This window comes from Streptococcus sp. C150 (assembly GCF_000187445.1).
Taxonomy (GTDB): Bacteria; Bacillota; Bacilli; order Lactobacillales; family Streptococcaceae; genus Streptococcus; species Streptococcus raffinosi.
Window position 1 is genome coordinate 57,672 of sequence record NZ_GL698450.1, and the last position, 57,671, is coordinate 115,342.

Annotated in this window: 54 protein-coding genes and 1 other RNA gene (2 of these 55 cut by a window edge); 45 read left to right on the plus strand and 10 right to left on the minus strand. The window is 40.5% G+C overall.

The window, feature by feature from the left end:
- The 15 genes from HMPREF0848_RS07630 to groL form a co-directional block, all read left to right on the plus strand.
- A protein-coding gene (locus tag HMPREF0848_RS07630) for a PTS transporter subunit IIBC (protein WP_008535740.1) crosses the window boundary here: on the plus strand, positions 1-613 show its 3' end. 1,571 nt of this gene lie to the left of the window's left edge; only the last 613 of its 2,184 coding nucleotides appear in the window; the start codon falls outside the window, past its left edge; its stop codon occupies positions 611-613.
- 96 nt (positions 614-709) lie between these two features.
- Entirely contained in the window at positions 710-1,522 is an 813-nt protein-coding gene (locus tag HMPREF0848_RS07635; RefSeq protein ID WP_008535741.1) for an endonuclease/exonuclease/phosphatase family protein, read from the plus strand.
- 104 nt (positions 1,523-1,626) lie between these two features.
- Positions 1,627-2,976 (plus strand): glucose-6-phosphate isomerase, encoded by a 1,350-nt coding sequence (locus HMPREF0848_RS07640; protein WP_008535742.1) that lies wholly within the window; start codon positions 1,627-1,629, stop codon positions 2,974-2,976.
- A 190-nt stretch (positions 2,977-3,166) separates the two neighbouring features.
- Positions 3,167-4,039 carry a helix-turn-helix domain-containing protein gene (locus HMPREF0848_RS07645; protein WP_008535743.1) on the plus strand — a complete coding sequence of 291 codons (873 nt, stop codon included), beginning with the start codon at positions 3,167-3,169 and terminating at the stop codon, positions 4,037-4,039.
- Between the two features lie 153 nt (positions 4,040-4,192).
- Positions 4,193-5,770, plus strand: a complete 1,578-nt coding sequence (locus HMPREF0848_RS07650) for an ATP-binding cassette domain-containing protein (RefSeq protein WP_008535745.1) — start codon at positions 4,193-4,195, stop codon at positions 5,768-5,770.
- A 160-nt stretch (positions 5,771-5,930) separates the two neighbouring features.
- A complete protein-coding gene (locus HMPREF0848_RS07655; protein WP_021144941.1) occupies positions 5,931-6,647 on the plus strand; it encodes a YebC/PmpR family DNA-binding transcriptional regulator in 717 nt (238 codons plus the stop codon).
- Positions 6,648-6,772: 125 nt separating this feature from the next.
- The gene (locus tag HMPREF0848_RS07660; RefSeq protein WP_004183800.1) at positions 6,773-7,111 is read left to right on the plus strand and encodes a preprotein translocase subunit YajC; all 339 of its coding nucleotides are present in this window, start codon (positions 6,773-6,775) and stop codon (positions 7,109-7,111) included.
- A gap of 147 nt (positions 7,112-7,258) precedes the next feature.
- The gene (locus HMPREF0848_RS07665; protein ID WP_008535747.1) at positions 7,259-8,008 is read left to right on the plus strand and encodes an isoprenyl transferase; all 750 of its coding nucleotides are present in this window, start codon (positions 7,259-7,261) and stop codon (positions 8,006-8,008) included.
- Between the two features lie 12 nt (positions 8,009-8,020).
- A complete protein-coding gene (locus HMPREF0848_RS07670) occupies positions 8,021-8,815 on the plus strand; it encodes a phosphatidate cytidylyltransferase (protein WP_008535748.1) in 795 nt (264 codons plus the stop codon).
- Positions 8,816-8,831: 16 nt separating this feature from the next.
- A complete protein-coding gene (gene rseP, locus HMPREF0848_RS07675; RefSeq protein ID WP_008535749.1) occupies positions 8,832-10,094 on the plus strand; it encodes an RIP metalloprotease RseP in 1,263 nt (420 codons plus the stop codon).
- Positions 10,095-10,167: 73 nt separating this feature from the next.
- On the plus strand, positions 10,168-12,030 hold the full coding sequence (locus HMPREF0848_RS07680; protein WP_008535750.1) for a proline--tRNA ligase: 1,863 nt from the start codon (positions 10,168-10,170) through the stop codon (positions 12,028-12,030).
- A gap of 605 nt (positions 12,031-12,635) precedes the next feature.
- Positions 12,636-14,576 (plus strand): ABC transporter substrate binding protein, encoded by a 1,941-nt coding sequence (locus HMPREF0848_RS07685; RefSeq protein WP_008535751.1) that lies wholly within the window; start codon positions 12,636-12,638, stop codon positions 14,574-14,576.
- Positions 14,576-15,379: an ABC transporter ATP-binding protein gene (locus HMPREF0848_RS07690; protein ID WP_008535752.1), complete on the plus strand. Its 804-nt coding sequence runs from the start codon at positions 14,576-14,578 to the stop codon at positions 15,377-15,379. Before HMPREF0848_RS07685 ends, HMPREF0848_RS07690 begins: the two co-directional genes overlap by 1 nt.
- Before the next feature lie 167 nt (positions 15,380-15,546).
- Positions 15,547-15,834 carry a co-chaperone GroES gene (groES, locus tag HMPREF0848_RS07695; protein WP_008535753.1) on the plus strand — a complete coding sequence of 96 codons (288 nt, stop codon included), beginning with the start codon at positions 15,547-15,549 and terminating at the stop codon, positions 15,832-15,834.
- A gap of 45 nt (positions 15,835-15,879) precedes the next feature.
- Positions 15,880-17,499 (plus strand): chaperonin GroEL, encoded by a 1,620-nt coding sequence (gene groL / locus HMPREF0848_RS07700; RefSeq protein WP_004183788.1) that lies wholly within the window; start codon positions 15,880-15,882, stop codon positions 17,497-17,499.
- A gap of 74 nt (positions 17,500-17,573) precedes the next feature.
- Here groL and HMPREF0848_RS10265 read toward each other — a convergent pair whose 3' ends face one another.
- The 4 genes from HMPREF0848_RS10265 to HMPREF0848_RS07715 form a co-directional block, all read right to left on the minus strand.
- Complete coding sequence (locus tag HMPREF0848_RS10265) at positions 17,574-18,509, minus strand: superinfection immunity protein (RefSeq protein ID WP_232203291.1); 936 nt, start codon at positions 18,507-18,509, stop codon at positions 17,574-17,576.
- Positions 18,510-18,608: 99 nt separating this feature from the next.
- A complete protein-coding gene (locus tag HMPREF0848_RS10500) occupies positions 18,609-18,926 on the minus strand; it encodes a DUF2752 domain-containing protein (protein WP_008535758.1) in 318 nt (105 codons plus the stop codon).
- The gene (locus tag HMPREF0848_RS07710) at positions 18,926-19,258 is read right to left on the minus strand and encodes a TM2 domain-containing protein (protein WP_008535760.1); all 333 of its coding nucleotides are present in this window, start codon (positions 19,256-19,258) and stop codon (positions 18,926-18,928) included. The genes HMPREF0848_RS10500 and HMPREF0848_RS07710 overlap by 1 nt, the downstream gene beginning before the upstream one ends.
- Before the next feature lie 169 nt (positions 19,259-19,427).
- On the minus strand, positions 19,428-20,300 hold the full coding sequence (locus HMPREF0848_RS07715; RefSeq protein ID WP_008535761.1) for an RluA family pseudouridine synthase: 873 nt from the start codon (positions 20,298-20,300) through the stop codon (positions 19,428-19,430).
- A gap of 65 nt (positions 20,301-20,365) precedes the next feature.
- Between HMPREF0848_RS07715 and pbp2a the strand changes: the two genes are divergently transcribed.
- From pbp2a to HMPREF0848_RS07735, 5 genes are all read left to right on the plus strand, one after another.
- Positions 20,366-22,693 (plus strand): penicillin-binding protein PBP2A, encoded by a 2,328-nt coding sequence (pbp2a, locus tag HMPREF0848_RS07720; protein ID WP_008535762.1) that lies wholly within the window; start codon positions 20,366-20,368, stop codon positions 22,691-22,693.
- Positions 22,694-22,741: 48 nt separating this feature from the next.
- On the plus strand, positions 22,742-22,894 hold the full coding sequence (rpmG, locus tag HMPREF0848_RS10505; protein ID WP_002946904.1) for a 50S ribosomal protein L33: 153 nt from the start codon (positions 22,742-22,744) through the stop codon (positions 22,892-22,894).
- 8 nt (positions 22,895-22,902) lie between these two features.
- The gene (secE, locus tag HMPREF0848_RS07725) at positions 22,903-23,079 is read left to right on the plus strand and encodes a preprotein translocase subunit SecE (protein ID WP_008535768.1); all 177 of its coding nucleotides are present in this window, start codon (positions 22,903-22,905) and stop codon (positions 23,077-23,079) included.
- 203 nt (positions 23,080-23,282) lie between these two features.
- A complete protein-coding gene (gene nusG, locus HMPREF0848_RS07730) occupies positions 23,283-23,822 on the plus strand; it encodes a transcription termination/antitermination protein NusG (protein WP_008535769.1) in 540 nt (179 codons plus the stop codon).
- A gap of 126 nt (positions 23,823-23,948) precedes the next feature.
- Positions 23,949-24,437: a phosphatase PAP2 family protein gene (locus HMPREF0848_RS07735; RefSeq protein ID WP_037609346.1), complete on the plus strand. Its 489-nt coding sequence runs from the start codon at positions 23,949-23,951 to the stop codon at positions 24,435-24,437.
- 129 nt (positions 24,438-24,566) lie between these two features.
- On the opposite strand, the gene HMPREF0848_RS07740 is transcribed toward HMPREF0848_RS07735, so the two are convergent.
- Both HMPREF0848_RS07740 and HMPREF0848_RS07745 read right to left on the minus strand, forming a co-directional pair.
- On the minus strand, positions 24,567-25,376 hold the full coding sequence (locus HMPREF0848_RS07740; protein WP_008535771.1) for a Cof-type HAD-IIB family hydrolase: 810 nt from the start codon (positions 25,374-25,376) through the stop codon (positions 24,567-24,569).
- The gene (locus HMPREF0848_RS07745; RefSeq protein WP_008535772.1) at positions 25,369-26,136 is read right to left on the minus strand and encodes a DeoR/GlpR family DNA-binding transcription regulator; all 768 of its coding nucleotides are present in this window, start codon (positions 26,134-26,136) and stop codon (positions 25,369-25,371) included. Before HMPREF0848_RS07745 ends, HMPREF0848_RS07740 begins: the two co-directional genes overlap by 8 nt.
- A 193-nt stretch (positions 26,137-26,329) precedes the next feature.
- Here HMPREF0848_RS07745 and leuS point away from each other — a divergent pair, with 193 nt between their 5' ends.
- Positions 26,330-28,831: a leucine--tRNA ligase gene (leuS, locus tag HMPREF0848_RS07750; protein WP_008535773.1), complete on the plus strand. Its 2,502-nt coding sequence runs from the start codon at positions 26,330-26,332 to the stop codon at positions 28,829-28,831.
- Between the two features lie 174 nt (positions 28,832-29,005).
- Complete coding sequence (locus HMPREF0848_RS07755) at positions 29,006-29,419, plus strand: YjdF family protein (protein ID WP_008535774.1); 414 nt, start codon at positions 29,006-29,008, stop codon at positions 29,417-29,419.
- A 94-nt stretch (positions 29,420-29,513) separates the two neighbouring features.
- Here the strand turns inward: HMPREF0848_RS07755 and HMPREF0848_RS07760 are convergent, their stop codons facing one another.
- Positions 29,514-29,819 (minus strand): YciI family protein, encoded by a 306-nt coding sequence (locus tag HMPREF0848_RS07760; protein WP_008535775.1) that lies wholly within the window; start codon positions 29,817-29,819, stop codon positions 29,514-29,516.
- A gap of 87 nt (positions 29,820-29,906) precedes the next feature.
- Between HMPREF0848_RS07760 and HMPREF0848_RS07765 the strand changes: the two genes are divergently transcribed.
- The 12 genes from HMPREF0848_RS07765 (at position 29,907) to pepC (ending at position 40,305) form a co-directional block, all read left to right on the plus strand.
- Entirely contained in the window at positions 29,907-30,224 is a 318-nt protein-coding gene (locus tag HMPREF0848_RS07765; protein WP_021151390.1) for a winged helix-turn-helix transcriptional regulator, read from the plus strand.
- Positions 30,225-30,347: 123 nt separating this feature from the next.
- Complete coding sequence (locus HMPREF0848_RS07770; protein ID WP_008535780.1) at positions 30,348-31,214, plus strand: ABC transporter ATP-binding protein; 867 nt, start codon at positions 30,348-30,350, stop codon at positions 31,212-31,214.
- Positions 31,214-32,056: an ABC transporter permease gene (locus HMPREF0848_RS07775; RefSeq protein WP_008535781.1), complete on the plus strand. Its 843-nt coding sequence runs from the start codon at positions 31,214-31,216 to the stop codon at positions 32,054-32,056. Before HMPREF0848_RS07770 ends, HMPREF0848_RS07775 begins: the two co-directional genes overlap by 1 nt.
- A gap of 18 nt (positions 32,057-32,074) precedes the next feature.
- Positions 32,075-32,530, plus strand: a complete 456-nt coding sequence (locus HMPREF0848_RS07780; RefSeq protein WP_008535782.1) for a LytTR family DNA-binding domain-containing protein — start codon at positions 32,075-32,077, stop codon at positions 32,528-32,530.
- Between the two features lie 9 nt (positions 32,531-32,539).
- Positions 32,540-32,965, plus strand: a complete 426-nt coding sequence (locus tag HMPREF0848_RS07785) for a DUF3021 domain-containing protein (protein WP_008535783.1) — start codon at positions 32,540-32,542, stop codon at positions 32,963-32,965.
- An 89-nt stretch (positions 32,966-33,054) separates the two neighbouring features.
- The gene (locus tag HMPREF0848_RS07790; RefSeq protein WP_008535784.1) at positions 33,055-33,765 is read left to right on the plus strand and encodes a MerR family transcriptional regulator; all 711 of its coding nucleotides are present in this window, start codon (positions 33,055-33,057) and stop codon (positions 33,763-33,765) included.
- Between the two features lie 218 nt (positions 33,766-33,983).
- Positions 33,984-34,667 (plus strand): ABC transporter ATP-binding protein, encoded by a 684-nt coding sequence (locus tag HMPREF0848_RS07795; protein ID WP_008535785.1) that lies wholly within the window; start codon positions 33,984-33,986, stop codon positions 34,665-34,667.
- Positions 34,636-35,937, plus strand: a complete 1,302-nt coding sequence (locus tag HMPREF0848_RS07800; protein ID WP_083802113.1) for an ABC transporter permease — start codon at positions 34,636-34,638, stop codon at positions 35,935-35,937. The genes HMPREF0848_RS07795 and HMPREF0848_RS07800 overlap by 32 nt, the downstream gene beginning before the upstream one ends.
- 180 nt (positions 35,938-36,117) lie before the next feature.
- Positions 36,118-37,572, plus strand: coding sequence for a nicotinate phosphoribosyltransferase (locus HMPREF0848_RS07805; RefSeq protein ID WP_037609348.1), 1,455 nt, complete (start codon positions 36,118-36,120; stop codon positions 37,570-37,572).
- 11 nt (positions 37,573-37,583) lie between these two features.
- Positions 37,584-38,405 (plus strand): ammonia-dependent NAD(+) synthetase, encoded by an 822-nt coding sequence (nadE, locus tag HMPREF0848_RS07810; protein WP_008535790.1) that lies wholly within the window; start codon positions 37,584-37,586, stop codon positions 38,403-38,405.
- 16 nt (positions 38,406-38,421) lie between these two features.
- Entirely contained in the window at positions 38,422-38,865 is a 444-nt protein-coding gene (locus HMPREF0848_RS07815) for a DUF805 domain-containing protein (RefSeq protein ID WP_008535792.1), read from the plus strand.
- A gap of 102 nt (positions 38,866-38,967) precedes the next feature.
- The gene (pepC, locus tag HMPREF0848_RS07820) at positions 38,968-40,305 is read left to right on the plus strand and encodes an aminopeptidase C (protein WP_008535794.1); all 1,338 of its coding nucleotides are present in this window, start codon (positions 38,968-38,970) and stop codon (positions 40,303-40,305) included.
- A gap of 108 nt (positions 40,306-40,413) precedes the next feature.
- On the opposite strand, the gene pbp1a is transcribed toward pepC, so the two are convergent.
- Both pbp1a and recU read right to left on the minus strand, forming a co-directional pair.
- Positions 40,414-42,705: a penicillin-binding protein PBP1A gene (gene pbp1a / locus HMPREF0848_RS07825; protein WP_008535796.1), complete on the minus strand. Its 2,292-nt coding sequence runs from the start codon at positions 42,703-42,705 to the stop codon at positions 40,414-40,416.
- Positions 42,705-43,301 (minus strand): Holliday junction resolvase RecU, encoded by a 597-nt coding sequence (gene recU, locus HMPREF0848_RS07830; protein WP_008535797.1) that lies wholly within the window; start codon positions 43,299-43,301, stop codon positions 42,705-42,707. Before recU ends, pbp1a begins: the two co-directional genes overlap by 1 nt.
- A gap of 76 nt (positions 43,302-43,377) precedes the next feature.
- On the opposite strand from recU, the gene HMPREF0848_RS07835 reads away from it, so the two are divergent.
- From HMPREF0848_RS07835 to greA, 11 genes are all read left to right on the plus strand, one after another.
- Complete coding sequence (locus HMPREF0848_RS07835; RefSeq protein ID WP_008535798.1) at positions 43,378-43,893, plus strand: DUF1273 domain-containing protein; 516 nt, start codon at positions 43,378-43,380, stop codon at positions 43,891-43,893.
- A gap of 107 nt (positions 43,894-44,000) precedes the next feature.
- Complete coding sequence (gene gpsB / locus HMPREF0848_RS07840; RefSeq protein WP_008535799.1) at positions 44,001-44,333, plus strand: cell division regulator GpsB; 333 nt, start codon at positions 44,001-44,003, stop codon at positions 44,331-44,333.
- A 15-nt stretch (positions 44,334-44,348) separates the two neighbouring features.
- Positions 44,349-44,716, plus strand: an RNA gene (gene rnpB, locus HMPREF0848_RS10510) — RNase P RNA component class B.
- A gap of 148 nt (positions 44,717-44,864) precedes the next feature.
- Positions 44,865-46,031 carry a THUMP domain-containing class I SAM-dependent RNA methyltransferase gene (locus tag HMPREF0848_RS07845; RefSeq protein ID WP_008535800.1) on the plus strand — a complete coding sequence of 389 codons (1,167 nt, stop codon included), beginning with the start codon at positions 44,865-44,867 and terminating at the stop codon, positions 46,029-46,031.
- 2 nt (positions 46,032-46,033) lie between these two features.
- Positions 46,034-48,019: a cell division site-positioning protein MapZ family protein gene (locus tag HMPREF0848_RS07850; RefSeq protein ID WP_008535802.1), complete on the plus strand. Its 1,986-nt coding sequence runs from the start codon at positions 46,034-46,036 to the stop codon at positions 48,017-48,019.
- 108 nt (positions 48,020-48,127) lie between these two features.
- On the plus strand, positions 48,128-51,223 hold the full coding sequence (locus HMPREF0848_RS07855) for a DEAD/DEAH box helicase (protein WP_008535803.1): 3,096 nt from the start codon (positions 48,128-48,130) through the stop codon (positions 51,221-51,223).
- A gap of 153 nt (positions 51,224-51,376) precedes the next feature.
- A complete protein-coding gene (locus tag HMPREF0848_RS07860) occupies positions 51,377-52,093 on the plus strand; it encodes a hypothetical protein (RefSeq protein ID WP_004183735.1) in 717 nt (238 codons plus the stop codon).
- 26 nt (positions 52,094-52,119) lie between these two features.
- Entirely contained in the window at positions 52,120-53,448 is a 1,329-nt protein-coding gene (gene murC / locus HMPREF0848_RS07865; protein WP_008535804.1) for a UDP-N-acetylmuramate--L-alanine ligase, read from the plus strand.
- A gap of 59 nt (positions 53,449-53,507) precedes the next feature.
- A complete protein-coding gene (locus tag HMPREF0848_RS07870; RefSeq protein WP_037609351.1) occupies positions 53,508-54,002 on the plus strand; it encodes a GNAT family N-acetyltransferase in 495 nt (164 codons plus the stop codon).
- Between the two features lie 96 nt (positions 54,003-54,098).
- On the plus strand, positions 54,099-56,072 hold the full coding sequence (gene mltG / locus HMPREF0848_RS07875) for an endolytic transglycosylase MltG (protein ID WP_008535806.1): 1,974 nt from the start codon (positions 54,099-54,101) through the stop codon (positions 56,070-56,072).
- 87 nt (positions 56,073-56,159) lie between these two features.
- A complete protein-coding gene (gene greA, locus HMPREF0848_RS07880) occupies positions 56,160-56,642 on the plus strand; it encodes a transcription elongation factor GreA (RefSeq protein ID WP_004183726.1) in 483 nt (160 codons plus the stop codon).
- A gap of 133 nt (positions 56,643-56,775) precedes the next feature.
- Here greA and yidC read toward each other — a convergent pair whose 3' ends face one another.
- Positions 56,776-57,671, minus strand: the 3' portion of a protein-coding gene (gene yidC / locus HMPREF0848_RS07885) for a membrane protein insertase YidC (RefSeq protein WP_004183725.1). 22 nt of this gene lie beyond the right edge of the window; the window shows 896 of its 918 coding nt (coding positions 23-918); the start codon falls outside the window, past its right edge; it ends in the stop codon at positions 56,776-56,778.

Sequence of the window (57,671 nt, forward strand, 5' to 3'; positions counted from 1 at the left end):
TGTCATGAAAGGACAAGGTGTTCAAGCTATCTACGGTCCTAAGGCTGACGTCTTGAAATCTGATATCCAAGACGTACTTGATTCAGGTGAAGTTATTCCAGAAACACTTCCAAGCCAAATGACTGCTGTTCAGAAAGCAGAAGCTAAATTCAAAGGTGTTACTGAAGATGTCTACTCAGTTGCAGACGGTCAAGTCATCAACATTGAAGATGTCAAAGACCCAGTATTCTCACAAAAAATGATGGGTGACGGTTTCGCTGTTGAACCAGATAACGGTAACATTGTTTCTCCAGTAGCTGGTAAAGTGGCAAGTATCTTCCCAACTAAACACGCTATTGGTTTGGAAACAGACAATGGACTTGAAGTTTTGGTTCACATCGGACTTGACACTGTTAGTCTTGAAGGAAAACCATTCGAGGTTAAAGTTACTGAAGGTCAAACAGTTGCTGCGGGTGACCTCTTGGTAGAAGCAGACCTTGCTGCTATCCGTGAGGCAGGTCGTGAAACAACTACAGTTGTTGTCTTTACAAATCCAGATGCTATTAAATCAGTTAAAGTAGAACATACAGGTAAATTGGCAGCTAAAGCTCCAGTTGCAAAAGTAGAACTTTAATTGGCTACATCATAATCAAACAGACAGCCCCTGGGCTGTTTTGTTTGTAAGAGACCTCCTTATCAGTATATGTAAGACAGAGAAAAGGATAAACGTATGAAATTTCTAACTCTAAATACCCACAGTTGGATGGAAGAAGATGCAGAAGGGAAATTCCAAACCCTAAAGAAACAGATTCTTAAAGCCCAGTATGATTTAATTTGTTTTCAAGAAGTCAATCAGGAAATAGAGACTTCAGTAGTAGCAACAGATGCCTACTATCATGCCCTTCCTTCAGCGACACCAATTCACCAAGATCATTTTGTCCGTCTTTTGGTAGAAAAGTTAGCCGAAGAAGGCCTTCAATATCATTGGACTTGGGCTTATAATCACATTGGTTATGATCACCTTAATGAAGGAGTTGCTGTCTTATCACGTCAACCATTGACAGCGAGCGAAATCTTGGTTTCAGATGTTGATGATCCGACGGACTACCATACACGCCGTGTAGCCGTTGCTGAGACGACTGTAGATGGCCGAGAAGTGGCTGTCGCTAGCGTTCACCTTTCATGGTGGGACAAAGGTTTCCAAGAAGAGTGGGCACGTATTGAGGAACGTTTCAAAGCTATTGGAAAACCGCTTATCCTAGCAGGTGACTTTAACAACCCAGCAGGTCAGGAAGGCTACCAAGCTATCTTGGCTAGCCCACTCCATCTTCAGGATAGTTTTGAAGTGGCTAAAGAAACAACTGGTAGCTATACAGTTGGACCAGGTATCGATGGATGGAAGGGCAATGAAGAGCCTTTACGTATCGATTATGTCTTTGCTAGTCAAGATTGGACAGTCAACCGACTTAGTGTCATTTTTGATGGCAACAATCAACCTTTGGTTAGTGATCACTACGGACTTGAAGCAGAGTTAGAGTTTTAGTAAAATTTTAGCGATATTCGGCCGAATAAAGGTAAAAACATTGTCAAAAGGCAAATAAAAGAGTAAACTATAAGTTGTAATTGAATATATATAAGGAGAGACAAATGGCTCATATTACATTTAATTATTCAAAACTTTTGGATAAATTTGTAGCACCACATGAAGTGGATTTCCTTCAAGCACAAGTAACTGCAGCAGATGAAATGATTCGTAAAGGAACAGGCCCAGGTGCTGACTTCCTTGGATGGCGTGACCTTCCAGAAAACTATGATCGTGAAGAATTCAATCGTATCTTGAAAGCTGCTGAAAAAATTAAAGAAGATAGCGATGTTTTGGTTGTTATTGGTATCGGTGGTTCTTACCTTGGTGCCAAAGCAGCAATTGATTTCTTGAACCACCACTTCGCTAACCTTCAAACTAAAGAAGAACGTAAGGCACCACAAATCGTTTATGCCGGTAACTCAATTTCATCAACATATCTTGCAGACTTGCTTGAATATGTTGAAGACAAGGATTTCTCAGTTAACGTTATCTCTAAATCAGGGACAACTACGGAACCAGCTATTGCCTTCCGTCTCTTTAAGGAACTCCTTATTAAGAAATATGGTCAAGAAGAAGCCAACAAACGTATTTATGCAACAACTGACCGCCAAAAAGGTGCTGTTAAAGTTGAAGCAGACGCTAACGGTTGGGACACATTCGTTGTACCAGATGACATCGGTGGACGTTTCTCAGTATTGACAGCTGTAGGTCTATTGCCTATTGCAGCTTCAGGTGCTGACATCAAAGCTCTTATGGAAGGTGCCAACGCTGCACGTCAAGAATATTCTTCAGATAAACTTTCTGAAAATGAAGCTTACCAATATGCAGCTGTACGTAATATCCTTTACCGTAAAGGCTACACAACAGAAATCTTGGTTAACTATGAACCATCACTTCAATATTTCTCAGAATGGTGGAAACAATTGGCTGGAGAATCTGAAGGTAAAGACCAAAGAGGTATCTTCCCAACTTCAGCAAACTTCTCAACAGACTTGCACTCTCTTGGTCAATTCATTCAAGAAGGTACACGTAACCTCTTTGAAACTGTTGTTCGTGTAGATAAACCACGTAAGAATGTTGTTATTCCTGAATTGGCTGAAGACCTTGATGGACTTGGTTACCTCCAAGGTAAAGATGTTGACTTTGTTAACAAAAAAGCAACAGACGGTGTTCTTCTTGCTCACACAGATGGTGACGTGCCAAATATGTTCATCACTATCCCTGAACAAGATGCCTTTACATTGGGTTACATCATCTACTTCTTTGAAATTGCGATTGCTCTTTCAGGATACTTGAATGCTGTTAATCCATTTAACCAACCAGGTGTAGAAGCTTACAAGAAAAACATGTTTGCTCTTCTTGGAAAACCAGGATTCGAAGAACTTGGAGCAGAACTTAACGCTCGCTTGTAATTATCAGATAAGATCAGCTTTGGCTGGTCTTTTTTTATCCATTTGTAGGCTAAAACTCTCCATTAATTATTTCTTGTAGGTTAATTTACGATTTTTGTTTTAACATGTTTGAACCGGCTAGTTGGGTTTTATGACTCTTTAATTTAGGGATGATTGTTGCTATAATTAATTCATCATAGGAGGATGGATTATGATTGGACCTACGGAAATGGGTGCTTTATTGAAAAAAATTCGTTTATCAAAGAATTTAACATTGAAAGAACTTGCTAGTGATTATTTATCAGTATCTTTCCTATCCAAGTTTGAACGTGGAGAATCTGATATCTCATTATCTAGATTTTTTCTTTTGTTAGATAAGTTGGATGTCAGTATTGAAGAGTTCTATGGCATTTTATATCAAGATAATCCAACTCATACTGAAAAGTTATTAGAAAATGCTAGTAAGGCGTATTATCAAAACGATGTTTTATTGTTACAGAGGTACGCTGGAGAAGAGCGTCATAAATTTGAGCTCACACAAGAAAAATCATTTCTCTATAACAGTATTATGCTAGAATCTTTTTTGGCAAGTGTTTCCAATAAAGAAGTTGATGAAAATAAGATAAGGGAGTTAACAGACTATCTTTTTAGCATTGAACAATGGGGAAAAAGAGAGTTAATCATATTCGGAAATAGTATGTCATTTATTTCCACCCAGACACTTAATATTTTGACCAAGGAGATAGTGTATAGAACTAGCCTTTTTGGAAATAGCGACTCAAATCAAAGAGTTCGACTTAGTCTTCTCATTAATGCAGCTTATGAATTTTTACGACGTGATGAATTAGATTCTGCGAAATACTATTTAGATTTAGTCAATGATATTGGAATTCCTGAGGTTTTATTATATGAAAGACATGAGTTGATATTTGTAATGGGGTTCTACTTGATAAAGTCGGGTGAAGTTGCTGAAGGAAGAAATCTAATTGAGGGGTGTTTAGAAACACTTAGAAATTTAGGTGCAGAAAAGTTATTGCTTATGAAGGATGCGGAGTATCAAGAGTTGCTGAATTCCACTATATGACAATTTTATAGAATGAGCAAAAAAATAGGATAAACTAAGACCATAGTACAACATCACTATGGTTTTTAAATTTCAATGGATACAAGGCATTCCAATGTCTTCGATTTATCCAACTAGCTATATACTAAGGTGATGTAGATTGTGAGGAAGTCTATGAGAACCTATATTCTTAAATACAAGTATGAAAACTTAGTTCATATCTTACTGTTAGCGCTGAATGCCGCTATTTTTGTGAGTGCTTCGGTTACTTTAGCTTTAATGACTAATCAGCTGGTATCAAAGCAAATCCAATCTTTCTTGGCCTTATTAGGTCTGGAGGTAGGACTTTACGTTATTTATTTAGTTTTGAATTATATTATCACAGTTCATCAGGCGAAATTAATTCAGAAGATGTCTTTGGTGATTCGGCAATCTTATCTTAGTAAAATTACTCATCATTCTTTTAGTGAATTCAGAAAGATTGATATTGGAGAACATCTCTCAGTATTAAATAATGATATTCAATTGATTGAATCGAACGGCTTTACAAGTATTTATATCCTTTGTTCAACGGTTTTTACTACCTTATTTTCGATTATCGCCTTATTAAGTTATGATGTAAGGATTGTTCTGTTAGTCATTTTATTAACTTTGTGCCTGACTTATCTTCCTAAACCATTTGCCACTAAAATGCAGAAAGCAATGGAGAGATTTTCCAAAGCGAATGAGGAACTTGTCTCAGGAATAAGTGACCAGTTATATGGATATGCAGATGTTTATTACGCCAGTCGTAAACATATTTTTCTTAGACAAGTGAAATCTATTGTTGAGGACTATATTTCCCAGAAAATCATTTATACAAAAAGGAGCACTAGTACAGAGACTTTGATGTCCTTGTTTTCAGTCATCGCTCAGATGTTGATACTACTCTTAACCGGTTTGTTAATTATTTTTGGGAATATTGCCGTGGGTACCATTGCTTCTGTGGGTCAGATTTCAGGTAACATATTTAACTCTCTATCAACTATTAATCAGCTACAAGTAACCATTAAGTCTGTTGAACCTATCTTAAAAAAATTCGAAGATTATCCTACGGCCTCAAAGTTTGATCTACCTATTTTTCAGGATATTAATTTTGAGAATGTGCGTTATTCTTTTGGAGAAAATGCTATTATTAAGGGATTCACTCAAACCTTTAAAGAGGGAGGTAAATACGCTATTACTGGATGCTCAGGTAGTGGGAAGTCAACCCTGCTTAATTTGCTCCTAGGAAATCTTAAAGATTATGAAGGAAAAATCTTGTTTGGAAAATTGGAGTCAAAAGAAATTGATGAGAATTCAATCGTGTCTTCATGTGCCTATGTTGGGAGTCAAACCCATATTTATAATGACACCTTGAGGAATAATCTAACTCTTTGGAATGATGCTATTACTGATACGCACATCAAGGAAGCTCTTGGAAGAGTTAATCTTTTATCTTTCCTAAGTCGTATAGATGAGCAAGTAAATGATGGAAGCTTTTCGGAGGGACAAAAACAAAGAATAGGTCTTATAAGAGCATTCTTAAAAGGAAGTTCAGTTGTTATTTTTGATGAAGCTACCGCAAATCTTGACCATGATAATGCTACTCGTATTGAGTACCAATTATTAAGTGATCCCGATATCACTTTTATCACGGTTACCCACCATCTTATAAAGGAAAATGAACCATATTTTGATAAGATTGTTCGTTTGGGAGAGAGTGATGAGTAGATGTTTTGTAAGCTAAGTGGTTCGTCTTTATTTCAATTTTACTAACGGCAGTCAAAGTGCTATAATGTAAGGGATTGTGAATTTAGCGTGTTTTGCTATTTTCAAAAAAGAAAAAAACAAATCAGAGATGTCAGAACATCTCTTAGAAGAGGTGAATCCCATGGGACGTAAATGGGCTAATATCGTTGCTAAGAAAACTGCTAAAGATGGTGCTAACTCAAAGGTTTACGCTAAGTTTGGTGTTGAAATCTATGTAGCTGCTAAACAAGGTGAACCAGATCCAGAATCAAACTCAGCTTTGAAATTCGTTTTGGAACGTGCTAAACAAGCACAAGTGCCAAAACACGTTATTGATAAGGCCATTGATAAAGCCAAAGGTAACACAGATGAAACTTTCGTTGAGGGGCGTTATGAAGGATTTGGGCCTAATGGTTCTATGATCATCGTAGATACTTTGACTTCAAACGTTAACCGTACAGCTGCCAATGTACGTACTGCCTTTGGTAAAAACGGTGGTAACATGGGTGCTTCAGGTTCAGTATCATACATGTTCGATAAAAAAGGTGTTATTGTATTTGCTGGCGAAGATGCAGACGCTATCTTTGAGCAGTTACTTGAAGCAGATGTAGACGTTGAAGATGTAGAAGCAGAAGATGGAACAATTACTGTTTACACAGAACCAACAGACCTTCACAAAGCTCTGGAAGCTCTCCGTGCTAACGGTCAAGAGGAATTCCAAGTCACTGAGCTTGAAATGATTCCACAATCTGAAGTTACTCTCGAAGGTGAAGACCTTGAGGTCTTTGAAGGACTCGTTGATGCACTTGAAGCAGATGACGATGTTCAAAAAGTTTATCATAACGTAGCAGACTTGTAATGTGATTAAACACTTTCCTCAGAATGGAAAGTGTTTTTATGTGATTTGTCTAAAGATTTGCCTTGCTTGTCCTGCTTTAATCTGATATAGTAGTAGCCAAGTGAATTATTGGAGGAACACGAAATATGAAAATAATACCTATTCTTGCTATTTATGTGATTGCATTTATTGCTTACATCGCTTATAGCCGTCGTCGTCAGGCAAAAGCTCAAGAAGACCGCTTTTCAGGTCTTGCTAAAGGTGCTGAAGTTGAAACAATTGGTGGTTTAATTGCTATCGTTGATGAGGTTGATAAAGAAAATAATCGTATCGTTTTGGATGCTGAAGGTGTTTTCTTGACCTTCGATTTGAGCCGTTCAATCATGAAAGTGATTACGCCTGCACCAAGTTTAGAAAAAACAGAAACTAGTGAAGAGACTGTCATTGAAGAAGATTCAGCCATTGAGTCTTCTGATGAAAAGTAAGTTGTGAAGTTATAATTCCAATTCAGAGGTTGGCGACTTTTGTTCCAGCCTCTTTTTACGTTTTCTAATCTCCCTAGTGTTAAAAACTGTTCAGAACCCCTAAAAATATGGTAAAATAAAGGGTAAACTATATTTAGAGGATATTCCATGTTTAAATTTAGAAAAAAATCTCATCAAGAGGTTCTAGACAAGATTCCTAACCATATTGGTATTATTATGGATGGGAACGGCCGTTGGGCTAAAAAGCGTCTGCAACCACGTGTGATGGGTCATAAGGCTGGGATGGATGCTTTGCAAAAGGTAACCATCGAAGCGTCACAACTTGGAGTCAAGGTGTTGACGGTTTATGCCTTTTCGACGGAGAACTGGTCACGCCCACAAGATGAAGTAAAATTCATCATGAATTTGCCAGTTGAATTTTTTAACAAATATGTACCAGAATTAGACAAAAACAATGTTCGTATTTTGACGATTGGGGATAATAGTCGTCTACCTAAGGAAACTTTGGAGGCTCTTGAGAAGGCGGTTGAGCAGACTAAACATAATTCAGGTCTGGTTCTTAACTTTGCGCTTAATTATGGTGGCCGTGCGGAGATTGTGTCTGCTGTTCAAGCCATTGCTAAAGAAGTTGAAGCAGGTAAACTTAGTTCTGAGGCTATTGATGAAGATCTTATTGCGAAGCATTTGATGACGGATAAGTTGCCGTACCTCTACCGTGATCCGGATTTGATTATTCGTACGAGTGGGGAGCTTCGTCTAAGTAATTTCTTACCTTGGCAGTCTGCCTACAGTGAGTTCTACTTCACAGATGTTTTCTGGCCAGATTTTGACCAGAAAGGGCTACGCCAAGCCATCTCTGACTACAACAAACGTCACCGTCGCTTCGGTGGTGTCTAGAAAGGAACTCTCATGCAAGAACGTTTAATTGGTGGGGGTGTGGCAGCAGCCATTTTCCTCCCATTGCTCTTTATCGGTGGTCTTCCTTTCCAGCTTTTGGTTGGGGCTATGGCCATGGTTGCAGTGTCTGAGATGCTTCGTATGAAGCACTTGGAGATTTTCTCTATCGAAGGTATTTTGTCTATGTTGGCAGCCTTTATTTTGGCAGTGCCGATTGACCATTACTTTATCAGTCTTCCGACAAATGCCAGTGTGACAGGCTTTGCTATTCTTTCTTTTTTGATTTTAGCAGGGATTGTCCTTAATAGCGACCACTATTCTTTTGACGATGCAGCCTATCCGATCGCATCTGCCTTTTATGTTGGTTTCGGTTTCCAAAATCTTATTGCGGCACGTTTGGATAGTTGGGAAAAAGTTCTTTTTGCGCTTTTCATTGTTTGGGCGACAGATATTGGAGCCTATCTCTTTGGGCGTCAATTTGGTCAGAATAAGTTATTGCCAAAAGTATCACCAAACAAAACCATTGAAGGTAGTGTTGGTGGTATCTTATCAGCAATCATTGTAGCACTAGTCTTTGGTTTGATTAACCATGGAGTTTATGCCCCACACAACTTCTTCTGGTTGCTTATCTGTACGATTCTCTTTAGTATTTTCGGTCAATTTGGTGATTTGGTGGAATCAGCTATTAAACGTCATTTCGGCGTTAAAGACTCAGGAAATCTCATTCCTGGGCACGGTGGTATTTTGGACCGTTGTGATAGCTGGATTGTCGTTTTTCCAATTATGCACTTCCTAGGACTTTTTTAAGGGTGGAGGTGTCTAAATGAAAGCTATTATTACTTTTTTACTGATTTTCTGTGTAATTGTCGTCTTCCATGAATTTGGCCATTTCTTCTTTGCCAAACGCTCGGGCATTCTGGTTCGTGAATTTGCCATCGGAATGGGACCGAAAATCTTTGCCCACACTGGTAAGGATGGTACCGTTTATACTGTTCGTATCCTTCCCTTGGGTGGTTATGTCCGTATGGCTGGTTGGGGTGAAGATACAACTGAGATTAAGACGGGTAGCCCTGCCAGTCTAACGATTGGGACTGATGGTAAGGTAAGGCGTATTAATCTTTCTAATCGTCAGGTTGACCAGACGGCTTTGCCTATGAATGTCACTGCCTATGATTTAGAAGATAAGTTGACCATTACTGGTCTAGTTCTAGATGAAACCAAGACTTATGACGTTGACCATGATGCTACTATTGTTGAGGAAGATGGTACAGAACTTCGTATCGCTCCAAAGGACGTCCAATATCAAAATGCTAGCATTTGGGGACGTTTAATAACCAACTTTGCTGGTCCTATGAATAACTTCATTCTTGGAGTGCTTGTTTTTATTATCTTAGCCTTTGTTCAAGGAGGTGTCCACGACACATCAACCAACCGTATTCAAGTGGCAGATGGTGGTGCTGCTCAGGTGGCAGGCTTGAAAAATGGAGATGCCATTGAGGCTATCAATAAGGACAAGGTTACGGATTGGGATAGTTTAAAAGCAGCTTTGACAAGTAATACTCAAAAATTCTCCAAAGGTGACAGCCTTTCTGTGACAGTTAAGAGAAGCAGTGGTCAGGAAGAAACAGTTTCTATTAAACCGAAGGAGAGCCAAGGTAGCTATCTTTTGGGTGTCTCTCCTGCCTTAAAGACAGGTCTTAAAGATAAGATTTTTGGTGGTTTCCAAATGGCTTGGGAAGGGACAACAACCATTCTTGTGGCGCTGAAGGGCCTTATTACCCACTTTAGTTTGAACAAACTCGGTGGACCAGTTGCCATGTTCCAGATGTCTGCTCAAGCTTCTGAAAATGGGTTGGTTGATATTCTCAACCTTATGGGAATGCTCTCTATTAACTTGGGAATTTTCAATCTTATTCCAATTCCAGCCCTTGACGGTGGTAAAATTGTCATGAACCTTATTGAAGCCATTCGTCGTAAACCCCTTAATCAAGAAATTGAAAGCTATATCACACTTGCAGGTGTTGCGGTCATGGTCGTCCTCATGATTGCAGTCACTTGGAATGATATTATACGTGCTTTCTTTTAATTAGAAACAAAAAATGAAATGAAAGGAAGTCTAAGGGACTTGACCCAAGGGCCAGCTCCTTAGTATGTAAATGATGAAACAAAGTAAAATGTTGATTCCAACACTTCGTGAAATGCCAAGTGATGCTCAAGTTATCAGTCATGCCCTTATGGTACGTGCGGGTTACGTGCGTCAGGTCTCTGCTGGTATTTACGCTTATATGCCATTAGCAAACCGTGCTATTGAAAAATTCAAAGCGATCATGCGCGAGGAATTTGAAAAAATCGGTGCGGTTGAAATGTTGGCGCCAGCGCTTTTGACAGCAGATTTGTGGCGTGAATCAGGCCGTTATGAAACCTATGGTGAAGACCTGTATAAATTGAAAAACCGTGATAAATCTGACTTTATCTTAGGTCCAACTCATGAAGAAACGTTCACAGCCTTGGTTCGTGATGCGGTTAAATCATACAAGCAATTGCCACTTAACCTCTACCAAATTCAATCTAAATACCGTGATGAAAAACGTCCACGTAACGGTCTTCTCCGTACACGTGAGTTTATCATGAAAGATGGCTATAGTTTCCACCAAAACTATGAAGATTTGGATGTCACTTATGAAGACTACCGTAAGGCCTATGAGGCTATCTTCACACGTGCTGGTCTTGAATTTAAGGGTATCATCGGTGACGGTGGTGCCATGGGTGGTAAGGATTCTCAAGAATTCATGGCGGTTACTCCTGAGCGTACAGACCTTGATCGTTGGGTCGTTCTTGACAAGTCAATCGCTTCATTAGATGAAATCCCAGAAGATGTCATGGAAGACATCAAGCATGAATTGACATCATGGTTGGTATCAGGTGAAGATACGATTGCTTACTCTACAGAATCAAGTTACGCCGCTAACCTTGAGATGGCAACAAACGCCTACACACCAGCGACCAAGGTTGTGACACAAGAAGAAGTGACTCGTGTTGAAACACCAAATTGCAAGTCAATTGATGAAGTTGCTGCTTTCTTGAATGTTCCAGAAGAACAAACTATCAAGACCTTACTCTTTATGGCAGATGATGAACCTGTAGTCGCCCTTCTCGTGGGTAATGATCATGTTAATGATGTGAAGTTGAAGAACTTCCTCGCAGCGGACTTCCTTGAACCCGCTACAGAAGACGAGGCTCGTCAAGTCTTTGGTGCTAACTTTGGTTCTCTTGGTCCGGTCAACCTTCCTGACAATATTCGTATCATTGCCGACCGTAAGGTTCAAGATGTGGCTAATGCTGTCGTTGGAGCTAACGAAGATGGCTACCACTTGACAGGAGTTAATCCAGAGCGTGACTTCAAGGCGGAATACGTGGATATTCGAGAAGTCAAAGAAGGTGAGATTTCTCCAGACGGTCAAGGTGTTCTTAAGTTTGCGCGTGGTATTGAAATCGGCCATATCTTCAAACTTGGTACGCGTTACTCAGAGAGCATGGGGGCTAATGTTCTTGACGAAAATGGTCGTGCAGTTCCAATTATCATGGGATGTTACGGTATCGGTGTTAGCCGTATCTTATCAGCGGTTATCGAGCAACATGCACGTCTCTTTGTTAACAAGACTCCAAAAGGTCAATACCGTTATGCTTGGGGTATTAATTTCCCTAAAGACTTGGCGCCTTATGATGTTCACTTGATTACAGTTAACACTAAAGACGAGGAAGCAACTGCCTTGACAGAACGTTTGGAAGCTGCTCTTATGGCTGAAGGTTATGATGTCTTGACAGATGATCGTAACGAACGTGTCGGTTCTAAATTCTCTGATAGTGACCTCATCGGACTTCCAATCCGTGTGACAGTTGGTAAAAAAGCCAGCGAAGGTGTTGTTGAAGTTAAAATCAAGGCAACTGGTGATACTATTGAAGTTAACGCAGATAACTTGATTGAAACACTTGCTATCTTGACAACAGAACAAAATGCTTAATCTTTAAAAAATCTTTTCTTGCAGAGGCAGGAAGAGATTTTTTGTCTTAAGTGTGAATATGGTTAAGAAAGGAGAAGGAGACAAATTCCAATTTGACAGAATTGTCTAAATAGTGTAAACTTAAAACTATCTTAACTACGGAGGCATCACATGCTTAATAAAGCGACCCATTTGGGAAATCTTAAAGCTTTTTATTACTTTAGTTTCTTTAGATAGGACGTTTGTGTTTCAGGATACAAGCGTCAGTCAGTTTGTATCTATGAAGCTAAAGCATTTTGTGGTGGATTAGCCGATTAGATGAATAGGTCTAACCGGTGACATAAGCTAGCTTGTGCTAGTCAAGATGCAGAAAACCAGTTGGGCCTGTCCTAGCTGGTTTTTCCATGCCGTGGTCTATTTTTGATATCTCTTTTTACCACACGCATTTTCTATATCTTGGTTACTTATCGCTGAGATGTAAAGCGTGCCAGTGTTTACTTGATGGATGACTTGGGAAAGTGCTTCCTTGAAGTGAACAATGAAACGACGAAGACGCTTGTTTGTAGCCTGACCGCTTCAGAAAAAGGAATCGAAAATAGATAGAATAAAAAATAGAGGTATACAAGATGAAGAAATTCTTGGTCAGTATGATGGCTGTTCTCACAGCTGTCCTCTTGGTTGCATGTTCCAATGCTTCTAACAAAAAAATGGTTCACGTTGGTGTTCTCCAATATGTGGAGCACCCGTCCTTGTCAGCGGCACGTAAGGGGTTCATTGAAGAACTCAAAAAGGAAGGCTATGTCGATGGTAAGAACATCAAGATTGATTATCAAAATGCGCAAGGAGATCAGTCTAACTTACAGACGATTTCTCAATCACTTATTGAAGATAACGATCTCATGTTGGCTATCGCAACCCCTGCGGCCCAGTCTTTGAGTAGTTTGACAAAGGCTAAACCCATTCTCTTTACAGCTGTTACGGATCCAGTCTCAGCTAAGTTGGTTAAGTCTATGGACAATGTTGGTAGCAATGTCACCGGAACGAGTGATATGTCACCTATCAATAAACAAGTTGAATTATTGAAAAAGGTCCTTCCGAATACTAAAAAAGTTGGGATTATGTACACGACCAGTGAGCGTAATTCAGAGGTCCAGGTTGAAGAAGCCAAGAAATACTTCAAGAAAGCTGGTATTGAGACAGTTGTTAAAGGGATTTCATCAACCAATGATATCCAAGACACAGCTAAGAGCTTGATGAGTCAGACAGAAGTTATCTTCATCCCGACGGACAACACCATCGTTAGTGCAATCAATACCTTGGTCGACCTTTCGAAGGAGACGAAGATACCAGTTGTCGGTGGTGATGCTGGAAGTGTTGAAAAAGGTGTTCTCTTTACCTACGGAACGAACTATGAAGCACTTGGTCGCCAAACCGGTAAGTTGGCAGGTCGTGTCATCCGAGGTGAGAAAATCAAGGATGTAGATGCCGAATATCCTAAGACCTTGAATGTTGTGATTAACCATGACATGGCCAAGGAACTCGGTATTGATATGTCTAGTATTAGTGATGAGGAATCTAATTCTACAATGAAAGATGACAAACCTATCGCTAAAAAAGACAAGGGTGTCATCAAGCTTCAAGTGAAGAAATCATCTAAAAATGGTTTATCGAATGTGGTGTTGACAGCTATTTCTCAAGGTCTTCTCTGGGCCATTATGGCCATTGGGGTGTTCATTACCTTCCGTATCTTGGACCTTGCTGATTTGACAGCTGAAGGGGCTTTCCCACTTGGTGCTGCGACGACAACTATCATGATTATTCGTGGGATTAACCCAATCTTTGCGACTATTGGTGGTTTTGTAGCTGGTATGTTTGCAGGAGCTGTTTCTGGATTTATGCATACCAAAATGAAAATACCGGCTCTCTTAACGGGGATCATCACCTTGACCGGTCTCTATTCAGTTAACCTTTTGGTTCTTGGTAGCGCCAACGTCTCTCTTGCAGGTCATAACACGCTGGTGACCATGGTTATGGGGCTTGGTTTGTCTAAGCTAAATGGTGTCATTCTACTCGGGCTTATCTTTGTTAGCCTAGTCGTGCTCATGTTGGTTGTTCTTCTCAATACGCAGGTTGGTCTAGCTCTTCGTGCGACCGGTGATAACCTTGCTATGGGTGAAGCCAATGGTATCAAGGTAGACCGTATGAAAATTCTTGGCTACATGATTTCTAATGGATTGATTGCCCTCTCAGGTGCCCTCTTAGCCCAAAATAATGGCTATGCAGATATGAACATGGGTACTGGTACAATCGTAAACGGCTTGGCTGCTATCATCCTGGCTGAAGTTATTGTTAAGTACTTACCACTTGGCAAACGTCTCTGGTCAATTGTCCTAGGTGCTGTTCTCTATCGTTTGGTTTTGGTTATCATCCTTGCTATGAACGTTGACGCACAGATGTTGAAATTGGCCTCAGCTATCTTGCTTTCTATCATTCTTTATGTACCTGAAGTGCGAGGAAAATTGAAAATCAAGCCCAATAAATCATTGACTCCAGGAGGTGACAAGTAATGGCTTTGCTTAGTTTACAAAAGATTCATAAAACATTTGAACAAGGGACAGTCAATGAAAACCACGTCCTACGTGGTTTGGATCTTGACATCGAACAAGGAGATTTTATCTCTGTTATCGGAGGAAATGGTGCTGGTAAATCAACCTTGATGAATTCCATCGCTGGTGTCCTCAGCATTGATGAGGGAGATATCTTATTAGAAGGGCAGTCTATTAAGGAAGCATCTGTAGATGTGCGTTCTAAGGATATTAGCCGTGTCTTCCAAGACCCTCGAATGGGGACAGCGACCAACCTTTCTATCGAAGAAAATATGGCGATTGCCTACCGTCGTGGTAAGAAACGTAGCTTCTTTAAAAAGTCAATCACCGAAAGTGAACGCCAACTTTTCAAGGAAGCCTTGGTAGACCTTGGTCTTGGTCTTGAGAATCGTATGAAGACCGATGCCAATTTCTTGTCAGGTGGTCAACGCCAGGCTTTAACACTTGCTATGGCAACCCTAGTCCGTCCAAAGATTTTGCTCTTAGATGAACATACTGCGGCGCTAGATCCTAAGACAAGTGACATGGTCATGCATCTAACTCGCAAGATTGTCGAAGAACAAGAGTTAACGACTCTCATGATTACCCATAATATGGAACACGCCATTGAATATGGAAATCGTCTAGTTATGCTCTATCATGGTAAGATCGTCGTAGATGTACGTGGTGAAGAAAAGAAAAACCTCACTGTGGCAGAACTTATGGATCTCTTCCATAAAAATAGTGGACAGGTCCTCAATGACGACGCCTTGGTACTTGGTTAAGAGATTAGAAAAGAAACTATCCAAAGTTTATGTTTTGGGTAGTTTTTTCTTGACTATTTTTGACCAAGTGCTAAAATGAATATATAGATTAGCACTCATCGTGTACGAGTGCTAAAAACAACGTTTAAAACGTTACTTATACGAAATAACATTTGGAGGTAATTGGTATGGCATTGAAACCATTGGGTGACCGCATCGTCGTCCGTTTTGAAGAAACAGAAGAAAAAACAGCCAGTGGCTTTGTATTGGCAGGAGCTAGTCATGAAGCTACAAAGACTGCAGAGGTTTTGGCAGTAGGTGAAGGCGTTCGTACGCTTACTGGTGAATTGATTGCACCTAGTGTTGCAGCAGGCGAAAAAGTCCTTGTCGAAAATGGTGCAGGTGTCACTGTTAAAGACGGTGATGATTCCGTTTCTATTATTCGTGAAGCAGATATTTTAGCAGTCCTAGCCTAGGTTTTAGCCAATCAGAATATAAACGAAGATAAAGAAGGAGTAACTATGGCAAAAGATATTAAATTTTCATCAGATGCACGCGCAGCAATGGTGCGTGGTGTTGATGCTTTAGCTGATACAGTTAAGGTAACGCTTGGCCCTAAGGGTCGTAATGTTGTTTTGGAAAAGGCTTTTGGATCACCTCTTATCACTAATGATGGTGTGACAATCGCTAAAGAAATTGAACTTGAAGATCACTTTGAAAATATGGGGGCCAAACTCGTTAGCGAAGTGGCTTCAAAAACGAATGATATTGCCGGTGATGGAACAACCACAGCAACCGTTTTGACACAAGCTATTGTCCGTGAAGGGCTCAAAAACGTAACGGCTGGTGCTAATCCAATTGGTATCCGTCGTGGGATTGAAGCAGCTGTAGCTACAGCTGTGGAAGAGCTTAAAGCCATTGCCCAACCAGTTGCCAATAAGGAAGCTATTGCTCAAGTTGCAGCGGTTTCATCTCGCTCTGAAAAAGTTGGTGAATACATTTCAGAAGCTATGGAACGTGTTGGTAATGACGGAGTCATCACTATTGAAGAGTCTCGTGGTATGGAGACAGAACTCGAAGTGGTCGAAGGTATGCAATTTGACCGTGGTTATCTTTCTCAATACATGGTGACTGACAATGAAAAAATGGTAGCTGACCTTGATAATCCATTTATCCTTGTGACTGACAAGAAAATTTCAAATATCCAAGATGTTCTTCCACTCTTGGAAGAAGTGCTTAAGACAAGCCGTCCACTTTTGATTATTGCTGATGACGTGGATGGTGAAGCTCTTCCAACACTTGTTCTTAACAAGATTCGTGGAACCTTCAATGTCGTAGCTGTTAAGGCCCCTGGCTTTGGTGACCGTCGTAAAGCGATGTTGGAAGACATTGCCGTTTTGACAGGAGCAACTGTCATCACAGAAGACCTTGGCCTTGAGCTTAAGGACGCGACTATGGCAGCGCTTGGTCAAGCTTCGAAAGTAACTGTTGAAAAGGATAGCACAGTTATCGTTGAAGGGGCAGGAAGCCAAGAAGCTATTGCTAACCGTGTCAACCTTATCAAGTCTCAATTGGAAACAACAACTTCTGAATTTGACCGTGAAAAACTTCAAGAACGTTTGGCTAAATTGTCAGGTGGGGTTGCTGTCGTTAAGGTTGGTGCAGCCACTGAAACAGCCCTCAAAGAAATGAAGCTTCGTATCGAAGATGCCCTTAATGCCACTCGTGCCGCTGTTGAAGAAGGTATCGTAGCTGGTGGTGGTACAGCTCTAGTCAATGTTATTGCTAAGGTAGCTGAACTTGACCTTGAAGGTGACGACGCTACAGGACGTAACATTGTCCTTCGTGCCCTGGAAGAACCAGTTCGTCAAATTGCTTTCAATGCTGGTTATGAAGGTTCAGTTATCATTGATAAATTGAAGAATAGTCCAGTTGGTACAGGCTTTAACGCTGCCAACGGTGAGTGGGTAGATATGGTTGAAGCAGGAATCATTGACCCAGTTAAGGTAACACGTTCTGCCCTTCAAAATGCCGCTTCTGTAGCTAGTCTTATCTTGACAACAGAAGCAGTCGTTGCTAATAAGCCTGAACCAGAGGCTCCAGCAGCGCCAGCTATGGATCCAGGTATGATGGGTTACTAAGATTTTAAGAAGTAAACAATAAAAACCTAGAAGAGTTTTCACTTTTCTAGGTCTTTTGTGTCAACTAAGGAAATTTAGTTATTATTATTTGGATTTGAGTTAGGGCCAAACGAAGCATCTTGGAATTGTTGAGCCGTCCTTGCTTGTGTTTGGAAGGAATTATAGGTAGCAGTGTTTCCGAGTTCTCCTGTTATCTGCATCATCATTTGTTGCTGTTTAAGACGTTCTGCTTCCTTATTCATGTTGATGGAAACAATGAGTAAGATGATCCATCCAAGGAAAGTCCAGCTTAATAGTATTGAGAAAACAAAGATTAGCCATTTCTTATCTGTTTTGTTTAGAAGTGCTGGTAGGATGTCAATAATGATTGCTGGTAGACCCACAATCAAAGTCCAAAATGCCAAACCCAAGCCCATACTAGACTCGTCTCCAACAACTCCAAGTATGAACAATCCAAGAGCCCAAAGGATAACAGGGATGGTAGCGATGGCTATCATGATAAGGTTTGTTGGGGATTTCTTTTCTGGCTTCTTCCAAGGCTGGTTGAGGGTGCTATTTGTTTGTTGGAAGCTTGCATTAGCTTGCTCTGCAAAGGAATTTAAAGACTTATTAGTAGTGCCCTGTATTGGATTTACTTGCGCTTGAAAGTTAGCTGTTGGAGCTTCTTGACCTAGGTTAGGAGTTTGGAAAGTTTGTCTTTCTTCAATACTAGAATCAACTAAGGGTTCTTCAGCGACATCATAGCTCTCAACGACAGGTTCAACACTTTCTGTGGCTTCTTTAGGGGATGTCGTTTCTAATGTTTCTCCAGTTTTGGCTGGTTCGACAGGTGCCAAAGGTTCCTTGATTTCTACCGTTTCCTCAGCTTTTTTTACCTCAACAGGTTGTTCCTGTCTTTTAGAGCTTTCTCGGACAAATTCGCCTCTCTTGGCTGCATCAGCCATCTCTTGGATACTTGGATTGCGTCCGTTAACTGCCTGGAAAAAATCAATCCAATCTTTTTGATTCATGTTTTTAACCTCCGTTTGAGTTGATTATAAAATTTGATAATTACAATTATAACAATAGTGTTAATGATGCGCAATGGGAGTCATATAGGAATGGTTACTTTATTTGCCTGGCGCTTTTCTATTAACGTTCTTATCGCTGAAAATAGGAAAAAGAAAGACATAGGCAAAGATGTATATCACCAGAGGATAGATTAAGGGATTATAGTCCCAAGCTCCCTGCCAATCTAAGTGAAAAAGCCTAACACTAGCCCGTGTTAATCCGGCACTCCAACTTTTTATGCCAAAAGGTTTAAGGATAAGGCTGAGTGGTGTTGGAAGGTGTAGAAGATAAATTCCGTAGATAGCCACTAAAAGTAAGAGGTACAGTCTAAAAAAACGCTGGTGGTAAGCCCACAAGCGTGTGAAATAAATTTTCATTAGCCGATAAGAGAATAAAGTTTTTGAGCATTTGCTTGACGAGTAGCATCCATGATAAGGAACCAGTCAACGATTGTCCAGATACCACAGCCACCGACTGTCAATAGTTTACCAACACCTAATCCCACGTGTCCTAAGATAAAGCGGTCAATTCCAAGATATCCACCGAAAAGTGAGATAACCAACATCATGGTTGGGTCTTGGAAACTAAGTGTATAGAGCAATTGGACTTGTGCCTCTGGAAGAGCCTCAATACGTTGGCGAATATATTGAACTTGTTCTGTTGGGAAATACTTGGCATTGATAGCTAACCATTGATCTGCTGGATTCATAATGAAATACTCCTCTAATTTATATGATATGTAAAGCTTAACATAATGTCTAGGGAGATTCAAGGTGGTCAAGGCTTTCGAAGTCAATAAAAGCAACTTATTTGCAAGCTTCCACTATCCTATAAATAAGGATAATCCTTTCGCACCATGTCTGAGAGTGAGCTTGCTTCTATGGTTTGTGATTTCTCAACCCTTGTTCAAAACTTTCTGATCTAGCCTGCACAGTGATTTTTTCGAGTGTTAAGGGATGGGTGAAACTAAGGGAGTGGGCGTGGAGCATGAGACGGGATGCATGTCGGTGGCTATATAGTGGATCTCCCAAGATAGCATGCCCATGATGGGCTAGATGAACACGAATTTGGTGGGTACGGCCGGTCTTCAACTGACAGTTGACCAGACTAGCACCATTGAAGGTTTTGAGGCGCGTGACCGTCGTATAAGCACGCTGTCCTTTTCGAGGGTCCACCACACGTTTTCTGCGATCGTGGCGGTCACGACCAATCTTGTCTTTATAAACGGTTTCCTTAGTCTGAAACCTTCCTTCTGCCAAAGCCCAATATTGACGTTGGATGAGCTTATCTTCCAGGAGTCGGTTGAGGATTGGTAGAATAAAAGGATTTTTAGCAAAAAGAACAGCCCCACTGGTCTCCATGTCTAGTCGATGAACAACATAACAGGTCTGATCACAGTAGGCTGAGACATGGTTAAGCAGGGCTATCTCTGTAGGCTCATTACCATGCGTCTTCATCCCCTCGGGTTTATTGACAACGATGAGATGCTGATCCTCATAGAGAGGCTCTACAAGGCTGGCTTCCCCCATGAGAATAGTTTTATCAGGATAGTCCTCTGTGTCAAAGGTCAGGCTAATTTTATCGCCTTTTTCAACTGGACTTTGCCAATTAATGGTCTCTCCGTTGATGAGCACGTGTTTTTTAGTGCGTAGGAAATGACGAATTTTACGAGGAATAAGGAGTTTTGACTCAAGCAGGTCTTTGACCGTTGTTGCGGGATAGGGATTGATAATATCTACGTGTAAAGTCATGGTTTCATTATATCATGAACGCTTCAAAGAGGACAGAATCCCTTAAAACTTGGTATAATAAAGTTATGACATTTTTTGATAATCTAAAAAACAAACTTTTTAAAGAAGAAAATGGCAAAAGGGTTAAGAATGATCAATCTGTAGGAAAATCCAAGGATTTTCAAGACAAGATTAAGGGTCTTTTCGCCAAGAAGCCTGATGAGGTCGAACAGGCTGTTGAAGACCTAGATATGTCTCGAGAAAATCAAGAAACCTCACGTTATCAACGTTCTAAGCAAAAGAAACCTATTGATACAAGCAAGCCACTGGGTAAGGTTCAGGCTTTCTTGAGCAAATTCACCCTTTCACCAAGAAATCCTATTCGTCGTTTCTGGCGTCGCTATCATATTGGCAAGATTCTCTTTATTTTAGTGGCTATACTGGTTCTGACTATAGGTTCCTACCTCTTTTACATTGCTAAGACAACCAATGTCTCAGATCTTCAAGATGCCCTGAAGGCAACTACGGTTATCTATGATAAAGACGGCAATCAAGCTGGTTCTTTGTCTGGACAAAAAGGAACCTATGTGGAGCTTGATGCCATTAGTGATAGCTTGGAAAATGCTGTTATCGCAACAGAAGACCGGACTTTCTACAAAAATAGTGGTGTCAATGTTCAACGTTTTCTCTTGGCGATTGTGTCTATGGGACACTTTGGTGGTGGTTCAACCATTACGCAACAATTGGCTAAGAATGCCTTTTTGACTCAAGAGCAGACAGTGACACGTAAGGCCAAGGAATTCTTCCTTTCTTTGGAATTAACCAAGAAGTATAGCAAAAAAGAAATCCTCACCATGTACCTTAATAATGCTTATTTCGGCAATGGGGTTTGGGGTGTTGAAGATGCCAGTCAAAAATACTTTGGTACGAGTGCTGCTAATCTAACCGTTGATGAGGCGGCTACCCTTGCTGGTATGCTTAAGGGACCTGAAATTTACAATCCCATTGACAATATCAAAAATGCGACCAACCGTCGAAACACAGTCCTTGCCAACATGGTTGATGACAAGAAGTTGAGCCAGGCTGACGCTGACAGTGCTGCTGGAGTAGATATGGCGAGTCGTTTGGATGATACCTATCAAGGAACTGGTGATGACTACAAGTATCCTTCTTACTTTGATGCCGTCATCGAAGAAGCCACTAAGACCTACGGCTTGAGTGAGGATGAGATTGTTAAGAACGGCTATAAAATCTATACAGAGATGGATGCCAATTCACAGGCTAATATGCAACAGACCTATGAAAATACCTATCTCTTCCCAACATCAGAAAGTGATGGTAGTACAGCTCAGTCAGCCAGTGTGGCCCTCGATCCGTCAACTGGAGCAGTCCGTGGTTTAGTCGGTCGTGTAGGTGGTACCAGTGATACAACCTTCCGTAACTTCAACTATGCCACCCAAGGGAAGCGTAGTCCTGGTTCGACCATCAAACCTTTGGTAGTCTATGCCCCGGCTCTTGCTTCGGGATGGAGTATTAACAAGGACCTTCCAAATAAACCGATTGACTACAACGGGTATAAGCCAACCAACTACGGTGGTGTTGAGACAGAGGATGTGCCCATGTATCAAGCCTTGGCTAATTCGTACAATATACCAGCAGTTTACCTCTTTAATCAAATCGGTATTCAAAAAGGAATTAGTTATGGTCAGAAATTTGGTCTTAACTTTGACAATGTCCCAGAAGAATTGGGAGTTGCCCTTGGTGGTGGTGTGACAGCTAGTCCTCTTCAAATGGCTCAGGCTTACGCGACCTTTGCCAACGGTGGTGAGATGAACACTGCCTATTTCATTACTAAAATTGAAAATGCCAGTGGAGATATCATCGCTACTCATAGTAAGAAGTCTAAACGTGTTATCAGCCAGTCAGTTGCCAATCAAATGACCAGCATGATGCTTGGAACCTATTCAAATGGTTCTGCTGTTAATGCCAATTATACAGGTTATACTATGGCAGGTAAGACAGGTACTGTTCAGGCAGAATTTAACAAAGATTTGACCAGTGACCAGTGGGTGATTGGTTATACGCCTGATGTGGTGATGACAACTTGGATTGGTTTTGACAAGACCGATGAGAGTCACTACCTGACAGGGGCTAGCTCAGGAACAGCTTCAACTATTTTCAGCTATATCGCTGCAGATGTTTTGCCAAATACACCAGGAACTGAGTTTACTGTTGAAAATGCTTATGCGGCTGATGGTCAAACCTTAGATTATACAGCAAATCCAAACGATTCACGTAATAGCAATAATAAGTCATGGACAGACAAGGCTTCTGACGTTGTGAATGATGTCAAAGACCAGGCAAGTAGCCTATGGGATAAGATCTCAGACTCCTTCTCAGGTCTATTCAGATAGCTTGTCAATTAAGTTTAAAAGTGGTAAGATAGAAAGAACGGAGGCGTTATGGCACAAAAAAAAGCAAGCCTAGCGTGTGCAGATTGTGGGAACCGAAACTACTCGATTAGTGTTAGTAGCACTCCCAAACCAACACGACTAGAAGTGAACAAGTTTTGTAAAAATTGTAAAAAATATACCTTGCATAAAGAAACAAGATAGGAGACACCGTGAGACAAACTGGAAGTATTTTCAAAGTCTTGAAAGACACGACTTGGCCAGATCGCAAACAACGCTGGCACGATTTTATTTCAGTTCTTGAGTATACTGCGTTCTTCACAGTCATCATCTATGCGTTTGATGTATTGTTGAGTCGCGCTATGTCAGCACTGATTAACTTTTTCTAAAGAAAACACAAAAAGAGTAGGAATGCCTGCTCTTTTTTGTTATAATAAGTGCAGATAAAAGCGAAAACAAAGGCCACGAGGCTTTTTTATTAGGCTTTGAATGAAAACAGATACTCCACGTGCATATACCACTCAGATGGCTATCTCATCCAGATTCCTCTGAGTCTAAGTGCCATTTTAGTAAAAAAGAAAGGAATCCTAAAATGTTAGATTCATTCGATAAGGGCTGGTTCGTCCTTCAAACGTATTCAGGATACGAAAACAAAGTTAAAGAAAACCTTTTGCAACGTGCTCAGACTTACAACATGCTTGAAAATATCTTGCGCGTTGAAATCCCTACTCAAACTGTCAATGTTGAGAAAAATGGTAAGGTTAAAGAAGTGGAAGAAAACCGCTTCCCAGGATACGTTCTTGTTGAGATGGTAATGACAGACGAAGCATGGTTCGTTGTTCGTAACACTCCAAACGTTACTGGTTTCGTTGGTTCTCACGGTAACCGTTCTAAACCTACTCCACTCTTGGAAGAAGAAATTCGTCAAATCTTGATTTCAATGGGTCAAACTGTTGATGTCTTTGATACTAATATCAAGGTTGGTGATGTGGTTCAAATCATTGATGGTGCCTTTATGGGTCAAGAAGGCCGTGTTGTGGAAATTGACAATAACAAGGTTAAAATCATGATTAACATGTTTGGTTCTGAAACAGCAGCCGAGCTTGAACTTTACCAAATTGCTGAACTTTAAGATAGACAAAAAGAGGTCGAGATAGAGATTTCAACCTCGGAAGACTATCTCATTAAACATGAGGGAGAGACTAGAAGCTAGATTTTTTAAATTTAGTTCTGTGTCACTCCCTTTTTCTAACGGATGATGATGAATTATAAACAATTTTACGATAGGATTAGCGGTCCATTGCGTCCTTATACTAGTATTTTAGAGAGGTTTAATAAGGTTATAACTAGGACTTTTTACCTACTTTTTCCTATATTTCTTAGTTTGGTTTGGCTGAGGAATGGCTGGTTTGTTCTTTTTACGACAGTGCTTATTATGGGAGGAGGCTTCTTCCTCCTTTCTCTTGGTCGTAGGCTCTATAATCGCCCACGCCCTTATCAGACTTGGGATATTCAGCCCCTTATTAAGAAGGACAGTCTTGGCAAATCTTTTCCCAGTCGGCATGTTTTCTCAGCGACTGTCATTGCTATGTTGGCACTGATGATTAACCCCTGTCTAGGTGGGACTATGCTTTTTTTGGCAGCAATTCTGGCTATCTTGCGTGTGCTAGGTGGCGTTCATTATCCTAGTGATGTTTTGGCAGGCTATGTCATTGGAATTCTTGTAGGTCTCCTTCTTTACCTTTAGAAAATTTTGGTCTTCTTCGATAGAGGAAGGCTTTTTTCCTTGAAAAAAGAAAAGACCCCTTAGGGTACCTTTCCTTCTGTTCTAAAATCGAGTTGGCCATTAAAAGTTGTTTCCACCATTGAATAGTATTTAGTTTAGGACGTGCTCTGTAATGGCTTGAGCGACACCATGATCATCGTTTGAAGCCGTTACTAAGTTTGCAGTTTCCTTGACCCCTTCAGGTGCATTGCCCATAGCAATTCCTAGTCCAGCCAGAGCCAGCATAGGGCTATCGTTGAAGTTATCACCAATAGTCATAACCTGTTCAAGCGGGATGTCATAATATTTGGCAACCTCAAGGAGAGCATGCTCTTTAGAAACGTGTTTGGCTGTGACTTCAAGGTAGTTATCTTTGGATAAGTAGAAGGCTGTCTGTGGGAAATCCATGCTTAGGAGTTTTTGGTGGAGGTCCTGGATAACTTCAGGCTTATCAATCAACAATAGCTTGTGGACAGGTGGTTCAGAGTCTGAGACAGTTTCTTGTAGTTCCTTAAGAATAGGAGATTCACCTGTGATACCTGCTTCCAGCTGAGACCATTTGTCTAGTTGGTTGGTAATCCAATCCTTGCCAGAGTAGATATTTACAGATACACTCGGGTAGTCTGTGGATAAGTAGCTAAGAAGTTCTTGGATTTCAGTTTTATCCACAGGATGTTCGATGATAGTACGATTACCCTCGAGTACTAAGGCGCCGTTGTAGCAGGCGATAGGATTTTCAGGAAGTCCCAGTTTATGAGCGATTGGTTGCATCCCTAGTGGAGAACGGGCAGAAGCTAAAACAAAGGGGATCTTTGCCTTTTCAAGCTCTGGCATGACCTTAATCAGTTGCTCATCTACCTGGTGGTGACTGGTGAGAATAGTGCCATCAATGTCACTGATAATCAAACGAATATTACTCATAATTGCTTTCCTTCCCGTCGTATAAAATTGTTACCTTGTCTTTAAGAGCTTCGACTAAATCAGGCTCAGGTTTCTTATCTGTAATCCAGTAGTCGAAGTCTTCAATCTTGCCCAATATATATTTGGAATGTTTTTCATACTTGTCTACTTCAGCAATAAGTATCTTGGTTCTGGCAGCCTGCATGGCTAGCTGTTTGATGGCAACGTCCTCTTCATCTTCAAAGCTAACCAATCCTTGACTGAGACTAGCCGCTCCAAAGAAGGCTAAGTCAAATTGTAGATGTTGCAGGAACTGGGCTTCGTGAAGTGAATAGTAGAAGCGGTTTTTGCTGTAGAATTTTCCGCCCAAGAGATGAAAGTCTACGCCTTCTTTGCCGCTTAGGACTAAGGCGTTGTCCAAAGAGTGGGAGTAGACGGTAACGCTTTTATCTAGCTTTTGAGAAACCTCAAGCATCAAGGTAGAGACATCAAAGAAGAGGAGAGACTGGTCTTTGACAAAACTAAGTGCTAGGTCTGCCATTTTTTTCTTGTCTTCTGTTAGTCCTTTCTGACGTTCTTGGAAGCCAAGAACAGTGGTGTTTTTAACTGGCAGAATACCACCGTGAGTACGCTGAGCCAGATTCCTCTGGCTGAGACAGTCGAAATCTCTTCTGACGGTATCTTTGGAAACACCTAATGCGTCAACCATTTCCTTGACGGATAGATTTCCTCGCTCGTCTAAGAGATCCAAAATTTTCTCTAATCGTTGTTCCTGATACATGAGTCACCTTCTTTCTGATTCCAGTATAGCATCTTTTTGTTTTTTTGTAACATAAAGTCGCAAAAAAACTTAAAAAGAACGAAAAAAGCGCAAAACCTACTAGGGTGAATTTGCCTCTTAAAGTTCCCTTATCATCTTTAAAAATCCCTCAAAAATGCTATAATAGAAGCATTACGAATATTGGAGAGAAACCATGAGTTTTTACAATCATAAAGAAATCGAGCCCAAGTGGCAAAAATACTGGGCTGACAATCACACTTTTAAGACAGGAACAGATGCCTCAAAACCTAAGTTTTATGCGCTTGACATGTTTCCTTACCCATCTGGAGCGGGTCTTCACGTAGGACACCCAGAAGGTTATACAGCAACTGATATCCTCAGCCGTTTCAAACGTGCACAAGGCTACAACGTCCTTCACCCAATGGGCTGGGATGCCTTTGGTTTGCCTGCTGAGCAATACGCTATGGATACAGGGAATGACCCAGCAGAATTCACAGCAGAGAATATTGCCAACTTCAAACGCCAAATCAATGCGCTTGGCTTCTCTTACGACTGGGATCGTGAAGTCAACACAACAGATCCAAACTACTACAAATGGACGCAATGGATTTTCACCAAACTTTACGAAAAAGGCTTGGCTTATGAAGCTAAAGTGCCAGTAAACTGGGTTGAAGAATTGGGTACAGCCATCGCCAACGAAGAAGTCCTTCCTGATGGAACGTCTGAGCGTGGAGGCTATCCAGTTGTCCGCAAACCAATGCGCCAATGGATGCTCAAAATCACTGCCTACGCAGAACGTTTGCTTAATGACTTGGATGACCTTGACTGGCCAGAGTCTATCAAGGACATGCAACGCAACTGGATTGGTAAATCAACCGGTGCCAATGTCACTTTCAAAGTAAAAGGGACTGATAAGGAATTTACAGTCTTTACGACACGTCCAGATACTCTTTTTGGTGCAACTTTCACTGTCTTGGCTCCTGAGCATGACTTGGTAGATGCTATCACAACACCTGAACAAGCTGAGGCTGTAGCTGACTACAAACACCAAGCCAGCCTTAAATCAGACTTGGCTCGTACCGACCTTGCCAAGGAAAAAACAGGGGTTTGGACTGGTGCTTATGCCGTAAACCCTGTCAATGGTAAAGAAATCCCAATCTGGATTGCCGACTACGTTCTTGCTAGCTACGGAACAGGTGCCGTTATGGCCGTACCTGCCCACGATGAGCGTGACTGGGAATTTGCTAAACAGTTTGGCCTTCCAATCGTAGAAGTGCTTGAAGGTGGCAACGTTGAAGAGGCTGCTTACACAGAAGATGGCCTTCACGTCAACTCTGACTTCTTGAACGGTCTCAACAAAGAAGAAGCGATTGCTAAAATCGTGGCTTGGTTGGAAGAAAAAGGTTTCGGTCAAGAAAAAATCACTTACCGTCTTCGTGACTGGCTCTTTAGCCGTCAACGGTACTGGGGTGAACCAATCCCTATCATTCATTGGGAAGATGGAACTTCAACAGCCGTTCCAGAAAGTGAATTGCCACTTGTCTTGCCAGTCACCAAGGACATCCGCCCTTCAGGTACTGGTGAAAGCCCATTGGCTAACTTGACCGACTGGCTGGAAGTGACTCGCGAAGATGGTGTCAAAGGTCGTCGTGAAACCAACACCATGCCACAATGGGCTGGTTCAAGTTGGTACTACCTTCGCTATATCGACCCACATAACACAGAAAAATTGGCTGATGAGGACCTCCTCAAACAATGGTTGCCAGTAGATATCTATGTGGGTGGTGCAGAACACGCCGTTCTCCACTTGCTTTACGCTCGTTTCTGGCACAAGTTCCTCTATGACCTCGGTGTCGTTCCTACTAAAGAACCATTCCAAAAACTCTTTAACCAAGGAATGATTTTAGGAACTAGCTACCGTGACCACCGTGGTGCTCTTGTGGCAACTGACAAGGTTGAAAAACGTGACGGTTCCTTCTTCCACATGGAAACAGGAGAAGAGTTGGAGCAAGCACCAGCCAAGATGTCTAAATCCCTCAAGAATGTTGTTAACCCAGACGATGTGGTGGAACAATATGGTGCGGATACCCTTCGTGTCTATGAAATGTTCATGGGACCACTCGATGCTTCTATCGCTTGGTCTGAAGAAGGCTTGGAAGGAAGTCGTAAATTCCTCGACCGTGTTTACCGTTTGATTACAAGTAAGGAAATCGTTGCGGAAAACAATGGTGCTCTGGACAAGGTTTACAACGAAACCGTTAAATCTGTCACTGAGCAAATCGAGTCCATGAAATTCAACACAGCCATTGCCCAACTCATGGTCTTTGTCAATGCTGCTAACAAGGAAGATAAACTCTATGTGGATTACGCCAAAGGCTTCGTCCAATTGATTGCCCCATTTGCCCCTCACTTGGCAGAAGAACTCTGGCAAACAGTCGCAGCAACAGGTGAGTCAATCTCTTACGTAGCTTGGCCAACATGGGACGAAAGCAAATTGATTGAAGATGAAATCGAAATCGTCGTCCAAATCAAAGGTAAAGTCCGTGCTAAACTCATGGTTGCTAAAGATCTTTCACGCGAAGAGTTGCAAGAAGTAGCTCTTGCTAACGACAAAGTCAAAGCAGAGATCGATGGCAAGGAAATTGTTAAGGTGATTGCGGTACCTAATAAACTCGTTAATATCGTTGTGAAATAAAAATGAATCCTTCAGAGTTAAGCTCTGGAGGATTTTTTGTATCGCTATATGCTATAATAGTCCCAACTAAGATAAAAACACAGTTCTGGTTGGTAGTCCAGACGTAGGCAAGCCTATCAGTAACCTTCCTCCTTGGTTGTCCATTCTTAGGGATAGATTTAAGGAGGTGCTGTCGTGGAAATAATTTCAATTGGATTGACAGTTTATTTTGAAGATGGATTTTGGCATGGTTTGTTCGAACAAGTGTATCTAGAAACTTATCAAGTTTGTCGTGTGACATTTGGTCAGGAGCCAAAAGATGATGAATTTCTAGAGATCTTACAGACTCAGTTTACTCAATTATCTTTTAGTCCAGAAGCTATAGTTAAGCAACATGTAAAAATCAAGAATCCTAAACGATTACAGCGAATGGTGAAGAAACAAGTAAATCAGAAAGTTTCTTCCAAGTCGAAAGAACTATTGCAGTTGCAGTATGAGGAAAGGAAAAAGATTTCAAAACATCAATCTAGTGTCCAAAAGCAATTGCTCAAACAAGAGAAATTTGAACGCAAACAGCAAAAACGAAGGGAGAAGCATAAAGGACATTAATGTGTTTCTCTTTATAGAAACAGCTCTTTTCTAAGTAGAAAGGAGCTATTTTTATTAGTATTGAAGAATGGATTTCAACTGTTTTCTAATCTAGTTACTTGTCGTCAAAAGATTTACTGATGATAGTCTCAAATTCCGGACAATACTTACTTACCTCAAATTCAATGATATCATACTGGGCAATCTCATTTTGATAGAATGGATCCTGCATAATGATTTCTTGAACTGTTTCCTTGTTTTTAGCTCTCATGAGAATGATACCGCCGGTCCTTGGATTTTTCCTTCCAGATGCGATAAAATGACCTTTTGTATAATACTGATTTAAAAAATCTATGTGTTTTTCTAAGAATTTTTCAACTTTATCAAGGGGCTTGATATAGGTAAGATTTACAATAAACATAAGTGACTCCTTTAAAATAAATGATAAATAGATTATAATACTTTACAAACTACCTGAATAGTAGGCACATTTTTGTAAGGAGAAAAAATGTTAACAAATAAAAATTGGAACTGTAGTATGTCTCGAGTCTTAGATGTGGTTGGTGGGAAATGGAGGATGAATATATTATGGGTTATAAACAAGCATAAGAAAGTTCGTTTCAATCAATTGAGAAGAGAAGTTGAAGGGATTACAACGATCAGTTTGACACGTGGACTAGATGTTTTAATAGAGAACCAATTGATTGAGAAATATGATTTTGAAACGATACCACTCCATACAGAATATGAGCTGACAGAAAAAGGCAAGTCACTAATGCCGATTTTAAGGGACTTGAATCAATGGGGTAAAGAATGGCTGCAATAAATTTGTCCTCATTTTTATCTCTCCCATCTCACCACTTGGACTCTCATTTTGACCACTTATCCCAAAAGGCCGTTTTTTAAACGGCTTTTTTGCTAGACTGGTTCTATCAAAAGGAGAGAGAACATGATATTACAAGCTAAAAACATAAGCAAACGTTACGGAAATCATCTTGCCGTGGATAATATTCACTTACAATTTAAAAGAGGGACGTTCAATGCGATTCTAGGTCCGAACGGGGCCGGCAAATCGACGACAATTTCCATGTTGATTGGTTTGAAGCAACCAACGCAAGGCGAAATTATCTATGAACCCGGTACTAAAATTGGAGTGGTCTTCCAAACCAGTGTTTTAGATGAGATGCTGACGGTTAGGGAAAATCTGATTATTCGTGCTAAACAGTATAAAGGTCTTAAACCTAATCGTGTGTCAGATCTCATTGATCAATTAGGTCTATCAGCCTTCCAAAAACAAAAATACGGGACGCTTTCAGGTGGCCAAAAGCGTCGGGTTGACATTGCGCGTGCACTTCTCTCACAACCAGATATTTTATTCTTGGATGAGCCAACAACGGGTTTGGATATCCAAACTCGAAAGTCTATTTGGGATTTGCTCTATCAATTGCAGAGGGAAGAGGGGATGACCGTTGTACTGACCACGCATTATCTTGATGAAGCAGATGAAGCTGATCAGATTTATATTGTGGACCATGGAAAAGTGATTGCTCAAGGATCGGCATTAGATATTAAGAGTCAGTATGCAAAAAACATCTTGAAGATTCGCTTCAAGGAGAGACAGCAGATAGAAAGTCTCAAATCTTTGGGAATGTCAGTAGAGCAACAAAGTCAATTGGAGTATGTTCTTCAACCCGAGAGTGAAAGGGAAGCCATTGATTACCTGGCGCAAGTTAGAGATAAAATAGCCCATTTTGAGTTTCGTCCAGGGACCATGGATGATGCCTTTATTGCACTTACAGGAAGGGAGGTTCGCTAATGCTAGCCTTACTAAAGCGGAATTTTTTATTGTATTTTAGGAATCTTTCAGGGGTTTTCTTCTCCCTGTTGGGAGCCTTGATTTCCTTTATTCTCTATATTATTTTTCTTCAAAAGAATCTAACAGATGCCTGGGCTCAGCTTCCCAATAGTGGTCCTTTGTTAAATAATTGGCTGATGAGTGGGACGCTGGCTGTGACAGGGATTACGACAAGTCTGGCTGCCCTGACTCAGTTAGTAAAGGACCGTGAACATCAAGTAGATCAGGATCTTTATTTATCGGATCAAGGAAAGTGGCGGTTAGCATTTTCGTATCAAACGAGTGCAATCATCATTTCTTTTTCCATGCAGATCCTTATGTATGTGCTGATGTGTGGCTATTTTAGAGAAGTTCCAACCTTATCTCTATTACCTGAAGTGCTCCTCATTATGCTCCTTAGTAGCCTACTTTCTAGCTTAGTGAATGCCATTTTTGTTCACTTTTTCCAATCAGTAGATAGTCTTGGAAAGTTTGCGACCATAGTGGGTACAGCTTCCGGTTTTTTGGTAGGGACTTATGTACCTTTGGGCGTTCTACCTAATTTTGCTCAACTACTAATGAAATCTACCCCAGCAACTTATATTGCTGCACTTTATCGGCAAGTCCTCATGAATGAAACATTAAGTGAGACCTTTAAAGGTCAAGATGATCTTCGCCAAGAGTTCCAAGAGAAAATGGGTGTTCAACTCAAGTGGCAAGAGTTGTTGACAAAGGAAAATACTTACTTTATAGTGTTAGGAGGTATTCTTCTAGTAGGCATTCTTTGGGCTGTTTTAGTGAAAAAGTCTAGTAAGAAAAAATAAGTGAGAGTTGGAATAGGAATGAAACTTCGTTTTGAAGAAAAATCAGATATTTCGACAAAGGACCCCTGTGTGGTTATCCAAGCAGAGCGATTGTCTGATCAAGCACGAGAGGTAATGGATTACCTCGAACAATTTTCAGTTGTAAATCAAGTGGTGATTCCTATTAAAACGGATGATCATTTGGTTATGGTAAAAATTGATGACATTATCCTAGCTGAAATTGATAAGAATGTGTTAACGATTTATACAATAGACAAAACCTATACGATGAAAGAGACACTGATAAACTTTCAGCATCGCATCAATCGTCGAAGTTTTTTACAGATATCACGTCATGCCGTTATGAATATAGACCATTTGGAATCCCTATCGGATAGTTTTTCTGGCAATATGATGGCCAAAATGACAGGTGGAGTGAAGTCTAGTGTCAGCCGAAAATATGTCAAATCCTTGATGGATTATTTAGGGGTCTAGGAGGAACCTATGAAACGTTTTATTGCTTATTTTGTATCCGGCGTGAGAACGGGATCGTTCTTCTATCTTACCCTCCTTTTACTAGGTCAATTATTTCCCCAGATTATCTATCCAAAAGTTAGTATGGGAAATATTTTAGCCCTCTTTATGATGAGTGGCTTAATGGGGATGCTCTCGTGGATTTTGGAAGACCTTGACCGTATGTCCTACAGACTTAGAGTAATCTTGCATTTCTTGTTGACGGCGATTGTACTGATAGGGACTTGTCTAATAGCGGGTTGGATTGATGCTGTGCTGAATCCTATCCTATGGATTGTCTTCATTTCCGTTTATATTATTATCTGGCTTTACCTCATTTGGCAAATGCATATGAGAACCCAACGTATTAACCAAGCCTTATTACATCGTCGAAGCCAGAAAAAGAAAGAAAAGTAAGAAATTGTACGAACTTCAAAAAAAGACTCTCTTCCCCTTGACCCTCACGCCACGTCATAGCCTATACTCTTAATCAGAGAGGAGTTCTAATGAAATCTGTAAAAGAAGTGAGCCAACTATCAGGTGTCAGTGTGCGCACCCTTCATTATTATGACGAAATTGATTTGCTGAAACCGTCAGTTGTGGCTGAAAATGGTTACCGTTACTATAATCGCGATGCGGTTGTCCGTTTGCAGGAAATATTGCTTTACCGTGAGTTAGACTTTCCTCTCAAAAAAATTAAGGAAATCGTAGGTCAACCAGGTTATGATAAAGTTCAAGCGCTTAGGGATCAGATTAAGCTCTTAGAGCTGAAAAAGTCCCGTTTAGAAGCCGTCATAGCCCATGCTAAGGCCTTACAAATGGAGGAAGAAGAAATGTCATTTGAAGCGTTTGATCAAAAAGCTGTGGAAGCCTTTCAGGAAGAAGCTCAGGCTAGATGGGGTCAGACAGAAGCTTATCAAGCTTTTGCGGCTAAGGGAGAGGAGTCCTTCCCTGAAGTCACAAAAGAGATGACTGCAATTATGTCTACCTTTGGACAGCTCAAAGAGTCTAATCCTAATGACAATAGTGTTCAGGAGCAAGTAAAGGTGCTACAAGATTATATTAGTCAGCATTTTTATCCATGTGACCAAACGGTATTAGCTGGTCTAGGTCAGATGTACCAAACAGATAATCGCTTTTCTAGCTTTATCGATAAAGTCGGAGGACCAGGTACTGCAGTCTTCCTTGCAGAAGCCATTCGTATTTATTGTCAATAAACTAAAGCCAAAGCCAAAGTCTTAGGGACTTTGGCTTTTTCTCATGCCATAGTGACATTTATGTCACTATTTTTATAATCATTTAATGTTTATAATTAATGTATCGTTTTAGAAGGCGATTAGTTAAGTTTTTCTGCTATTTTGCTTGAAATTTTCTTACAGATAACCAGAGGAAATCTAATCAAAATCTAATCTAAATCAATTTTACGGAGGAAATCATGTCCATTTTAACCATTGACCACATCTCAAAGTACTATAATCTCGATGGTACAAACCAAGAGCGCGCTTTGAACGATGTCACACTTGAGATTGCACCAGGCAAGATTACTGCTATCTACGGTCCATCTGGCTGTGGTAAAACCAGTCTGCTCAGTATTATTAGCGGCTTGGATAGTCATTATCAGGGAAACCTTTATTTCAAAAATCAGAACATGCGTGATTTTTCAGAGCGTGACCTGACCTATTTTAGAAAGTCCCATATTGGCTTTGTTTTTCAAAATTTCAATCTGATCCCTCATCAATCAGTCCTTGAAAATGTCAAGATGCCTCTTTACGTTAAAAATATGACTGACAAAGAGATGGTCGAGATTGCGGCAAAAGAGCTCAATCGTCTTGGAATTGGAGGCTTTATCAAGAAAAATGTTAAGCAGCTTTCTGGTGGGCAAAAACAACGTGTGGCCATTGCCCGTGCCTTGGTCAATAATCCAGAAATGATTGTAGCGGATGAACCGACAGGTTCTCTTGATTCTCAGTCTCAGGAAAATGTTCTAGAAATTTTTAAAGAGCTAGCTGAGGCAGGCAAAACTGTGATTATCGTAACCCATAACCCTGAAGTGGCGGATTATGCGGATGTTGTCATTAAAATGAAGGATGGTGAAGTCGTTGAAACAATCGAAAAATAAGGGGTTGACCCTCAAGCATAAACTTAAATTGTCATTGAGCAACTTTATGGAACGTAAGTGGCGTAATCTTTTGATTGCTACGGCCACTTCCATTGGTTTTATTGGTGTCTTGATTTCCTTTGGTTTGGGAAATGCTATTGTTGGTATGATTAATGACAGTACCGATGGTGGTAACATTCCATCCCAAATTCAGATTAGTCTTAGTGCTAAATCAGCAGGCAGAGGGGTTCTCAATGCGGATGATGAGAAGTTTATTCGTAGTCAGATTAAGAGTGATGACATTAAGTATTTGGAAAGTCCCTTTGGCATGAATATGACCAGTCTTACCCTAGATGGCAAGACCGTGGATTTCAGTAAGGACCTTCCAAACTATTCTCAGGTTATCAGTCTCTACAAGAACACAAAAATATCTACATCTCGCAATGATAAGGATAAGATTTCAGCTGGGAAACCTTTTAAATCTGCAGATGAAGAGGGCTTGACCCTTCCGATGAGCTTTGTCAAATACTACAACCAAGAAACCGGCAAGAAGCTCAAGGCTAAAGACTTTATCGGCAAAGAAATCTCAGCTCAGATTGTTGAAAATACTGCTGAGGAAACTAAAGTAGCGGATATCAAGACTAAGATTGTCCGTATTGTTGATGACAGCGAGGATGCTGAAGAAAGCACTAGTTATATGCCTGCCAAACAATTGGAAGCCCTACTCAAAGAAAATGGTTTTACCAAGACAGTCTCTTACATGCTTTTGGAGCTTAAGAATCCAGCCAAGACTGAGCAAGTCACTAAAAAATTGCAGAGAAACAAAAAGTACCTAGTGCTTTCTCAACAGGCCATCCTAGATGTGATTATTAAATTCATCCGTGTTATCCAGGCTCTCTTGATTATCCTTTCGTCACAAGCTATCCTAGTTTCAGCTGTTATGATTGGGATTATCATCTATATCAATATCATGCAACGCTCAAAAGAGATTGGTGTTATGAAGGCCGTAGGTTACCTTAATCGTGATGTGAAAGCCATCTTTGTTTACGAGGCCCTTTGGATCACGGGTATCTCCCTGGCTCTTGCCCTCCTTGTATCGCAGGGAGTTGGAAGCTTGTCCAATATGATTGTTTCACATTTCTACCCAAGTGTCAGCAAGGTATTTGATCTAAATCTGACATCAATTCTTATCATGTTTGGCTTCTCGCTCTTGATGGGCTATGTATCAGCCTACCTTCCAGCCCGTAAAATCAGTAAAATGGACCCTGTCGAGTCCCTAAGATATGAATAGAAATGAAGAGTAGTTCACCAAGACTACTCTTTTTTAATATACAAACATTAGAAAAATTTGAAAATCCAAATAATAATTAACTTTCTGAAAAGTGGAGACAATTGCCCAAAAATGCTATAATAGTCGCATGTAAAAGCTATTGACAACAAAATGAAGCACCGATTAGATTGGAGAAATTCTATGTATAAAGATGATAGTTTAACCTTGCATACCGACTTGTACCAAATCAATATGATGCAGGTTTACTTTAACCAAGGCATTCATAATAAGAAAGCTGTTTTCGAAGTCTTTTTCCGTCAGCTCCCTTTCAAGAATGGTTTCGCCGTTTTTGCTGGTTTGGAACGTATTGTTAACTATCTTGAAAATCTGACGTTTTCAGGAACCGATATTGCCTATTTGAAGGACCTTGGTTACCCTGCTGATTTTCTAGATTACCTAGCTAATTTAAAACTTGAATTGACCATCAATTCGTCACTTGAGGGAGATTTAGTGTTCGCTAATGAACCGATTTTCCAGGTGGAAGGTCCCTTGGCCCAGTGTCAACTCGTAGAGACTGCTTTGCTTAACATTATCAATTATCAGACGCTGATTGCGACCAAGGCAGCTCGAATCCGCTCAGTAATTGGCGATGCCCCTCTTTTAGAGTTTGGAACACGTCGTGCACAAGAGATGGATGCAGCAATTTGGGGTACCCGTGCAGCTGTGATTGGTGGTGCAGATGCGACATCAAATGTTCGTGCCGGTAAGATTTTCGGAATTCCAGTTTCTGGTACTCACGCTCATGCTCTTGTTCAGGCCTATGGCAATGATTACGATGCCTTCAAAGCTTATGCATCTACTCATAAAGACTGTGTATTCCTTGTGGATACCTATGACACTCTCAAAATTGGTGTTCCTAATGCCATTCGTGTAGCTAAAGAGCTGGGTGATAAGATCAATTTCTTGGGTGTCCGTCTTGATTCAGGTGACTTGGCTTACCTGTCTAAACAAGTTCGTAAGCAACTAGATGCGGCTGGTTTCCCTAATGCCAAGATTTATGCTTCAAACGATCTTGATGAAAATACCATCCTTAACTTGAAGATGCAAAAGGCCAAAATTGATGTTTGGGGTGTCGGTACCAAACTTATCACTGCATATGACCAACCAGCCTTGGGTGCTGTCTACAAGATTGTCTCAATCGAGGATGATCAGGGTGTCATGCATGATACTATCAAATTGTCCAACAATGCTGAGAAGGTATCAACACCAGGTAAGAAGCAAGTCTGGCGTATTACAAGTCGTGCTAAGGGTAAATCAGAAGGTGACTATATCACCTTTGCGGACACAGATGTTAATGCTTTAGAAGAAATTAATATGTTCCACCCGACCTACACCTACATCAATAAAACTGTCCGTGATTTTGATGCGGTACCACTCTTAGTACCTATCTACGATAAGGGTCAACTCATCTATGACTTGCCTAGTCTTAATGAAATCAAGGCTTATGCGACTAAGGAATTGGATGAGCTTTGGAATGAGTACAAGCGCATGCTAAACCCTCAAGATTATCCAGTTGACTTGGCCAAAGACGTATGGGATAACAAGATGACCCTTATTGACAATGTACGAAAGAAAGCCCATAACTTGCCAGAGTAAAAGGAGACATTATGACTTTGCAAGAAACAATTATTGATCAACTAGGGGTTAAACCTAACATTGATCCAAAAGAAGAAATTCGAAAATCTGTTGATTTTTTGAAGGCTTATATGCTCAAACATCCTTTCCTTAAGACTTATGTTTTAGGGATTTCCGGAGGTCAAGATTCTACCTTGGCTGGCCGTCTAGCCCAACTTGCTGTTGAAGAGCTTCGTGCAGAGACAGGGAAAGACTATCAGTTTATTGCCATTCGCTTGCCTTATGGAGTGCAGGCAGACGAGGATGATGCCCAACATGCCCTTGCTTTTATCAAGCCAGATGTGAGTCTTGCGGTTAACATTAAGGAAGCTGTTGATGGTCAGGTTGCTGAGCTTGCCAAGGCAGGTGTAAGTATTTCTGACTTTAACAAGGGAAATATTAAGGCTCGTCAACGCATGATTACTCAATATGCAGTTGCTGGTGAAAATAGTGGTGCAGTCATTGGTACGGACCATGCTGCTGAAAATCTTACAGGCTTTTTCACAAAATTTGGTGATGGTGGTGCCGATATCTTGCCACTTTTTCGTCTGAACAAGCGTCAAGGTGCAGCCCTTCTTGCGGAACTTGGTGCTGACAAGGCTCTCTATGAAAAAGTGCCAATAGCAGATTTGGAAGAGGACCGGCCAGGAATCGCTGATGAAGTGGCTCTTGGTGTGACCTATCGTGAGATTGATGATTACCTTGAAGGCAAGGAAGTATCAGCAAAGGCTCAAGAAACCATTGAAAATTGGTGGCGTAAAGGTCAACACAAACGCCATTTGCCAATCACTGTTTTTGACGATTTTTGGAAATAAGAGGAGAATATGATTTATGATTAAAGCTTACATTGACTTTTGGAAGCGTGCTTTTGACTTTAGAGGACGTTCAACACGTCCAGATTTTTGGTGGACTTATTTGGTTAATGTCATTATTATGACCATTCTTGTCGTATTTTGTATTCTCATTCCATTGTTCAGTAATGTTGATTTTAACGACCCAGCTCTGTTAAATAATCCGGCTGAACTGCGACAATTGATTATGGGCTATGCATGGCCAGTCATGCTCTTTGGTTTAATTGAACTCATCCCACAATTGTCCCTCCAAACACGTCGCTTGCGAGATGCAGGCTTTCATCCAGCATGGGTACTTCTAAGTTGTATGGGGTTCATACCGATCGTGGCTTTATTCTCAATTTTTGGAAGCATTGCACTTTTAATCATGTCTTGTATGCCAAGTAAAGCAGAGCCTCAAACAGTTTTTAATCAAGCGGAATAAGATTGTTGGTAACCCTAGGTTTGACCTAGGGTTATTTTTAAATTGAATTTTCAGAAATTAGTGATAAAATAGTAAGGAATAAGTCTTAAAAGGAGGAATCTTATGACTTCACTATCAAGAGATTTCACAGATAAACTATTTGCGGATTATGAAGCCAATGCTAAATACAGTGCTATTGAGAATGCTGTAACACACAACGGCTTGCTTAAATCCATCGAAACACGTCAATCAGCAGTTGAAAATGATCATGTATTTTCAATTGATTTGACTAAAGATGAAGTGTCTAACCAAAAGGCTTCAGGTCGTTGCTGGATGTTTGCGGCACTTAATACTTTCCGTCACAAATTGATTTCAGACTTCAAATTGGAAAGCTTTGAGCTTTCTCAAGCTCATACTTTCTTCTGGGACAAGTATGAAAAATCAAATTGGTTCTTGGAACAAATCATTGCTACAGCAGATCAAGAGATTGGCAGTCGTAAGGTTAAATTCCTTCTGGATACCCCTCAACAAGATGGTGGACAATGGGATATGGTCGTATCACTTTTCGAAAAATATGGTGTCGTTCCTAAATCAGTATATCCAGAGTCTGTAGCTTCAAGTAATAGTCGCGAACTTAACCAATACCTTAATAAACTCCTTCGCCAAGATGCTCAGATTTTGCGTGATTTGATTGCTGGTGGTGCTGATCAAGCTGCTGTTCAAGCTAAGAAAGAAGAACTTCTTCAAGAAATCTTCAATTATCTAGCTATGACTCTTGGCTTACCACCACGTCAGTTTGATTTTGCTTACCGTGATAAAGATAACAACTACCAATCTGAGCAAAATATCACTCCACAAGCTTTCTTTGAGAAATATGTAGGTCTTAAACTTAGCGACTATGTGTCAGTCATCAATGCTCCAACAGCTGATAAACCTTATGGAAAATCATACACTGTTGAGATGTTGGGAAATGTTGTAGGAGCGCCAAGTGTTCGTTATCTTAACCTTCCGATGGATCGTTTCAAAGAGATTGCTATTGCACAAATGAAGGCAGGAGAAACTGTTTGGTTTGGTTCAGATGTTGGTCAAGTCTCAGATCGTCAAAAAGGTATTCTTGCAACTAATGTATATGATTTTACAGCAAGCATGGATATTAACTTGACGCAAGACAAGGCAGGACGTTTGGATTACAGTGAATCCCTCATGACTCATGCCATGGTATTGACCGGAGTGGATTTGAATGCCGATGGCAAATCGGTTAAATGGAAGGTTGAAAATTCTTGGGGAGATAAGGTCGGACAAAAAGGATACTTTGTTGCTTCCGATGCTTGGATGGATGAATACACCTATCAAATTGTTGTCCGCAAAGACTTCCTTACAGCTGAAGAATTAGCTGCTTATGAAGCAGAGCCACAAGTGCTTGCGCCTTGGGATCCAATGGGAGCCCTTGCTTCAAAATAAGAGGATACTTAAAAAACACTGGAATTTTATCCAGTGTTTTTAGTTGGCTTCATTAGAATTTATGGTTGTAAAAAGAGCTATCCAATGGATAACTCTTTTCGATTGCTTTTACTCATCAGCTGTAGAGGTGTTTGAATTTGAATGTTCAGAACCGTTAGAACCCGATGTTGAAGGATTTGTTGATGCATCAGGGCCATACTGTTGACTATCTTGTGAGCTTGATGAATCACTGCTTTGACTTGAACTTAGGCTCGATGAAGAACTAGAAGTTCCAAGTGAACCTGTATAGACATTTGATGTCGAAGAACCAGTAAGGAAGACATAGCTACCGTTGTTATAAACACCGCTAGGCATATCAAAATCTTCAGAACCGGCACCATACATTTGGTTCAGATAGCTACTTGTGATACCGTAGATTTGTTTAGCGATATCAAGGTCTGAGCCATAAAGTGGAGTTTTACGGTTTTTATAACCTGTCCAAATGGCCATTGCATATTTAGTATTATAACCAACGAACGTTTCGTCAGGAACCATAAGGTCAGCATAGACACCACTTGATCGTTGTACTTGGTAGTACTCATCATCACCGTAGTTAGATGTACCTGTCTTACCGGCATTAATCGTACCAGGAACATAAGCTTCAGTTGCCGTACCACCTGTCAAAACCTGTTTCAACATGCTATTCATCATATAAGCTGTTTGTGGCGACATGGCCTTGGTACCTTTAGAATCGAATGATTTCGTTGAACCATCTTCAAACTTAATTGAACTGATATAAGATGGTTTATAGTAGGTACCACCATTGGCAAAGGCTGCATAGGCGGCTGCCATCTTCTCACTTGAAGCACCATATTTAGAATCTGATGATGATGTTGAAGATGAGATGGCGTTTGAGTAGAACATCTCTGGGTATTCAATACCCAAATCTTTCAAGAAGGATTGAGCATACTCCAAACCAGTCGCTTGAAGGGCTTTAACCGCAGTGACGTTACGTGATTGTTGAATCGCATAAGTCAATGAAATGCTTCCGTAATACTTACGGTCCCAGTTGTAAACTGGTGTTGAAGAACCTGGGAAATTGTAAGGATTATCGTAAACAGTCGTACCAGTGTTTGTATAAACACCTTTTTCAATAGCAGGAGCATAGTCAGTGATTGGTTTCATTGTAGAACCCCAGTCACGGTCTGTTTGAACAGCTTGGTTGGTACCAAGTGCAATGTTTTCGTCTTGGTGACGTGATCCCAATTGAGCAACCACATGTCCATTAGTAACATCAATGATAGTAGAAGCTACTTGAAGTTTATCGTCAGGATAAGCAATATAATCGTTTGAGTTGTAGACTTTCCAAATGTATTTTTGGATGTCAGGGTTAAGATTAGTGTAGACATCCAATCCAGCTGAGTAGATGTCAGCATTAGCATCGTCAGATACCTGTTCAATAACTTGTTTAATGTAGTTATCTAAATAAGGTTCATAGCTAGCTTTTTTCGTAAGTGGAAGAAGGCCATCTGATACACTTGTTGCCTTTGCCTTCTCATACTCGTCTTTAGAAATGTTTTTATCGTCATACATTTCTTTAAGAACAGTATTACGACGTTCTGTTGCTGCATCAGGGTTAGCATACGGATCGTATTGTGTCGGAGCCTGTGGAATACCAGCAAGCAAGGCAGCTTGAGGCACAGATAAGTCACTCAAATCTTTACCAAAGTAAGATTTTGCAGCGGTCTTCATACCATAATAACCGTTACCCATGTATACCTTGTTAACATAGAAAGTCAAGATTTCTTGCTTAGTGAATTGTCGCTCCATTTGAAGAGACAACCAGATTTCTTGAGATTTACGTTTAAGAGTTTGGTCTGAGGTATTTGTAGAGAAGTAAGCCAATTTAATCAACTGTTGGTCAAGTGTAGATCCCCCTTGGGTGCTACTATGACGAAGGTTATTAACGGCTGCTCCCATGATACGGTAAACGTCAATACCACGGTGAGTAAAGAAACGCTTGTCTTCGATAGAAGTAATGGCATTAACGAGAGTTGTTGGAATTTCATCTGTTGATGCACTTTCACGTTTTTCAGACCCCAAGTCAGCGATAAGACTACCATTGGTATCGTAGATCTTACTTGAGTTTGTGGATTGAAGTTTGTTTTCGGTGAGTTTAGGGACACTGCTAACATAGTAAGCAAAGAGCCCACCACCTGCGATGACACAGATTACAAAGAAAGTTAGTAGTCCAATGAATCCGTATTTTGCAATACGCCAACCGAGACTTTGATCAGACGAAGCTGAACGCTTTCCTTTACTATAGCGAGAAGAATCTGAACGATTGATCTTTATGTTTTTAGCACGTTTAGTCAAACCGTTAAGTGATTCTTTAAAGTTGCTGAAATTAAATTTAGCCATTATGTGTTACCACCTAATAATTTTTCAATGATTTCTAAATAAGGAACTTGAGGATAAGCTGCTTCTGCAATTGCATAGCCTCTTTTTTTGATATAATCAAGAGGCATTGATTTTGTCCCCTTATCAATCTGATAAAAGGCAATCAGGTCTTTAGCGGGCAGAAGGTAGGTTTCCTTAAGCGTTGAGAAATGAAGTAGCACAAAGCAAATCCCATCTTGATTGATAACCTGAGACATGTGTTCAATTTGATGCGCATGAAAATTTTTCATAGGCATCGATGTCTTTTGTCGTGTCTCTTTGGCTTCAAAATCAATGTAGTATCCTTTGTAAACACCAGAGTAATCGGTAGTGGAGGCTTGTCTAAAGTAAGCCTCTACAATCTTTGCTCTTGAACGCTTTGGATAATCAACCTTGACAATCTGAACAGGAGTGGGTTTTTTGTGAATAACAGCTAAACCACGTGACAAATAATAATCATTAGTCGCATTAATAGCAGATTCAAAGCTCATTCCCCGATTGGCAAAGTCAACACTATTGGATTTTTTAGGACGTGCCTGTGCAATCTTACGAGATATCTGATGGGGATAGTTTACCATTTCTTTCCCTTCTTCTTTATAAGATATGCATAAAGACTATTTCATTATACCATAAAATGAACGAGGAAAACAAGGAATGACATCACTACTGGTAACTGGCTATAAGAGCTTTGAACTTGGTGTTTTTAAAGATAATGATCCCAAGGTAACTATCATAAAAAAAGCTATTAAGCGTGATTTTAAGCGTTTTTTGGATGAAGGGGTAGACTGGATAATTTTTACTGGAAATCTTGGTTTTGAATTTTGGGCGTTGGAAGTGGCTAAGGAACTTCAAGAAGATTACTCTTTGAAATTAGCCACCCTTTTTCCATTTGAAACGCATGGGCAGAATTGGAATGAAGCGAATCAGGCCAAACTTGCAGCTTTTAAGCAGGTCGATTTTGTTAAGTATAGTTTTCCTGCCTACCAATCACCAGCTCAATTCAAACAGTTTAACCAGTTTCTCATTGACAATACCGATCAGGCCTATGTGTTTTATGAACCTGAAAATGAAACAAATCTGAAATATTTTTACGATATGATGTTAGAAGCAAAGGACTATCCTCTATCTAGGCTGACTTTTGATGACCTCAATGAGTTGATGTCAGAATAGGATATAATTGTTTTTTAAGCTTGCAATTTTATTATTTTTTCTGTATCATAAAAACATTAGACAGTAAAGTATTAGTAAGTTAGATAAGACAAGTATTGGAGAGTATCATGGCTAAAATTAATTTAACGCCCAAGAAAATCTACGAACAAGAATTTAAAACTAGTATGCGTGGGTACGATAAAAAAGAAGTTGATGAATTTCTAGATGATGTCATCAAAGACTATGGTGTTTATATTGCACTGGTTAAGGAACTGCAAGAGGAAAATGCAAAATTGAAGGCTAAAGCCTCAGCTGCTCCTGCGAGTCGTTCAGCTTATGCAAGTACAACAAGTGAACCATCGCGTACCACTGCCAATGTAGCTTCATCTTCAAACTACGATATTTTAAAACGTATCAGTCGTTTGGAAAAAGAAGTCTTTGGAAAACAAATTGTCGAATAACTCTGGTTTTGTGCAATTTTTGGATAATCGCATGGTTGTTAGTCTTCCATGAGGAAAGTCCATGCTAGCACTGGCTGTGATGCCAGTAGTGTTTGTGCTAGGTGAATCAATAAGCCTAGGGACTTGATTCTCAAGTTACGGCGAGTGAACCGGCTAAGTCGTTGGATAGGTCTTAGTAGCTCTGAAAGTGCCACAGTGACGGAGTTTTTAGGGAAACCTAAAAAGTGGAACGCGGTAAACCCCTCAAGCTAGCAACCCAAACTTTGGTAGGGGCATGGGATGGCTGGAAACGAACGGACCATCCTGACTGCTTTGCAGTAGACAGATGATTATCGAAGGAAGTGGTGCCTAGTCACTTCTGGAACAAAACATGGCTTATAGAAAATTGCATATAGGTGAGGCTGAGACGCATGTCTCAGCCTTCTTTTAGCAAGAATTCCCTCATTTCAAATTTTTTAAGGATACAGAGGAAAAAGATAAGCGAGAGGTTAATGACATTTAGACTTGTAATGATTAGATAAAAGGGTAACAATGAAAGAAACATTTACATTAGTAGCAACGGCTGCGGCAGGCCTTGAAGCAGTGGTTGGACGTGAATTGCGTGAGTTAGGGTATGATACTCAGGTTGAAAATGGTAAGGTACGTTTTCAGGGTGATGTTCGTGCTATTGCTGAAACCAATCTTTGGTTGAGAGCTGCAGATCGCATTAAGATTGTGGTGGGTGAGTTTCCAGCACGCACCTTTGAGGAACTTTTTCAGGGGGTCTTTGCCTTAGATTGGGAGAATTATCTTCCCCTCGGAGCGAAGTTTCCAATTTCAAAGGCCAAATGTGTCAAATCAAAACTTCATAACGAACCATCTGTTCAGGCAATCTCCAAGAAAGCTGTCGTTAAGAAACTACAGAAGTATTTCCACCGTCCTGAAGGCGTATCCCTTCAAGAAACGGGTGCGGAATTTAAGATTGAAGTGTCTATCTTAAAGGATAAGGCTACGGTATTGATTGATACCACAGGTGCTAGTCTCTTTAAACGTGGTTACCGTACCGATAAGGGTGGAGCACCGATTAAAGAAAATATGGCGGCCGCTATTCTTGAACTGAGTAATTGGTATCCCGATAAACCCCTGATTGACCCGACTTGTGGTTCAGGTACCTTCTGTATTGAGGCGGCGCTAATTGGTATGAATATTGCTCCCGGATTTAATCGTGATTTTGCCTTTGAAGCCTGGAATTGGGTGGATAAAGATTTAGTACAGTCGGTCCGTGATGAAGCAGAAGGTAAGGCAAATTATGATGCTGAATTGGATATCATGGGTTGTGATATTGATGGCCGTATGGTTGAGATTGCTAAAGCTAACGCACGTGAGGCTGGTCTTGAAGATGTTATTAAATTGAAACAAATGCGTTTGCAAGACTTAAAAACGGATAAAATCAATGGTGTCATCATTTCAAATCCTCCTTATGGGGAGCGCTTGTTGGATGACAAGGCTGTGGATATCTTGTATAATGAAATGGGCAAAACTTTTGCGCCGCTTAAAACTTGGAGCAAGTTTATCTTGACCAGTGATGAACAATTTGAAAGTAAATACGGTATGAAAGCCGACAAAAAACGTAAGCTATATAACGGTACCCTTCGAGTTGATTTATATCAATATTTTGGAGAACGTGTTCGCCGTTCAGAGGCTAGAAAGGTAAATTAAACGTGTCAGAAGATAAAACACAAAATGGCTATGAAGGTAGCCAAAAACTAGATTTTCAAGAAGCTAAGGAAATGACAGTTGGTGAGGCTGTCCGCAAAGAAGCTGAGATTAATGCTGGTGTAACAGAAACGGATAGCATTTTGGATAAGTATATCAAGCAACACCGTGAAGAAGTTGCTTCTCAAAAATTCTCCAAAACAATTGAAGCTGATGGTGATACCTCACCTTTGGATGCCTTTATTCAAAAGCAACGTCAAGAATTTGCGGATTCAGGTTTAATTGGTCAATCAATGGCTAATGAGTCAATCAACTCAACAACAGCTACTGAAGAGGTTACACCGGTCACATTTGGTTTTAATGTCACTGATACTAAGGAAGAAGAGACTTCGCCTGCTGTTGATAGACAGTTGCCAGATGCTCCTGTGGAACCTGAGGTGATTGTTCAACCTGAAAGTCAAAGCTCTGAAACGGTTATCACTTCATTGAACGCAGATCGTTTTATCACATCAGAAGCAGAAAAATTTGATCTTGGCGATGCTATCGCAGAACCAGCTACTTCAGTTGAGCAACCGGTCTATAGCGAAGCAACTGTAGATAATATTGATGATAACAATCCTTTGATTGCTAACATTGATGATCCGCTACCCCAAGGCCCTGAAGTAGCTAATAGCAATACTCCTGAGCCCCAAGAGTCTAAGCCTTTGTTAGATGATGTTGCTATTTCACAAACCATTGATTTATCAGCCATTGCTGCATCGGTTGCAGGGGTAACAGGGGCTAAAGCTGATGATGAGACAGCGACACCAAAAGTTTCAATGAGTGTTAATCGTCCTTCAGCAGAAGAAAGAATCTCTTCAGAGTCTGTTTCACCATCTCATAAGGGTGCTTTTGATGATGATATTCCAGTTTACCGCCGTAAGGGAGTTGTCATCGGTGCTTTAACGGTTTTGGCTTTAGCTATAATTGGTGGGGGCTATGCTCTTTATCACGGCACTCATAGTCAATCTGCTAAAACTGCCAGCACGGCTTCTTCAGCAACGTCATCATCATCAAGCAAGGATACAGCAGCTGCGGATAATAAGGCCTTCGAAGAAATGTATAAGAATTTCTTCACAGATGATGAGCAAACAAAGCTTGCTAATGATCAATTTGGCAAGTTACCAGATTTGGAAAAACTGCTTAAAAAATTGGAAAAAACCAAGTATTATGAGTCAGCTAAAACCAAATATAATAATTTGAAGAAACAAATTGAAGCAGTTCAAAAGATTAATAGTAAGTATGAATCAGATGCTCTTGTAGATGGTAGCTACAATGGATCTATCTCTGTTAAATCTGACGCTAATTTCAATGATCTTCCAGAAAGTGTGACTACCACTGGTAACGCTAGTCTTGATAGTACCATTCAAGAAGCAATCAAGGGTGGTAAAACACAGCTTGAGGAAAAAGCTAAGGTTGCTAGTGCAACATCTGCGGCGACAGCTTCTGCCAGCGACAATACCGCTAGTCCTGCTGCACCATCAGGTGGTAACACATCTGGAGCTGCTTCTAATACTGGTGATGCCACTGCGTCAAATACTTCTGGGGCTCAAAGTGATTCAGCTAACTCAGCTTCAACAGGTGTAGCTAGTGGAACTACAGGTGGTTCAGCTGCAGCTTCAACAATTGTGACACGAGGAATTACTAATTACAATCCATCTATTCTCCAACGTGATCGCTCACGAGTACCATACAACGCAAACGTCGTAGCGGACACAAGTAACCCAGCTTGGACTTGGGGAGATGGTATTCTTGATAAGGTTATCAGTACTTCACACTCACGTGGTTACTTCTCAGGAGATAACTTCATCCTTGAACCAGTTAACATCATCAATGGTAATGGTTACTACAACTTGTACCTTCCTGATGGAACTTACCTCTTTAGTATCAACTGTAAGACAGGTTACTTTGTTGGTAATGGTTCAGGACATTCAGACAAACTTGATTACTAATAAAAGTTGAGAACACTCCCTGAGGGGGTGTTTTTGATTTATCGTGATACAGGCCTAGTTTATAAGGAATTTGTGCTATAATAGAGGGATAGGATAGGGGTGAATACTATGGCAAAATTGATGCCGGGTAGAGTCCGTAATGAGGGTATTAAACTATTCGAAAAGGGCGTAATTACCATTCATCAGGTCTCAGAAACTCAGTTGGACACAACAGTGGACCAACATCATTTAATTTATGCACTCAATGATTCTGAAATTACGTGTGACTGTGATGCTTTCGCTCAAAAAGGCTATTGTCCGCATTTAGCTGCAGTCGAGTATTATCTCAAAAATGATAAGGAAGGTCAGCAACTCTTAGCAGAACTGGAAGAGGAGCAAGAATCCGATCAGGGACAGGAGCGAGGCCATTCTTTTGGTGGTCTATTTTTAGAAGGGCTTTCTCTGAATGAAGATGATACAATTAGGTATAGCTTGACTGTAGAAGGTGAGGAGTCTACCTATGGTTCAGAAATTTGGTGGAGTTTACGTTTAAGACGTCTGCCAGATGAACGTTCCTATGTCATTCGTGATATTCCTGCCTTTCTTAAGCTGGTAGAGACTGAAGGGTATTATCAGATAGGTAAAAACTACTATGAACCCATATCGCTTATCCAGTTTGATCAGGCTTCACAATCATTTTTGAATTTTTTAGGGCGGATGCTTCCGGATGAGTCAAAGACTAATTTGGACTTCATGTTGCCAAACAATGCTCGCCACCTGCGACTCTCTTACGGTTTTTTCGAGGAGGGTTTGAAATTAATGCAAGAACTGGACGGCTTTAGTTTTGAATGGGAGGGCTTGGAATACCATCAGCTTTTGGTTGAAGATTTGACTGCTGAAGCCGACCTTTTCTCATTTGAGATTTGTGTTGAACCTAAAATGATTGAATTGACTGTTGCTGAAAAGAATAGCCAGGCGTTCTTTAATAATCGCATTCTCTTTTATCAAGGTGTTTTTTACCGTCTCAATCGCAAGCAACAAAAGCTTTTGGTTGGTTTACGCTCACTGCCTATCGGGAGTGATTTGAATAAGCATGTCAGTTTTAATTTGGATGAGCAATCCATTTTAGCTGCTAGTCTCTTTGATTTTAAAACTATGGGACCAGTTAAGGCTCCTAAGGCCTTTGATATCAAGGATTTTACGCCCAGATTTCATTTCGATTTGAAGTCTGAAAATGAGGTTACCTTGGCACTGGCCTTTGATTTTGATGGTCTTCTCGTGAATAATCACCATGAGTTGAGCCATTTAGGCTTTACGAGTAATTATCGGCATGAACAGGCTGTTTTTCGTTTGATGGACAAGTATGGTTTCCCTCCCGATTTTCAATCAAACAAATTGTTAAATAGCAGCCAGGAACTCTATGATTTCTTCACCAACACTATTCCAGCTTTTGAAAATGCAGGTATGGTCCTGATTGGGGAGACTTTGCGTGACTTACGTGTTGAGCAGAGTCCACAAGTTCAGGTAGAACGTCAGGGAAATCTATTAGATATTTCTTTTGATTTTTCAAATCTTGATGACGAGGACGTGGATCATGCTTTGGAAGCTTTGATGGAAAGCGCACCTTATTTCATCAATCGTAGTGGTCAATTGATTGTCTTTGATGAGGCGACACATCGTGTTAGCGAGAGTCTAAAAAACTTGAGGGCTCGTTATTCAGGACAGGGGCATCTGGAGCTGACTCAATTAGCTGCCTACCAATTAATGGATGCTCTTTCAGAGAATCATTCGGTTAGTTTTTCGAAGGATTTTCAACTGTTGACGCAACATTTGAGACATCCTGAAACCTTTGATTTACCGGCCTATCAGGTAGAAGTTGCGCTTCGTCCCTATCAGGAACGAGGTGTTCAGTGGCTGTCCATGTTGCACCACTATGGTTTTGGTGGCATTTTAGCCGATGATATGGGCTTGGGAAAAACCTTACAGACCATTGCCTACCTCTCTGCACATTTGGGAAAGGGACAACGTGTCTTAGTTTTGTCACCTTCAAGCCTCATTTACAACTGGCAAGATGAATTTAAAAAATTTACGCCTCAGTTAGATGTAGCGGTTTCTTACGGACTCAAACCTAAACGTGATGACATTATTGCTGAGGATCATCAGATTATTATTACTAGTTATGCTTCCTTCCGTCAGGATTTTGAGGCATACAAGGCTGGTAAATATGATTATCTTATTTTAGATGAGGCTCAAGTCATGAAGAATACGCAAACAAAGATTGCGAAGTATCTTCGTGATTTCTCTGTTCCGCATTGTTTAGCCTTGTCTGGAACCCCTATTGAAAATCATTTATTGGAAATTTGGTCTATTTTTCAAATTATTCTTCCCGGACTTTTGCCTGCTAAAAAAGCTTTTCTTAAGTTGACACCTAAGGAAGTAGCCCGTTATATTTCACCCTTTATACTCAGACGAAAGAAGGAAGATGTGCTTCCTGATTTACCAGATTTAATTGAAGTGACTCACCAAAGTGAATTGTCGGATGATCAAAAGGCGATTTATTTGGCGCAATTGCAACAGATGCAGCAAGGTTTAATCTTGGCCAGTGACCAGGAAATCAATCGACGTAAGGTGGAAATCCTATCAGGTATTACCCGTCTTCGTCAAATCTGTGATACACCTGCTTTATTTATGGATTATGCTGGAGATAGCGGAAAAATAGATAGTCTGAGGGATCTCCTTAGTCAAATTAAAGAATCCGACCATCGAGTGCTTATCTTTTCACAATTTCGTGGCATGTTGGATATTACAGAAGGTCTTTTGGAAGAATTAGGCATTTCCTCTTATAAATTAACGGGGTCTACACCATCTGATAGTCGTCAGGAGATGACCAGAGCTTTTAATCAGGGAAGTCGAGATGCCTTCTTGATTTCTTTAAAAGCAGGAGGTGTGGGACTGAACCTAACGGGTGCCGATACTGTTATTCTCATTGACCTTTGGTGGAATCCAGCGGTGGAAATGCAGGCCATTAGTCGAGCCCATCGTATAGGTCAGGAACAAAATGTCGAAGTTTACCGTTTGATTACAAGAGGGACTATCGAAGAGAAAATTCTTGAGCTTCAAGAGGGCAAGAAAAACCTTGTCACGACAGTTTTGGATGGCAATGAAAGCCGTGCCAGCATGACAATTGAAGACATTAAAGAAATTCTTGGTATTGCAATATCTTAAATTGTTATAATTGATATTTCAATACTAAAATACAAAATCCTACTAGGCAAATCTTTTGAATTAGGCTATAATAGAATACTGCAAGACGTATCTACCCATTCTCGATTGTTTTATTAAGATACGCATCATCTCGAAAATGAAAGGAAGTCTTTTATGTATCGCCAAAGACGACAATTTCCGCTGATTCCAGACGGGGAATCTTGCTTGCAAGAACCGGTCTCTATGCGCCTATACGAAAACGAAGATTTAATCACAAATATCCGTGGCCCTTACCAAGAAAAGGACTACAATGATTTATTACCTAATTATGATTTCTTGTCAGCTAAGCCTAATAATCGTAAGAAAGAGTCAAAACGAGTGGAGACGCATGAAGCTGGTATGACTTACGCTGAGGAAGCCCGTGAAAAGGCTAAGCGTGATGTTCGTGAGAAACGCCAAAAATTCTTGCGCCAAGAGGTTCAACAAACGAAACATACGACTAGCCGTCAATTGGCTACTAAGCCTAAGGAAGAAGTTAAACCAAACTTTGAGGCTACAGTTGAACCAGCTGCTATCACGACGGATAAAAAACCTGTGACAGCATCTATCTTGGGTGCTCCGGTAAGTGCTATCAAGAGAACTTTGGCACCTAATGGTAAACATTCAAAGATTCATCATTTGGCCAATCGTCTGCAACAAGATACTTATATCTTGGCAGAAGTGGCTCCAACTTATCAACAGCCTAGTAACCCTTCTCGTAAGAACGTCAAGAAAAATAGTTATGATTTCTTGAAACGTAGCCAGGTTTACAATTATCCAGAACGTCAAACTTACCGTGAACACCGAATTGCTCAAGAATTGAATTTGACGCATTTAGAAGACGCAAACTAATCGCAATGCGATTGTAAGGAGAAACTATGTCAAAAACTTATCATTTTATTGGAATTAAAGGATCTGGTATGTCAGCTTTGGCTTTGATGCTCCACCAAATGGGACACAAAGTTCAAGGTTCAGATGTGGAAAAGTATTACTTCACCCAACGTGGTCTTGAACAAGCAGGTATTCCTATTCTTCCTTTCGATGAAAAAAACATCACAGATGATGTTGAATTGATTGCTGGAAATGCTTTTCATGAAGATAACAACATTGAAATTGCCTATGCCGTTAAAAATGGTTATAAGTTCAAGCGTTACCATGAGTTTTTGGGTCATTTCATGAACCAGTTCACTAGCTTTGGTGTGGCTGGTGCACATGGTAAGACTTCTACAACAGGTCTTTTGTCACATGTTATGAAAAATATCACAGATACATCATACCTTATTGGTGATGGAACAGGCCGTGGTTCTGCCAATGCGCAATACTTCGTCTTTGAAGCTGATGAATATGAACGTCATTTCATGCCGTACCACCCTGCTTACTCAATTATCACCAACATTGACTTTGACCATCCAGATTACTTTACAAGTATTGATGATGTTTTCTCAGCTTTTGATGATTATGCAAAGCAAGTACAAAAAGGGCTCTTTGTTTATGGTGAGGATTCTTACCTCCGTAAAATCACTTCCAACGCACCGATTTACTACTATGGCTTTGAAGAAAATGATGACTTCATGGCTACAGATATCGTTCGTACAACGACAGGATCTAATTTCAAGGTGAAACATGATGGACAAATCATAGGGGAATTCCATGTGCCAGCCTACGGACGTCATAATATCTTGAATGCAACTGCGGTTATCGCTAACATGTATGTGGCTGGTTTTGATATGGCCTTGGTTGCTGAACATCTTAATACTTTCTCAGGTGTTAAACGTCGTTTCACAGAGAGAATCATCAACGGGACTGTTATTATTGATGACTTTGCTCATCATCCAACTGAAATCATTGCTACGCTTGATGCAGCACGTCAAAGGTACCCATCCAAAGAAATTGTTGCCATTTTCCAACCACATACCTTTACACGTACCATTGCATTGCTTGATGAATTTGCTGAAGCTTTGAATGAGGCGGATGCGGTTTATTTGGCGAAAATTTATGGTTCAGCGCGTGAAGTGGATCATGGAGATGTTAAGGTTGAAGACCTTGCGGCTAAAATTAAAAAGCCTGCTAAAGTTGTTACAGTTGAAAATGTTTCGCCTCTTCTTGACCATGACAATGCTGTCTATGTCTTTATGGGAGCAGGAGATATCCAACTTTATGAACGTTCGTTCGAAGAGCTACTTGCGAGCTTGCAAACACATATGTAATAGATTAAGAGCTGTAGCGATTTCGCTCAGCTTTTTCTCTTGATAGAAAGGAAATTGATATGCTTATTCGACACGCCCAAAAGGAAGACTGGGCCGATGTGGTTCGTATTGAACAGGACAATTTTTCGCCTGAAGAGGCTGCAACACCAGAGGCTATTTTAGAGCGCCTAGAGACTATTTGTGATACCTTCTTAATTGCTGAGATTGATGGTAAGGTGGCTGGTTATATCGAAGGACCTGTAATTGATAAGCGTTACTTAACAGACGACTTGTTTCATAAGGTAACTCCGAATGCCAGTGAAGGAGGTTTTATCGCAGTCACTAGTTTATCTGTCTCAAAAGAGTTTAAAGGGCAGGGTGTTGGGACGGCCTTAATTGCAGCACTTAAAGATCTGGCTATTGCACAAAAGCGTCAAGGGATTAGTTTGACTTGTCATGATTATCTTATTGCTTATTATGAAATGAATGGTTTTACTGATGAGGGAGAATCAGAATCAAATCATGGAGGTAGCTCATGGTACAATTTGGTCTGGGAAAAGTCTAAATCCCAGTGATTTCAGTATTAAGTTACTGTGACAAAGGGCTAATTGATTTGCATTAACTGACTTTTTAAGATATAATGGCGTTTGTTACTATAGAGGAGGTATGCCTTGACGGACAAGTTTAATGAACACTCGGAATCTGTTGAAGATAGCTTAAGTTTTAAACATCAGATTCTTCGAGATTTACAAGAAGCAACACGGCTCCGTTCTCTTCGTGAGGAGGAGCATAATAAAAGTGCAACTATGCCCAAGACACCACTTTCAACGTCAGCTGACAGCCAAAATACTCATACGGAATCAGCATCTAATAAAGTAAGTAACCAAGATTTTAGTTCGCATGCTGTTTCTGACAGTGATACAGCTAAATCTATGACTTCTGAGTCGAAACCAGATGTCCAAGGGAGTGTTAGTTTGTCTTCTCAGTCTCAAGCTGAGTCCTTAGGAGCTGACAGTCATTCAAAATCAGTATCTAGCCTAAAAGAACCACTTAATGAGGATAAGATTACCGATATTCCTCAACCTAAGGTAACTTCGAAGCGTCGTTTCCAACGTCCAGTTTGGGAAACAAGTCTTGATGCGGCCTCTGAGGAGGAATACATCCCTGCAGATGTTGCTCAGGAGCTCATTGAAGCCAAGTCTAAAGAAGCTATTTACACAGACCCTAAAGAATTGGAGGCCAAGATGACCTCAGATCTTAAAAAAGAAGATTTCTTGAAAGAACATCAGGTGACAAGTGATAACGCTGTATCAGAGGAGACTCAGCCAGATGCAGTCACTAAAGACAAAGAGGAGGATGAGAGCATTGCTCTAGCAGCTTCTGATAAACCTGAAAAGAAAAAGCGTAAGAAAACAAAAAAGAAAAAGGCTTCGCAGAAAGATGCCATCCCTGACGAAGTTGACGACGAAGAGCCAATTTCACGTTCTAACCGAAATCAAAAGCGTAATAAGAATAACCGCCGTGCTGGGAAGATTGCACGAAATATTATTATCTTCTTGATTCTTATCTTGTCACTAGCAGGTTTCTTTGGTTATCGTTACGTTAGTCAAGCTGTAGGGGCAAAGGATGTCAATTCGACTAAGTTTATCAGTGTCGAAATTCCTAAAAATTCAGGTAGCAGTTATATCGGTCAGCTTCTAGAATCAGCTGGTGTCATTAAGTCTGGTAAGGTCTTTAATTACTATACCAAGTTTAAGAATGTTTCAAATCTAAAAAGTGGTTACTATAACCTTCAAGCTAGCATGACCATGGATGAAATTATTGAGGCTCTTCAGAAAAAAGGAAGTGATAAACCTCAGGAGCCATCTCTTGGTACAGTCTTGGTTAAAGAAGGGTATACAATTGATCAAATCGCCAAGGCAGTTGAGGTTAATTCATCCGCTAAAAAGGGTAAAAAATCATCGACTGGACTAAAGTCAAAAGACTTCTTGAAACTTATGAAGGATGATGCTTTCATTGCTAAAATGAAAGCCAAGTATCCAACCTTGTTGGCTAATCTTCCGGATTCTAATCAGGCTAAATATGTTCTTGAAGGTTATTTATTCCCAGCAACTTATAATATCCATGATGATACAACGGTGGAATCTTTAGCAGAGGAAATGTTGTCTACGATGAACACTTATCTATCACCTTACTATGCTACGATTTCATCAAGTAATCATAATGTAAATGAAGTTTTGACCCTAGCATCTCTCGTTGAAAAAGAGGGAGCTACGGATGATGACCGTAAAAACATTGCCAGCGTCTTCTATAATCGTCTTAGCTCAGACATGGCCTTGCAAAGTAACATCGCAGTTCTTTATGCCCTTGGAAAACTTGGGCAAGAGACGACTCTAAAGGAAGATGCAAACATTGACACAAGTATTGACTCTCCTTATAATGATTATGTTCATAAGGGGTTGATGCCAGGTCCTGTAGACAGTCCGAGTCTATCAGCGATTGAAGCAGTGATTAATCCATCATCTTCTAAGTACATGTACTTTGTAGCTGATGTAACCAATGGAAATGTCTATTTTGCGGAAAATTATGAAGACCATCAACATAATGTTGAAACTTATATTAATAGCAAGATAAAAGATAAATAGTCTCATTGACTAATCAAAATCAAGGAAACAAGTAGTAATCTTGTTTCCCAAGCCAATCGGCTTAACAACAATAGAAAAGAGATAAACATGGCAGAAAAAACATATGTAATGACCCTAGCAGAGAAAGAACAACTTGAAGCAGAATTGGAGGAGTATAAACTCGTCCGTCGTCCAGAGGTTGTAGAACGTATCAAGGTGGCCCGTTCTTACGGAGACCTTTCAGAAAACTCTGAGTATGAAGCAGCTAAAGATGAGCAAGCTTTTGTTGAAGGTCAAATTCAAATTCTTGAAACAAAAATTCGTTATGCAGAGATTGTTGATAGTGACGCTGTTGCGAATGATGAAGTTGCTATTGGTAAAACAGTAGTCGTTCAAGAAGTTGGTACAAGCGATAAAGATACCTATCATATTGTTGGTGCAGCTGGTGCCGACATCTTCTCAGGTAAGATTTCAAATGAAAGTCCAATTGCTCAAGCCTTGATTGGTAAGAAAGTTGGAGATAAGGTAGCTATCGAGTCACCAGCGGGTAGTTATTCTGTTGAGATTCTTAGCGTTGAAAAAACAGCCTAAGCTAACGTAGCTCTTCCTAGGAAGGGCTTTTTGTTTGCTGTTAATATAGATGTAATCTAAAGAATGGCTAATAAGGTATGCCTCAAAATAACATAAGAAAAACTCTCTCGGAATTGCCAAGAGAGTTGATGCATTATTTTCGATTTTGCTTACCGGCGTTACGGTTTTTCTTTGGTTTATTAGCAATAGCTTGAGTATTTTTAGGTGTCACATCTTTGCGAGTGCCTGGTGTTTTACGAGGTGCTTTTGGAGGATTCTTTGCAAACTCTTCAGCAACCTTTTCTTGCAAGCGAGGCTTAATAATATAGTTGGTAATCAATTGTTGGATAATAGAGAAGATACCACCGACAAACCAGTAGAGGATTACAGCTGCAGGAGAGCTGATACCAAAGACAATCATCATGATTGGCATACTGTACATGGTTACTGCCATTTGCTTACGTTGTTCCTCAGGAACCTGTTGAATAGACAACCAAGATTGGAAGTAGTAAAGGGCAGCAATAATGATGATCAATGGGAAGTCACGGCTATTAAGATTAAACCAGAGGAAGTGATCATGTAGTACACCAGGAGTGTAACGAGCAGCATAGTAGAGAGCTGAGAAAAATGGAAGTTGAATCAATAAAGGCAGACAACCCACGCCCCCCATCAAGCTGACACCATTTTCACGTTGAGCCTGCATGAGTTCAGATTGGGCAGCCATCTTTTCTTCTTGAGTTTCAGCATTACGCAAACGTTCGTTGATTGGTTCCAAGATAGGTGCAAGGTATTCACGTTTTGCGGCTTGGTAGGCTGCACCACGAGATTGATGAAGACCAAGTGGCAAGATAATCAAACGAACAATGATGGTTACGAAGACGATACCAAGTCCGAACCCAAGTCCTAGATTATTTGCAAAGTAGGTGATGATGTGGCTCATTGGGCGACCAAGAAGGTTCCAGACCCAACCAGTAGGATTACCAGATTTATCAAGGCTCACACATCCTGATAGGAAGAAAAGCATGCTGGTAGCAAGCCCCATGAGGGCTA

Coding starts and splice junctions, on each gene's coding strand:
- HMPREF0848_RS07635 (WP_008535741.1), top strand. CDS start 710: ATGAAATTTCTAACTCTAAATACCCACAGTTGGATGGAAGAAGATGCA.
- HMPREF0848_RS07640 (WP_008535742.1), top strand. CDS start 1,627: ATGGCTCATATTACATTTAATTATTCAAAACTTTTGGATAAATTTGTA.
- HMPREF0848_RS07645 (WP_008535743.1), top strand. CDS start 3,167: ATGATTGGACCTACGGAAATGGGTGCTTTATTGAAAAAAATTCGTTTA.
- HMPREF0848_RS07650 (WP_008535745.1), top strand. CDS start 4,193: ATGAGAACCTATATTCTTAAATACAAGTATGAAAACTTAGTTCATATC.
- HMPREF0848_RS07655 (WP_021144941.1), top strand. CDS start 5,931: ATGGGACGTAAATGGGCTAATATCGTTGCTAAGAAAACTGCTAAAGAT.
- HMPREF0848_RS07660 (WP_004183800.1), top strand. CDS start 6,773: ATGAAAATAATACCTATTCTTGCTATTTATGTGATTGCATTTATTGCT.
- HMPREF0848_RS07665 (WP_008535747.1), top strand. CDS start 7,259: ATGTTTAAATTTAGAAAAAAATCTCATCAAGAGGTTCTAGACAAGATT.
- HMPREF0848_RS07670 (WP_008535748.1), top strand. CDS start 8,021: ATGCAAGAACGTTTAATTGGTGGGGGTGTGGCAGCAGCCATTTTCCTC.
- rseP (WP_008535749.1), top strand. CDS start 8,832: ATGAAAGCTATTATTACTTTTTTACTGATTTTCTGTGTAATTGTCGTC.
- HMPREF0848_RS07680 (WP_008535750.1), top strand. CDS start 10,168: ATGAAACAAAGTAAAATGTTGATTCCAACACTTCGTGAAATGCCAAGT.
- HMPREF0848_RS07685 (WP_008535751.1), top strand. CDS start 12,636: ATGAAGAAATTCTTGGTCAGTATGATGGCTGTTCTCACAGCTGTCCTC.
- HMPREF0848_RS07690 (WP_008535752.1), top strand. CDS start 14,576: ATGGCTTTGCTTAGTTTACAAAAGATTCATAAAACATTTGAACAAGGG.
- groES (WP_008535753.1), top strand. CDS start 15,547: ATGGCATTGAAACCATTGGGTGACCGCATCGTCGTCCGTTTTGAAGAA.
- groL (WP_004183788.1), top strand. CDS start 15,880: ATGGCAAAAGATATTAAATTTTCATCAGATGCACGCGCAGCAATGGTG.
- HMPREF0848_RS10265 (WP_232203291.1), bottom strand. CDS start 18,509: ATGAATCAAAAAGATTGGATTGATTTTTTCCAGGCAGTTAACGGACGC.
- HMPREF0848_RS10500 (WP_008535758.1), bottom strand. CDS start 18,926: ATGAAAATTTATTTCACACGCTTGTGGGCTTACCACCAGCGTTTTTTT.
- HMPREF0848_RS07710 (WP_008535760.1), bottom strand. CDS start 19,258: ATGAATCCAGCAGATCAATGGTTAGCTATCAATGCCAAGTATTTCCCA.
- HMPREF0848_RS07715 (WP_008535761.1), bottom strand. CDS start 20,300: ATGACTTTACACGTAGATATTATCAATCCCTATCCCGCAACAACGGTC.
- pbp2a (WP_008535762.1), top strand. CDS start 20,366: ATGACATTTTTTGATAATCTAAAAAACAAACTTTTTAAAGAAGAAAAT.
- rpmG (WP_002946904.1), top strand. CDS start 22,742: ATGGCACAAAAAAAAGCAAGCCTAGCGTGTGCAGATTGTGGGAACCGA.
- nusG (WP_008535769.1), top strand. CDS start 23,283: ATGTTAGATTCATTCGATAAGGGCTGGTTCGTCCTTCAAACGTATTCA.
- HMPREF0848_RS07735 (WP_037609346.1), top strand. CDS start 23,949: ATGATGAATTATAAACAATTTTACGATAGGATTAGCGGTCCATTGCGT.
- HMPREF0848_RS07740 (WP_008535771.1), bottom strand. CDS start 25,376: ATGAGTAATATTCGTTTGATTATCAGTGACATTGATGGCACTATTCTC.
- HMPREF0848_RS07745 (WP_008535772.1), bottom strand. CDS start 26,136: ATGTATCAGGAACAACGATTAGAGAAAATTTTGGATCTCTTAGACGAG.
- leuS (WP_008535773.1), top strand. CDS start 26,330: ATGAGTTTTTACAATCATAAAGAAATCGAGCCCAAGTGGCAAAAATAC.
- HMPREF0848_RS07760 (WP_008535775.1), bottom strand. CDS start 29,819: ATGTTTATTGTAAATCTTACCTATATCAAGCCCCTTGATAAAGTTGAA.
- HMPREF0848_RS07765 (WP_021151390.1), top strand. CDS start 29,907: ATGTTAACAAATAAAAATTGGAACTGTAGTATGTCTCGAGTCTTAGAT.
- HMPREF0848_RS07770 (WP_008535780.1), top strand. CDS start 30,348: ATGATATTACAAGCTAAAAACATAAGCAAACGTTACGGAAATCATCTT.
- HMPREF0848_RS07775 (WP_008535781.1), top strand. CDS start 31,214: ATGCTAGCCTTACTAAAGCGGAATTTTTTATTGTATTTTAGGAATCTT.
- HMPREF0848_RS07780 (WP_008535782.1), top strand. CDS start 32,075: ATGAAACTTCGTTTTGAAGAAAAATCAGATATTTCGACAAAGGACCCC.
- HMPREF0848_RS07785 (WP_008535783.1), top strand. CDS start 32,540: ATGAAACGTTTTATTGCTTATTTTGTATCCGGCGTGAGAACGGGATCG.
- HMPREF0848_RS07790 (WP_008535784.1), top strand. CDS start 33,055: ATGAAATCTGTAAAAGAAGTGAGCCAACTATCAGGTGTCAGTGTGCGC.
- HMPREF0848_RS07795 (WP_008535785.1), top strand. CDS start 33,984: ATGTCCATTTTAACCATTGACCACATCTCAAAGTACTATAATCTCGAT.
- HMPREF0848_RS07800 (WP_083802113.1), top strand. CDS start 34,636: ATGGTGAAGTCGTTGAAACAATCGAAAAATAAGGGGTTGACCCTCAAG.
- HMPREF0848_RS07805 (WP_037609348.1), top strand. CDS start 36,118: ATGTATAAAGATGATAGTTTAACCTTGCATACCGACTTGTACCAAATC.
- nadE (WP_008535790.1), top strand. CDS start 37,584: ATGACTTTGCAAGAAACAATTATTGATCAACTAGGGGTTAAACCTAAC.
- HMPREF0848_RS07815 (WP_008535792.1), top strand. CDS start 38,422: ATGATTAAAGCTTACATTGACTTTTGGAAGCGTGCTTTTGACTTTAGA.
- pepC (WP_008535794.1), top strand. CDS start 38,968: ATGACTTCACTATCAAGAGATTTCACAGATAAACTATTTGCGGATTAT.
- pbp1a (WP_008535796.1), bottom strand. CDS start 42,705: ATGGCTAAATTTAATTTCAGCAACTTTAAAGAATCACTTAACGGTTTG.
- recU (WP_008535797.1), bottom strand. CDS start 43,301: ATGGTAAACTATCCCCATCAGATATCTCGTAAGATTGCACAGGCACGT.
- HMPREF0848_RS07835 (WP_008535798.1), top strand. CDS start 43,378: ATGACATCACTACTGGTAACTGGCTATAAGAGCTTTGAACTTGGTGTT.
- gpsB (WP_008535799.1), top strand. CDS start 44,001: ATGGCTAAAATTAATTTAACGCCCAAGAAAATCTACGAACAAGAATTT.
- HMPREF0848_RS07845 (WP_008535800.1), top strand. CDS start 44,865: ATGAAAGAAACATTTACATTAGTAGCAACGGCTGCGGCAGGCCTTGAA.
- HMPREF0848_RS07855 (WP_008535803.1), top strand. CDS start 48,128: ATGGCAAAATTGATGCCGGGTAGAGTCCGTAATGAGGGTATTAAACTA.
- HMPREF0848_RS07860 (WP_004183735.1), top strand. CDS start 51,377: ATGTATCGCCAAAGACGACAATTTCCGCTGATTCCAGACGGGGAATCT.
- murC (WP_008535804.1), top strand. CDS start 52,120: ATGTCAAAAACTTATCATTTTATTGGAATTAAAGGATCTGGTATGTCA.
- HMPREF0848_RS07870 (WP_037609351.1), top strand. CDS start 53,508: ATGCTTATTCGACACGCCCAAAAGGAAGACTGGGCCGATGTGGTTCGT.
- greA (WP_004183726.1), top strand. CDS start 56,160: ATGGCAGAAAAAACATATGTAATGACCCTAGCAGAGAAAGAACAACTT.